Origin of the sequence: Pedobacter sp., from assembly GCF_965249885.1 — a bacterium.
Taxonomy (GTDB): Bacteria; Bacteroidota; Bacteroidia; order Sphingobacteriales; family Sphingobacteriaceae; genus Pedobacter.
This window is the reverse complement of sequence record NZ_OZ252254.1, coordinates 115,343-173,013: the sequence shown is the minus strand read 5'-3', so window position 1 is coordinate 173,013 and position 57,671 is coordinate 115,343. Positions and strand designations below refer to the sequence as shown.

The following is a 57,671-nucleotide window of genomic DNA, read 5'->3' as shown; positions in this document are numbered from 1 at the left end:
TTGGCCCTGCGGTAAAAAATATCCAAATTTCTTATACCAACAACGGCAAAGCACGTTATACTACGCCTGGTGTTGAATTACCTAATTTTAAAACCGACTTAGGCAAAAAGAAAGTGAAGCTATTTCCAGCTGATTCTATTCTTAAGGATTTAAAAGGTCGCAACCGTTTTAATCAATGGAAATTTGTTGATTTTGATGCTGACGGAGATGATGATATCATTGTGGGTATTGATGATTGGGGTGATTACGGTTGGGATAATGCCTACAATAAACAAGGTGTTTGGACAAACGGGCCACTTCGAGGCTTTCTATATCTAGTTGAAAATAAAAACGGCAACTATGAAAACAAAGGTAGGCTAAAGGCTGATGGAAAGGATATTGACGTGTACGGGGCACCTTCTCCAAACTTTGCTGATTTTGATGGAGACGGCGATTTAGATATCATTTGCGGTGAATTTTTAGATAAGATGACTTATTTCGAAAATATAGGAACCAAGCAAAAACCTAAATATGCTAAGGGGAGATATTTGAGCAACGAGTCGGGGGTTATCAAAATGGATTTAGAAATGATTTTGCCAACAGCAGTAGATTGGGATGGTGACGGAGATGTTGATTTGGTGGTGGGAGATGAAGATGGGAGAGTAGCGCTCATTGAAAATACAGGTAAAGTAAAAGATGGAATGCCAGTATTCAAATCGCCGTTTTACTTTAAGCAAAAGGCAGATAATGTCAAGTTTGGCGCCTTAGCAACTCCAGTAGGGGTAGATTGGGATAACGATGGTGATGAAGATATCATCGTGGGAAATTCTGCGGGCTATATCGGTTTTATTGAAAACTTGGGAATCAACAACGGTATACCAAAATGGGCGGCACCAAAATATTTAGAAAGCGACGGAAAAGTAATCCGAATTCAGGCCGGAAATAATGGCTCAATTCAAGGTCCCGCCGAAGCCAAATGGGGCTATACTACCGTTTCCGTTGCCGATTGGGATAATGATGGCTTAAAGGATGTCGTTGTCAACTCCATTTTTGGCGAAGTGCTTTGGTATAAAAATATCGGCACAGCCAAAAGTCCCAAATTAGGCAAAGCACAAAATGTGAAGGTGAAATGGCCTGCTAACGCTGTTCCGCATAAACCTTCTTGGAACTGGTGGGATCCAAAACCGCAAACATTAGTTACGCAATGGCGCACAACACCTTTTGTAATAGATTGGAATAAGGATAAACTTGCCGATATCGTAATGCTTGATACAGGCGGTTATTTAAGTTTTTTCGAAAGATATAAAGACGGAAATGAATTGTGGTTAAAGCCCGGTAAACGTATCTTTGAAGGTACAAAAGGGGCTGTATTTGATCAGAAACACACAGTTAAAGACAGCTTGCCAGGTACGCTTCAACTAAATGATGGAAAATTTGGCCAAAGCGGTCGCAGGAAGTTTACTATTGTGGATTGGGATGGCGACGGTGCCTTGGATGTGATAGTAAACAGTAAAAATGCCAGTTTCCTTAAAAATATTGGTGCCAAAAACGGAAAGTTTCAACTGAGTGATGAAAGTTATTTGGACGACTTGGTGCTCGCAGGTCATGATACCAGCCCAACCACGGTAGATTGGAATAAAGATGGAATCCCTGATTTATTAATAGGTGCCGAAGACGGACATTTTTATTATATGTTAAATCCAAAAAGCAAAAAAAAGTAAGTTTTATGTTCGATAAAGAACCTGTGCAGTTAACCTTCAGTAATTTCGGACATACCCTGAACACGGGACAAGTGTTCTCTTCGGATAACCAATGGATAGTTTTTGATACTAGAAATAATGATGGGGATATTAAAATCACGGGAAGCATTGGGCTGGTAAACACACAAACTGCAGAGGAGAAAATCATTTATACCGTTCCAAATCAAACGGTATTTGGCCCAGGTGTTGGCGCAGCAAGTTTTTCGCCGGTAGCAAACCGTGTAATTTTTATTCATGGCATTCGCAATGCAAATGAGCAAAAGCCCTATGATTTTACTCGTAGAACTGGTGTAGCAATTGATTTGGAAAATCCTCAGCAACCTATTTTTATGGATGCTAGACAGCTTGATGCGCCATTTACGCCGGGGGCTTTAAGAGGCGGTACACATGCGCATTCGTGGAGTGGAGATGGCCAAATGATCAGCTTTACGTATAACGATGAGGTGATGGCACAGTTGGCCAAAACTGACGATTCGGTAAAGGATTTACGCACTATTGGATTAATGTTTCCCAAAAAAGTAAGCGTAAATGATACTGCTAATGTAGAAAATAACCATGGTGAAATGTTTTCGATATTAGCCGCCGAGGTGGTCGAAAATCCGAAATTAGGTACTGATGAAATAGATAAGGCTTTCGATGAATGTTGGATTGGTAAAGATGGTTACGTAAAACTTGATGGAAGCAGGCAAAAAAAGGCTATTGCGTACCAAGGGAATGTGAGGGATGAAAAAGGAAATACCATTACCGAAATTTTTGTAGTTGATATTCCAGAAAATATTGCTTCGCTGGGTTTTGGAGCAGATATCGCGGGTACAACTCGCACTAGGCCTGCAGTTCCTAGTGAGTTGAAGCAGCGCCGTATTACCTTTTCCAAAAAGGGTGTTCAAGGTCCCAGACATTGGTTAAGGAGCAGTCCCGATGGTGCGTTGATTTTCTTTTTAGCGGAAGATGATAAGGGTTTAGCCCAAGTGTTTTCTGCATCGCCAAATGGAGGCGAAGTAAGTCAAGTTACAAACAATGCTTTTTCTGTCGCTAGTCCTATCAATATCAGCCCTAATGGTTTGTTCGTTTCTTACATTGCTGATCAAAGTGTGTTCATTACTGCGATAGCTACCGGAAAATCCATGAGATTAACACCGCAGTACGAAGCTCCGGAGCAACTCAATGGCGCTGTCGTCTGGTCAAATGACAGCAGTTCAGTCGCTTTTAATAGATACGTACAATCGGATAATGGAGTTTTTTTACAGATTTTCCTAATAGAGATTTAATCAGAGCAAATTATCAATCTAATTGGCTTTTTTGTAGATATTCTTTGTAAGTGGCGGAGTAGTTTACGAAACCTTTTTAGATTAGCCGCTGCTTCAATGGCTCCGTTACTTGCAAGGAAAAAACAGCTGATGATCAATTGAAAAATCCACAGAGCAGTTAGTTATTTAACTCAATGTGATTTTCTGACTTAAAAAAAAGAGTTGGGTTTTCAGGCTCAACTCTTTTCCGTTATTACAATGTTAATATCGCTACTCTGCTCTCTTCAAGCCAAATTTTTCAATTTTACTGTAAAGGTGACTTCTTTGTATGTCAATATCGTCTGCAGTTTTAGAAACGTTCCAATTGTTTTTCTCCAATTTAAACTTTATGAATTCCTTTTCAGCAAAGTCTTTATACTCTTGGAAGTTGTTGAAGCTATCGTAGTTAAAGCTTCCGCCTTGTCCAGTAGAGCCGCTTGAGGTACCGGCGCCAACATTGGTGCCGCCACCCGGATTAGCAAAGGCAACCACGTCTTGTTCGGTAATAGTTTTATCACTTAAGATGATTAGACGCTCAATCATATTGCGTAGCTCACGTACGTTACCAGTCCATGGTAAGCGTTTTAGCGCTTCCATTGCACCATCTGTAATTTTTTTGGTAGGCATGCCGTACTCGCCACAAATTTCTTCTAAAAAGCTTTGTGCAATCACCGGAATATCGTCTGTGCGCTCAGTTAAATGCGGCACATGAATGTTGATTACGTTCAAACGGTGGTACAAGTCCATCCTAAAATTGCCGTCTTCAATTTCTTTTAGCAGATCTTTATTGGTTGCCGCTACGATCCTTACGTTTACATCAATTTCTTTCTCGCCACCAACTCTGGTAATTTTGTGCTCTTGTAAGGCACGTAGTACTTTCGCCTGTGCCGACATGCTCATGTCGCCAATTTCATCCAAAAACAACGTACCACCGTTGGCCAACTCAAACTTCCCAATACGTTGCTTTACAGCCGATGTAAATGAGCCTTTTTCATGCCCAAACAATTCACTTTCTATCAATTCGGATGGAATTGCAGCGCAGTTTACTTCAATTAACTGACCGTCTGAACGATTTGATTTTTCGTGCAACCATCGAGCTACTAATTCTTTACCGCTACCATTAGCTCCGGTAATTAATACTCTGGCTTCGGTTGGAGCAACCCTGTCTATAGTTTCTTTGATTTTTCCAATTGTATCTGAATTACCAAGGATGTCACGGGTTTTACTAACTTTTCGCTTTAATACTTTGGTTTCCGTTACTAGGGAACCGCGGTCTAAACCGTTACGTACGGTAATTAAAAGTCGGTTTAAATCAGGTGGTTTAGAAATGAAATCGAACGCACCTTTTTTACTAGCTTCAACGGCTGTTTCCACAGTGCCGTGTCCAGAAATCATGATGAAAGGAAGGTCGGGTTTAATGCCCAATGCTGTTTCCAACACTTCCATACCATCCATTTTATTCATCTTAATGTCGCAAAGAACCAAATTATAATCGTTCTTTTTGATCATCTCTAATCCGTCGATGCCATTGTCTACATCATCAACTTCGTAGTTCTCGTATTCTAATATTTCTCTAAGCGTGCTGCGTATCGCTCGTTCGTCATCAATGATTAGTAGTTTTGCCATAGAGGTTTTTAGCTATTTTTCTTATGCGAAGATATTATTTTTTCTGAAATGTATAGTTTTTTGTACAATTTGCTTTTATAACCCTGAGATGCAAAAGTTGTTTGATTTTTTTATGCTCAAAACGGTTAGCACTTTTAATTCAGTAAGTATTTTCGTATTTTTGACTAATGGGCAGATTAAAAATATACGATATCAGTATTCCTCGTGAGAGCATACTCGCCGAGCGAGAGTCGTTGTATTTGAGGAAATCTGCAGAGCAAAAAATATTTACCTTGTTGCAACTGAACCGTACTGCTGTGCAGCTTAATGGAGGTAAGCCATTAAAACAACCACAGGGTAAAGGTCTTCTTATCCGTAAACCAAGCCATAGCTAATTTATGTCTTTCGACAAGGAAAGTGCTGAAATGCTGCAATTGTTAAGTGTCTTTCAAAAACACAGCAAGCAATATATTCGGATTTGTAATCCGTATTTAAAATTCAACTTCTAAATCTGGAATGCACAGTGGCGGATTTAAATCTGCGGATATAGGTTCCGGATTGCAAATCAGGAACAGCGAAGATAGATGCAGTTGTAAGGTGTTGCTAATTGATTTCTACAGGTTCTAATTTTTTATTACTTACAAATTTCCATTGCTGACCATAAAGCGATTTGTACCTCACCATAATGCTAACATCGGCTTCATCCAAAATTGGACCTAAAACATTATCATCTATTTTGACGATGGAAAGTTTTTCTCCCACTGGAATGATTTGGTTGATCCATAAATTGCTGAGTGTGATGACTTTTGTTGAATCTAATTTATTGTCTGTTTTGATCTTTTTTATAATTTGAGCAATGTTTTTGTAAGGTTTCGATTGATAGTAATAGTTGTAGTCTGTAATAATTGCCGGACCTAAACCTTGGTTACTGATCAGCAACTCATATTGGTAAGATAAACTAGTTGAACTATTATTATTGGAAAAGCTATTGGAGAAACTCATTAACATAGGTTTTACCGAAGCATATTGCTGAGTTCGTTGTAGCTTTGTTTGGTAAAGCGTAATTATTATGGCGCAAATACTGGTGATGATTGCACATAGTCCAACTAGCGTATCTAACGTTATTTTACTTTTTTTAGATCGCTTTTGGTCATGGTTTTCTGGCATCGGAATGATTTTAAAATAAACGTTACGCTAAAATAGGAAAATTATCGGGTTGTTTTTTGATGTTTAAACTTCAAACCAAACTTCTGAAGTTCTACTGCTTGTGTTGGGTGTCATCACCCAACTTATCATTTTCAAATACCGAAGGGTGAGTACACCCGCCGATAAACTAAAGATTGCGGATTGTAAATCCGGAACAGCAAAGCCAATCTTTTTGTACATTAAGCTTTGACAAACCTCTAGCAAATTCGATATAGGTTTGTCAAAGTTTGTGCATAGTACTAATTGATGTTAATTAAACCTGATAGTAGTGGAAATACTTTTTGTTGGTGTCATACTGAGCCTGTCGAAGGATTGCTGTTTAATAGATGCTTCGATAAATTCAGCATGACAATGATGAAAGGCAGTTCCAACAAAAAGATTGTAACGGATAGCAGGGCTGAAGCATCCAAGAACCAATGCCATTGATTTTCAAAAAAACAATTAAAAAATTCAGCAGTTCAAATAGTTAGCCGATCGAAACAATTTGACAATTAATCAATTCAACAATTTCAGTAATCAGAAAAATACCTTATCTTTGCAGGCAATTAATTAATTTAAATTCACTTTAATATTATTCAAGTAATGTATTTAAGTCCAGAAAAGAAAGCCGAAATCTTTAATCAACACGGCGGAGCAGCATCTAATACAGGTTCTGCAGAAGGTCAAGTAGCTTTATTTACTTATCGTATTGCCCACTTAACAGAGCATTTGAAAAAAAATCGTAAAGATTTTTCTACTCAATTAGCACTACAAAAATTAGTAGGTAAGCGTCGTGGTATTTTAGCTTATCTTTACAAAAAAGATATTGAGCGTTACCGTGCTATCATCAAAGCTTTATCGCTAAGAGATATCATTAAATAAGAGCTTTTATCAATAAAGCCATCCAATTGCGGGTGGCTTTTTTGCTTTGCAAACAAAAGAACGTATAAACGTATATATAAACACCGGTGTGCAAAAAGAGGAAACACACCATAATTTTTTTTAAATGAATGTAATAAAAAAATCGTTCGATTTGGGCGATGGAAGAATTGTTGAAATTGAAACAGGCAAATTAGCAAAACAGGCTGATGGTGCTGTGGTAGTAAAAATGGGCGATACCATGTTGTTAGCAACGGTTGTGTCAACTGTTGGTGCTAAACCAGGTACTGATTTCTTACCTTTATCGGTAGATTATCAAGAGAAATATGCGGCTACTGGTCGTATTCCAGGTGGTTTCTTACGTCGTGAGGCAAAATTGTCTGACTACGAAGTACTAATTTCTCGTTTAGTAGATAGAGCTTTACGTCCGTTATTTCCTGATGATTACCATGCTGACACGCAGGTAATGATCTCGTTAATTTCGGCAGATAAAAATATAATGCCAGATTGTTTGGCAGGTTTAGCAGCTTCTGCGGCTTTAGCAGTGTCTGATATTCCTTTCAATGGTCCTATTTCTGAAGTTCGTGTAGCAAAAATTGACGGTAAGTTGGTAATTAACCCTTACTTAAGCGATTTAGAAAGAGCTACTTTAGAATTCGTGGTGGCTGGTTCTGCTAACGATATCGTGATGGTAGAAGGTGAAGCAGATGAAATCCAAGAAGAAGAAATGGTAGAAGCTTTGAAATTTGCTCATGAGGCAATCAAAGTTCAATGTGCCGTTCAGTTGGAGTTAACTGAAGCTACTGGCAAAACAGTTAAGCGTGAATACAACCACGAAGATCATGATGAGGCTTTAAAAGAAAGAATCTATGCTGAAACTTACGACAGAGTTTACGCTATTGCAAAATCTGGTTTAGGTAAAGATGAGCGTTCTGAAGGATTTACTGCCATCATCAACGAAATTTTAGATGCTTTCCCTGAAGATACTGCAGATTTAACTAAAGCTTTGGCTAAACATTATTTCCATGATGTGCAGTACGATGCAGTACGTAACTTGTTGTTAAATGAAGGCATCCGTTTAGATGGTCGTACAACTACACAAATCCGTCCAATTTGGAGTGAAGTTGGTTATTTGCCAGCAGCTCACGGTTCGGCGGTATTTACCCGTGGCGAAACTCAATCATTAACATCGGTTACTTTAGGTAGCAAAGATGATGAACAGATGATTGATGGTGCTTTCATCAACGGTTATAACAAATTCTTGTTGCACTACAATTTCCCTGGTTTCTCCACTGGCGAGGTTCGTCCTAACAGAGGTGTTGGTCGTAGGGAAGTAGGTCACGGTAACTTGGCTATGCGTTCATTGAAGAAAGTATTGCCTACAGGAGCTGAAAATCCTTACACTATCCGTATTGTATCTGATATTTTAGAATCTAACGGTTCTTCATCAATGGCAACCGTTTGTGCGGGTACTTTAGCATTAATGGATGCTGGTATCAAAATCAAATCTCCAGTATCGGGTATTGCAATGGGTTTAATTACCGATGAGAAAACTGGAAAATATGCCGTTTTATCAGATATTTTAGGTGACGAAGATCACTTAGGTGACATGGACTTTAAAGTTACTGGTACTAAAAATGGTATCGTAGCTTGTCAAATGGACCTGAAAATCAATGGTCTTTCTTACGAAGTATTAACCAAAGCATTGTTACAAGCGAAAGATGGTCGTTTACACATTTTAGGTGAAATGAACAAAACTATCGCTGAGCCTGCTGCTGACATGAAACCACATGCGCCTCGTATCGTTTCATTAACTATCGATAAAGAATTTATCGGTGCAGTAATTGGCCCGGGTGGTAAAATTATTCAAGAAATGCAACGCGAAACTGGCGCAACTATCTCTATTGAAGAGGTGGATAACAAAGGTATCGTAGAAGTTTTTGCTGATAATAAAGCTTCAATTGATGCAGCTGTTGCTCGTATCCGTGCCATTGCCGCTAAACCAGAAATTGGTGAGGTTTATACTGGTAAAGTGAAATCTATCATGCCATTTGGTGCATTTGTAGAAATTATGCCAGGTAAAGATGGTTTGTTGCACATTTCTGAGATTGATTGGAAACGTTTAGAAACTATGGATGGCGTATTGAAAGAAGGCGAAATCATTGAAGTGAAATTGTTGGATATCGATAAGCAAGGTAAAATGAAACTTTCTCGTAAAGTATTGTTGCCTCGCCCTTCAAAACCTGAAAGTGCTGCTCCAGCTGCGCCACAAGGATAGTATTAGTCAGAAAGTCCGTAAGTCGGAAAAGAGAATAATAGCAAACCCTTTCAGTTTTACTGGAAGGGTTTTTTGTTGGTTAATTTTTCGGAGTTGTTTTGTATCTTGCATGGATTGCTTTGTTTTCGTAATAACGTAAATAGTCCGTCATTGCGAGGAGGTACGATGAAGCAATCTTAAAGCGATATAATTTTATAAAGATTGCCTCGTGCCTTGCAACGATGAGAAATAAATAAACCAATGAAACACTTAATAGCCCCATCCATATTATCAGCAGATTTTGCCAATTTACAACGTGATGTAGAAATGATTAACGAAAGTGAAGCTGATTGGTTTCATGTTGATGTAATGGATGGTGTTTTTGTACCCAATATTTCTTTCGGGTTCCCAGTAATTACAGCAGCTAAAAAACACGCTAAAAAGCCATTTGATGTGCATTTGATGATTGTTGATCCGGACAGATATATTGCCGATTTTGCAAAAGCTGGGGCGGATGTTATTACCGTTCACTACGAAGCTTGTACACATTTGCATCGTACTATCCAGTTGATCAAATCAGTAGGATGTAAGGCTGGTGTAGCTTTAAATCCACACACGCCTGTACAATTATTAAAAGATATTTTGCAGGATATTGATTTGGCGTTGGTGATGTCGGTAAATCCAGGTTTTGGCGGCCAGCAATTTATTCCGCAGACGTTAAATAAAGTGGCTGAATTGAAGAAAATGTCATTGCAGCTCAATCCTAATTTATACATAGAAGTTGACGGTGGAGTAGGCATTCAAAATATTGCATCTTTAATTGAAGCGGGTGCTAATGTTTTTGTAGCTGGTAATGCAGTTTTTGCGGCGCCAAATCCTACTCAAATGATTGCTGAATTAAAAGACGTTCAAATCAACACGCAAAGCATCTAAATAATGTCCAAAAAGCTATTTCTTTTGTTATTGCCAATTTTTGTTGGCTTAACTGCTTGGTCGCAACAACCTTTAGCCAAGGTTGCTGGTATTGTGTATAACGAAAAAAATGAACCGTTATCCAAAGTTACAGTCAGTTTGGTTGGTTTGGCGGCAACAACAACTACCGATAGCCAAGGGAAATACAGCATCGAGTCCAGATTATCAAACTTTAGCTTGCGTTTTAAACTTGTCGGTTACAAAACAGAAACGGTAGCATTAACAGTGGCTAAAGGTACGGAGCTGGTTAAAAATATCGTCTTAAGGCCAGATGTTAAAGAACTTAAAACCGTAAAGGTCACGGATAAAAAAAGCCAATTAAGTAATGCGCAAGATGTCAATATATTAGATATTGCGAGTTTGCCAACTGTTTCTATGAACTTTGAGGCAATACTTAAAACTTTGCCTGGAGTTTCTACCAATAACGAGTTAAGTTCACAGTACAGCGTACGCGGCGGTAACTTCGACGAAAATCTTATCTATGTTAATGATGTAGAAATTAATCGGCCAATTTTAATCAGAAATGGACAACAGGAAGGCTTAAGTTTTATTAACCCAGATTTTGTGACGAGAGCTCGTTTCTCCGCCGGAGGTTTTAATGCCCGTTATAATGATAAGTTATCTTCGGTGTTAGATGTGAGATATGATAAACCTGATAGTAATCAGTATATACTAACTGCTGGATTAATGGGGTTGTCTGCAACCGCTAAAACTACTTTTAAAAACAGCCATTTGTTATTCGGTTTCAGGAGAAAAGATAATAGCAATATACTCTCAACCCAAGATGTAAAAGGAAGTTACAGGCCGAGCTTCAATGATTTGCAAGCGCTTTATCAATATAATTTCAATAAAAAATTTAGTATAAATACTTTGTTGAATTTTAATTCTGGCAGTTTTAGGCTCGTACCAGAAAGTAGAGAAACACAATTTGGTACTATAAATGCGCCAATACGTTTAAAGGTTGATTATGAAGGACAAGAAGTAGATGACTACCATACTTACGGTGGTGCAGTAACGGGAGTGTTCAATCCAAAGAGCAATATCTCCATCAAGTGGATTAATAGCTATTTTGAAATTATTGAAAGAGAGCGGTTTGATATTGATGGAAACTATGTTTTTGAAGAAATCGACAATGGTTATTCAAACGGACAGTTCGGACCAGTGCGGAAAAACAGAGGATTGGGAAGTTATTACAGTTATGGACGCAACAGTCTAAACTCCAGCTTTGCAAGTAGTGAATTTAAAATAGAACAAAGCGCCGGAAAACATGATTTGACTTATGGGTTGAGATTTGAACAAGCCAAGTATGTTGATAAACTTAACGAATACAACTACATTGATTCTGCAGGCTATGTTTTGCCTTCTAATACTAATTCTTTCACTTTTGAAGATGCCATTTTCGCTAATAATTTATTAAAAATAAATACCATTTCTGCTTACTTACAAGATAGTTATGCTGTTTCTAGCAAAGCTGACTTACTAGTTGGAGCCAGAGTTAATTATAACGATTTAAGTAAGGAATTGTTAATAAGTCCACGGGTATTATTACTTTATAGACCAAAAGAATTCCAACTTTTGCGTTTTACCGCAGGCGTTTACCAACAACCGCCTAGTTATCGAAGTATCAGAGATTTGGATGGTACTTTGTTTTTAGATCAGAAGGCTCAGCGCTCTTATAATATTTCGGCTGGTTATGATTTTGCTTTTACAGGATTGGGAACTCGCTTAAAATTTACCTCAGAAATTTATTACAAATATGCTGATAGGATGGTGCCATATACGATCGATAATGTTCGTGTTAAATATCTGGCGGGCCAAACCGCTAAAGGTAGAACTTATGGAGCGGATTTTTCTATAGGGGGAGAGTTGGTGAAAGATTTAATGTCATTCTTTAGGATTTCTGTGTTGAGTGCCGATCAGGATATTATCGGCGACAGCTATATAAAAAAGGGTGCCAATGGGCAAAATCAAACTATTTACCCGGGTTATTTACGTCGCCCTACCGACCAGAGGGTCAATTTTTCGATGTTTTTTCAAGATAGATTATTCAAAAGCCCTACCTACAAAGTACATTTAAATTTACTTTACGGTGCCAAAATGCCTGTGGGTTCTCCATTTGTTAGTACTTATACAGATGATTTTAGCATACCTGCCTACAGAAGGGTAGATATAGGATTTTCTAACGATCTGCTCGATGCCCAAGCAAAATGGAAACCACGGTTTTTAAGTAGATATTTTAGTTCGCTAATTACTTATGCTGAAGTATTTAATTTGTTGAATATCAATAATACAGTTTCGTATTTATGGTTGAAAGATGTAAGTAACGTGAGTTATGGAATACCCAACTATTTAACGGGCCGTCAGGTTAATTTTAAGTTGATATTTAAGTTCAAAACTAAATAGTACTAGGTTAAATTTACATCGTAAACGGTTAAAATACCAAATCTCTATTTTTAATTTTTCTCAAGTGATTGTCATGTTGGTTATTTGGTTGATAAAAAAACTAAATAATTAATATCAAAGTGTTAATTTTACGGCAATCAAAAAAAATAAAAATGAGACATAATTTTGGAGCTGGTCCTTGTATTTTACCGCAAGAAGTTTTTAAACAAGCTTCTGCTGCAGTACTTGATTTTAAAGACGGTTTATCAATTCTAGAAATCTCGCATCGTTCACCTGAATTTGATGGCGTAGTGGAAGAAACAGTGAGATTGGTAAAAGAACTTTTAAATGTACCTTCCGGATATTCCGTGCTGTTATTGCAAGGAGGAGCAAGCCTACAATTTTCAATGGTTCCTATGAATTTATTGCCTGATGGGGGAACTGCTGCTTACCTAGATTCGGGCGTATGGGCAAGCAAAGCGATTAAAGAAGTTAAATTCTTTGGTAAAGCTAATGTTGTAGCATCCTCAAAAGACTCCAATTATTCCTTCATTCCAAAAGATTTTGAAGTTCCTGCGGATAGTGCTTATTTCCACTATACGTCAAACAACACGATTTACGGTACCGAGCTTTTTGAACTTCCAGAAGTTAGCGTGCCGGTAGTTTGCGATATGTCATCTGATATTATGAGTAGGGTAATTGATGTATCTAAATATGATTTGATTTACGCCGGAGCGCAAAAAAATATTGGTCCTGCAGGTTTAACCGTAGTAATCATCAAGGATGAAATTTTAGGTAAAACCGGTCGTGCAATCCCATCAATGTTAGACTACAAATCGCACATCGACGGTGGTTCAATGTACAATACGCCGCCAGTATTTTCTATCTATACGGCAATGCTAAACCTTCGTTGGCTAAAGTCAAAAGGTGGCGTGGCCGAGATGGAAAAAGAAAACATTGCCAAAGCAAAGGCACTTTATGCTGAAATCGACAGAAATACCTTATTTAAAGGAACCTGTGCGGTGGAAGACCGTTCACGCATGAACGTTTGTTTCGTAATGGAAGATCCAGAATTGGAAAAACCATTTGCAAAATTTGCTGACGAGAATGGCTTTGAGGGCTTAAAAGGCCATAGAAGTGTAGGTGGTTTTAGGGCATCAATGTACAACGCCTTGCCTATTACTAGCGTACATGCGCTAATTGAATTAATGCAAAGTTTCGAAGAAAAATATAAAAAATAATGGCTAGAATACTTGCCAATGATGGCATAGATCCAATAGGAAAAAAATTATTAGAAGATGCTGGACACACTGTTGAGACGCAGACTGTGCCTCAGGATCAGTTAGTGGAAGCGCTTCAGAATTACGATGGCTTAACCGTAAGAAGTGCTACTAAGGTTAGAAAGGATTTAATCGACGCTTGTCCAAATTTGAGTTTGATTGGTAGGGGTGGTGTTGGTATGGACAATATTGATGTGGACTACGCTAGATCGAAAGGCATTGCGGTGGTAAATACGCCTGCTGCTTCTTCATTGTCGGTTGCTGAGTTGGTGTTTGCTCATTTGTTTACGGGTGTACGTTTCTTACAAGATGCTAATCGCAAAATGCCAGTTGAAGGTAATACCAAGTTCAACGATTTGAAAAAGGCTTATGCTAAAGGTATTGAACTACGTGGTAAAACTATCGGTATTATCGGTTTCGGACGTATCGGTAGAGAAACTGCTGCAGTAGCTTTAGGTTTGGGAATGAATGTTTTAGCTTACGATTTATATCCTTTTAGCGGAAACATTACCTTGAACTTAACATTAGGTATTAAGGTAGATATTCCGGTAAACACCGTGTCGTTGGAAGAAGTGATTGCTAATAGTGATTTTATCTCTTTACATACGCCATTTGCTGACAAACCGATTTTAGGAGCGGAGGAATTTGCGGCAATGAAAAAAGGAGTAGGCATTGTGAACTGTTCACGTGGTGGCACTATTGATGAAGCTGCTTTGATTCAAGCGTTAGATGCAGGCAAAGTTGCTTTTGCAGGTTTAGATGTTTTTGACAACGAACCTACACCATCAGCTGACATTTTAGCGCATCCTAAAATTTCATTAACACCGCATATCGGAGCTTCAACTAATGAGGCTCAGGAACGCATCGGTACGGAACTGGCTAATTTGATTATCGATCATTTTAAAGGTTAGACACTTAAATGTGCTATTATAGAGAAGCTCGTGGATAAGACCACGAGCTTTTGTTTTTTAAGTACTTTTATTACTCGCTCTCCCGTCATTGCGAGGCCCCTGCATTCGGACTAGATTTTTTTTCGTCATTGCGAAGCACGACGTTCAACTAGGATGTTAACGGTTAGTTTATAAAGCGCTCTTTCGTCATTGCGAGGCACGAAGCAATCTCATGCATTAGGAATTGAATCATTAATAAGATTGCTTCGTTCCTCGCAATGACGTGTTGAATTAAGACGGTTCAATTGCGGCTTTAAAGCGTCGCCATAAATTTATTTCAGGTTCAGCTAGCGGAAAAAACTAAAACTCACTTCATCGAGTTCGTAAGCGCCCAATATCTAAAACCTAAAATCGCTTTCTGTAAAGTGCTCAACTTCATGGGGTCTTTTTTATAAAGAGATGGCAATAACAAATTGTTTAGCTTAACTAAGCCCTTAAAAAATGTCTTTTTCATGTTATAAAACTTTTATTCCAGCTTGCGGCTTTTGTGAATTGATGGATTTGTTCTTTCGGTAAATTATGAAAATACAAACTGCTAAAGCAATAACAAATACCAGTAACAATAGTTGAAGTCTATCAGTGCTTTTATCGATTTTTTGATTATAAGCCAGCAGCTCTTCGTTTTTTACCTGTAAATCTCTGATCGTTTTTTTATAGCTATCTATCCTCAACTGATTATGATCCACGTTGGATTTTACTTCCTGAAATTGAAGGTCTTTATAGTCTAACAATACTTTTAGTTCAGTGAAGATATTATTGTCGTTAATGGCAATTTGTCGTAAAATTTCGTTGGAATTTTTAATGTCTCTTTTAGTTTGAAAGCCGAATATCCCAGTTCTTGCATTTAAACTTTCTTCATATTGTCCAAACTTGGCGCTGCGTTCAGCTAAAAGAGTGTTGATTTTATTTCTTTGAAGTTCATAGGCAGAGCTGCTATCTTGTGCAAAAGTGGCATTGGTTAGGCTTGCTATGGAGAGTAAAAATATAATGGCTTTTTTCATCATCGTAATTGTGTTTGATGAAAGTGTAGCAAAGTTTATGCCTGTAAAGTTGCGACAGATGCGCAGATTGATTTGTTGATAAGAAAGATTAGCGATACTTTCTTGCCAAGGTAATTGATGTATCTGAAGCTAGATATTAAGGATGGAATTCAACCCTAACAATATCATTCAAGTGTAGTCCTAATAGGCCGCTTGCCTTTCCTTTGTTGATAGCGATTTCAAGGTGATTGCTTATGCCGAACAAACACAGTTTTTCTCCTTCAGGAACTTCATTATAATGCCAACTAAGCTGTGTAATGGTTTCACTTTTTCTGAAGTACAACGTGAAATCTCTATTTCGTTGAATTTTAGTGAACAAATCTTTGGTGATATTGGTAATTACGTTACTGAAGGTATCGATGAAAATAACACTTCCTCGGATGATGTCGCGTTCAATCACCGGATGCAGCAGCATTCTTTGCTCAATATCATCAGCGGCAATACCTACATCTTTCAACTTGCCACCTTTAGCTAAATTTACAGCAGCTTTAACTAAAATATCAACCAATGGGAAATGTAGAAATTTCAAATCTTGCATGATATTCAATTCTACAAGCTCATCGGGTATATCATCAAAAAGTAATGAGAAAATGCCGTTGTCTGCTCCAACAAAATAATGATCTCTATAGCGCAAAGCCATATACTTAGTGTTCTCGTTGAAAACAGAATCTATTCCAATAAGGTGTACCGTATTTTTAGGAAAATAAGTGTAAGCGTTTTTAAGTACAAAAGCTGCATATGAAATATTGAAGGCTGGAACTTCATGGGTTACATCAACAATATTAACGTTGGGCATCAGGCTCAGGATACTGCCTTTTAAAGCAGCCTGATAGAAATCCTTCGAGCCCAAATCTGTCGTTAATGTGATGATTGCCATTAAAAATTCAATATTTATGCTTATTCTTGCGTATAGGCAAATTGCCTACAAATATTCAAATTTAAATCGAATTACACAGGGCATAGGTTAAAAAAACAATATTTTGAACGAAATAAAACTAATATTAGAAACAAGCGATCAAATTCAATTTTGGGGCGCTAACAACGAGCATTACGAGTTGATTAAAGCTGCTTTTCCTAAGCTTAAAATTGTGGCAAGGGGCAATGAAGTGAAGGCTTTAGGTGATGAGGCTGAACTTAAAAATTTTGAAAATAAGATTAACAGCCTAGTAGCTCATTTGGATAAGTTTGGTACACTCACAAGTAATGATGTAGATGCAATTTTAGGTGCTAGAAAAAATGTTTCGAGTACACCTGCGGAGGAAAGCTCATCGGCTACACCTATAAGTAGTGGAGAAGTGATTGTATATGGCAACCATGGTTTGATGGTAAAGGCACGTACCGCTAACCAACGTAAAATGGTAGATAGCATCAATAAAAACGATGTGCTTTTTGCTATCGGTCCGGCAGGTACCGGAAAGACTTATACTGCCGTAGCGCTAGCGGTTAGAGCATTGAAAAATAAGGAAATCAAACGCATTATCTTGACTAGACCGGCGGTAGAAGCGGGAGAGAGTTTAGGTTTCTTGCCAGGTGATCTAAAGGAAAAGGTAGATCCTTATTTACGTCCTTTATATGATGCTTTGGATGATATGATCCCTGCTGAGAAACTGAAAGTTTATTTAGAAAATAGGACAATTGAAGTGGCTCCTTTGGCGTTTATGCGTGGCCGTACTTTGGATAATTGCTTTGTAATTTTGGATGAGGCACAAAACTCTACCGATTTGCAGTTGAAGATGTTTTTGACGCGTATGGGGCCTACCGCTAAATTTATAGTTACGGGTGATGTTACGCAGATAGATTTACCTAAAAAGGCACAATCTGGCTTACAGAATGCCCTACGCATTTTAGGAGATATTAAAGGTATTGATATTATTTACTTGAGTGGCGAAGATGTGGTGCGCCACAAATTGGTTAAACAGATCTTAAAAGCTTACGGCGATATTCAGTAAGAGGTTAGGAGTTAGTGGTCAGGTATCAGTTATCTACTCCCTAAAATTTAAAGTCCGAAGATGAAATGACATAATTCAGTCTTCGGACTTTTTGTTTTTAACCCAAAAACTTCCAACATCTGACATCGGACATCCGACTTTTTTCCTATTTTTATACCCTCATGAAAGCAGTAAAAGAAACCAAATTCACTTTTCCAAAACAGAGCAGTTTTTATAAAGGCAAAGTACGTGATGTGTATACCATTGATAACCAGTTAATGGCAATGGTAGTAACCGATAGAATTTCTGCGTTTGATGTTGTTTTGCCAGAAGCTATTCCATACAAAGGGCAGGTGCTGAATCAAATTGCGGCTAAGTTTTTATCGGCCACTAAAGATATTGTTCCTAACTGGGTTTTATCAACACCTGATGAAATGGTGACTATTGGACGTATTTGCGAGCCTTTTAAAGTGGAGATGGTGATAAGAGGTTATTTGGCTGGTCATGCGGCTCGCGAATATGCTGCGGGTAAACGTCAGGTTTGTGGGGTAAGCTTGCCAGAAGGTCTAAAGGAAAACGATAAGCTGCCTCAGCCTATCATTACGCCAACTACTAAAGCAGCCGTTGGTCATGACGAAGATATTTCTAAAGAAGATATTTTGGCTAAAGGAATTGTATCTTTAAGTGATTACGAAAAATTGGAATCGTACACACAGGCTTTATATCAAAGAGGGGTAGAGATGGCAGCCGAAAGAGGCTTGATTTTGGTAGATACAAAGTATGAGTTCGGTAAAGTGGGGGATGAAATTTATTTAATTGATGAAATTCATACGCCGGATTCTTCCCGCTATTTTTATGCAGAAGGTTATGAAGAGAGGCAAGCCGCTGACGAACCTCAAAAGCAACTTTCAAAAGAGTTTGTGCGTAAATGGTTGATCGAAAATGGCTTCCAAGGTAAGGATGGACAGGTAGTTCCATCAATGACTGAGGAAATTGTCGCCTCCATTTCTGATCGTTACATAGAGCTTTATGAGCAAATTACAGGAGAGCAATTTGTAAAAAATCCTTCCGAAAATATTTTAAATAGAATAGAAAATAATACCAAGGCAGCTATTGAACAATTGCTTCAGTAGGCAGTTTTCAGTAGGCAGTTAACAGTTTTTAGGTAACCAATTTGAACAAGTTAGCAGTTGATCGATTACCAATTGAGAATTAACCAAAATCAAAAAATATGAAATTTAGTGTAGATAAGCATGAGAAATATGTAGTGTTGAAATTAGAGGAGCCGAAATTCACTAATGATAATACACCAGCATTGAAATCTGAATTTGTATTGCTAAATACAGAGGGATACCGAAATATCGTTTTGGATTTATCAGCAGTTAAAGAGTGCAATGATGCACAGGATTTAAGCGCATTATTAGCTGGAGACAGACTTTGTAAGTCTGCAGATGGTATTTTTGTAGTTTGTTGCGTAAACAAAAATATTGCATCAATTATTCAAATGTCAAACCTTCATCAATCTGTTACGTTTGTTAATAAGTTGGACGAAGCTACAGATTTGATTTTCATGGAGGAAATTGAAAAGGAGCTTCGTGGCGGCGTAGACAAAGGGTAATTTATTGATGAAATTTGAAGTCACGATCTTAGGTAGCGCATCTGCTACACCGGTTTATAATAGAAACCCTACAGCGCAATTGCTAAACTGTAATGAGCGGTTTTATTTAATTGACTGCGGTGAGGGTACGCAACAGCAGCTGATAAAATTCGGTTTTAAGGCAGCTAAAATTGATTATATCTTCATCAGTCACTTGCATGGAGATCATTTTTTTGGCTTAATTGGATTATTATCTAGTTTGCATTTAAATGGACGCATAAAGCCATTATACTTATTTGGGCCTCCGGAATTAAAAGAAATCTTAGATCTACAATTTAAATACACGGATACACAACTAAGATATCCCATAAATTTTACTCCACTACACACGAAACACCCAGAAGTTATTTTCAAAAATAATGATGTAGTAGTGGAAACCATTATTTTGAACCATCGCATTCCGTGTACGGGTTTTAAGTTCACAGAGAAAAAACGATTGAGGAAGTTGATAGTTGAAAAGTTGGAGAAGGATCAAGTGCCTATCAATTACTATCCAATGCTTAAACGAAGTTTAGATATCGATTTGCCAGATGGGAGGCGAATTAATTATTTAGATTACACGACAGACTCGGCTATTCCCAAAGCTTATTGCTACTGCTCTGACACGAAGTATGATGAGCGCTATTTTAGCCAGATTGAAGGTGCAGACACTTTATATCATGAGGCTACATTTTTACATGAGATGTTGGAACGTGCTTTAGAAACTCATCATACCACTGCACAACAGGCTGCGGAAGTAGCTAATAAAGTTGGTGCCAAACGTCTGCTAATAGGCCACTTTTCTTCACGCTATAAAACTTTAGATGCCCTATTAGAAGAAGCTAAATTAGGCTTCGATAATACTCAACTAGCTACTGAAGGAAAAACGTTTGAGATATAATAGCGGCTTATCGATTGCCTTATTGTTCATTAATATCACTTTCAGAGACATGCTATAATTGTTGGATTTCAACGTTTCTTGCTTTTTATTTATAGTATATATTTATTTATTATTTGAAATAAATTGATTTTCAATAAATTATATCTATATTTGATTTTATTTAAAAAAGATATAATGCAAAAAGGAACAGTAAAATTTTTCAATGAGACCAAAGGTTTCGGATTTATTACACCAGCTAATGGCGACAATGAAATTTTTGTGCATATATCAGGCTTAATCGATGAAATTCGCGAGAATGATTACGTAAGTTATGATGTAGAGCAAGGTAAAAAAGGCTTAAATGCCGTAAATGTTAAGATAAGTTAAGATATTATCCGTCATACATTGTAAAGCATCTACCCCTGGTAGATGCTTTTTTTTGCGTATTAAAAAAGGGCAGAATGTATGCTACATTCTGCCCTTTGAAAAATTATTGTTTTAAATAAGCTTTACTTATCTTTCTTATTTCCGCCGCCGAACACAGAGAAATGAACATAGCGTTTTGGATTGGCCTTTAAGTCGATCATTAGCGCATCTAAGTTTTTCGAAGCACTATTCAGGTTGTCATACATCTGCCTGTCATTCAGCAAGGCACCCAATGTACCTTTTCCATTTTTTAAATCGTTAACCATGCCTTGTAAGTCGGCTACAGCTTTATTGGCATTATTTACAGTTTGTTCGAAATTTATGGCAGCAACTTTGTCTGTTACCGTATTTAGGTTGCGCATTACTGCATCAATTTTAGCACCATTGTTTTTGAAGTTAGCTGTAATAGCTTCCACGTTTGATAAAATAGCAGATAATTTTGAGCTTTCTGAACCTACCAATGCGTCAACTTTCTTAGAAGTCGCTTCTAATGAGGTTAAAGTTCCAGCTATACTGGTAAAACTACGATCGATATTTTTTTGTAAATTCGGATTCAATATGGTATTCACACTGGTTAAAATGGAATCCATTTTTGTAATGATCAACTCCGCTTTCTTTTGCACCGGCTGAAACGTTTCCATCAAACCTTTTTCTACGTTAGTTTGTAAAAAATCACCGTCCTCTGCAATATTCTTATCATTTCCCAAGGTCAATACGATAGCCTTGCTTCCCAAAAGATCGGTTCCTTCTAGGCGAGCGATGGTATTTTTTGGAATTTCATACTTTCCATTAATTTTCAAAGTCGCTTGAATGGTGGCGTCAGGCTGAAGGTCTAATGCCGCAACTCTACCAATTTGATATCCGTTGATCAGAACTGGTTTAGAAACTGTTAAGCCATCAACTTGTGTATACTTTGCATAAAGTATGGTTTCGTTTGAGAAAATGCTATTACCTTTTAAGAAGTTATATCCAATGATAAGCAATGCAATAGCAAAGGCTGCTAGTATACCTACTTTAGTTTCGTTTTTTATTTTCATTTGTGTAGTAGCGATTGTTTTAGTGGTGTTGAAGTCTTCAAGCTAATTTCGGCAAAAAACTTCAATTTATGGTTTATTTTAATTTTCAACTTCCTTTTTATATTGTTTCACAGCGTTCACTATGGCTGTAACTATTTCTTCCTGTCCTTCATCAGAATTGATATATTTTTCTTCCTGCGCATTAGAGATAAATCCAATTTCGGTTAACACCGAAGGCATAGCGGCACGCTGCAATATCAATAATCCTTGCTCTTTAACACCTCTGTTTACTCTTTTGTTTACTTCAGTGTAATTTTTTTGTATGTAGCTGGCAAGCGCCAAGCTTTTTGATCGATATAAAGATTTGTAAAGGGAAAGCAAAATCATTTCTTCCGGATCCGTTGGGTCGTAGCTGCCTTTCTTTTTATAATTTTTATCCTTGATGATTTCTTCGTTTTCTTTTAGTCCTGCATCCATCTCATTGATACGTCTGTAAGCACCAACAAAGGTTTCGGTACCCCGTACATGGCTATTGCCTGGGGGCATCGAGTTACAGTGTATTGAAATGAATAAATCCGCCTTGGCATCATTAGCAATTTCAGCTCTTTTGTACCAATCTACATCTACGTCAGTTTTACGCGTTTGGATTATCTTAATATCGGGAAGTTCCTGCTGTAGTTTTGCGCCTAATTTTAGAGCTACTTTTAAAGCTACATCTTTTTCCCACGAAAAATTGCCTTTAGCACCAGGTTTAACGCCTCCATGCCCTGCATCAATTACAATGGTTTTTATTTTATAACCTTGAGCACTTAGGCTGTTATAACTTACAATGAATGATAAAAATAGAAAGTAACTGAATATATTTTTTAGTTGCATTTAACTGATTTTTGTACAAAAGTACAAATATTAAATTTCAACGCTCAATTTATATGCTTGTATGGCTTTTAATAAACAGTTGGCAATTTCAGTTTGTCCAGCTTCCGAGTTCATGTAGTCTTCTTCTGCAGGATTAGAAATGAAGCCAATTTCGGTAAGCACCGCAGGCATCCCGGCTCTAGCTAGTACGGCTAAGCTTTTCTCTTGAACACCTCTGTTGATTCGTCCCACGCCTACATATTGGTCTTGAATTAACTTAGCAAACTTCAAACTTTGGCTTCTGAAGGTGTTTTTCATCAACGATAGTATAATGGCACTTTCGGGGTCGCTTGCGTCGAAACCTTCGTAGTTTTCTTTATAATTGTCCTCTAAAAATATAGCTGCGTTTTCTCGTTTAATTGCATCATCTTGCTCATCAATACGGCCACTACCAGATACAAACGTTTCGGTACCGCGAGTAGAAGTGCTCTTCACATGTCGGATACTGTAAATTGGTGTTTTTTTTCCTTTTTTTCCTTTTTTGTAACCGCTAATATAACGCTGACTATATACTGGCATATCGTTACAATGTATAGAAATAAAAAGGTCTGCCTTTTCTTTGTTAGCCAGTCCAATCCTTTCGTATAGGGGAATAAAAACATCTTCGGTTCTGGTATAAACAACTTTTACATCTGGCATAGCCTCGGTTATAGCCTTGCCCAAGCGCAATGCCGTACGTAAAGCCACATCTTTTTCGGTAGAATAGGCGCCTCTGGTACTTCCATCTTTACCTCCATGACCTGCATCAATTACAATTGTTTTTATTTTATATTGTTGTGCAAGTGATTGATTTACAGATATTAATATCGAAAATACAAAAATTACTAAAGTCAATATGTGTTTTGCTCTGCTCAATGGTATATTTTTCATTAATTTTGAACGTTTTGTGGTAAACATTATTGCAAAATAAACATTCACGCACAAATTTGAAACTTTTAAACAAACTCATTTTTTCCGTTTTTTTGCTTTGTTTAGCCTTGTCGGCTGAGAATAAAGTGTTTGCGTCTGCAAATGAAAGTTTTTTTCAAACCACACCTCAGCAGCAGGATACTGTAAAACGAGATACGACGAAGAAGGCGATGACAAAAAGCAGTCTTAATTCTAAGCTAGAGTATTATGCCAAGGATTCTGTTGTGGTAGACAGAAAGAATGAAGTACAGTATTTATATGGTGGGGCTAGAGTTAAGTATGAAGGTTTAGAACTTGATGCCGAATACATTGAATTTGATAACAAAAATAAAGTCATTTTTGCTAGGGGCGCTACCAACGAAAAAGGCAAATATTTCGGCAGGCCAATTTTCAAAACAGCGGATCAAGGGAGTTCAATGGCCGACTCGTTGAGCTATAATATCGAGAAAGGCAGCGGAATTGTAAACGGCGTCTATACAGAGCAGGAGGGAGGTTTCTTTTCTGGAGGTAAAACCAAGATGCAGCCTGATAATGAATTTCACGTAAAAGGCACTACGTATAGTACTTGTAATTTGCCTCATCCGCATTTTGGCATACACATTACTAAGGGTATTGCTACTGAAAATTACATTATTGCTGGTCCTGTATATATGAAGTTTGAGGATATACCAATGCCATTAGGCTTGCCATTCTTGTTTTTTCCTAAGCCTAACAAAAAAGCATCGGGCTTTATTTTGCCAACCCCAGGAGAAGATGCAACGAAAGGTTTTTCACTTTTAGGCGGTGGTTATTACATGGCTTTTAATGACTACATGGACGCCAGATTGTTAACGAATATTTACACCAACGGATCTTACGATTTTAACTTGGTATCCAATTATACCAAGCGCTACAAGTATAACGGTAACATTAATTTAACTTATTCCAGCACACGTAATGGTTTGGAGGGCACGCCTGAATACGAGCCAAGAAAAACGTTTATGATTGCTTGGAGTCATAGTCAGGGAGCAAATGCTCGTCCGGGAACAACTTTTGGTGCTTCCGTAAATGCTGGTTCAAGTGCGCACAATCAAATTACTGCAGCTAATGGAAGTTACGATCCTACCCGTTTCCTACAGAACTCATTGAATTCGAGTATTTCTTATGGTAAAGTTTTTGGTGACGGTTTGTTTAATTTTGCTTCAGCTTTAAGGCACTCTCAGGAAACGCAAAATAGAACCATTAGTTTAACCTTGCCTGATGTAAGTTTAAACATGTCAACCATAAGTCCATTTGATTCGAAAAAAAGGGTTGGCGAGCCTAAGTGGTATCAAAAATTGACCTTGGGTTACAGCATGAACGCCACTAATACCGTTAATACTACCGAAGATCTTTTATTTACTAAAGGAGGTTTTAACAGATTTACCAATAGCGTTAATCATAACATACCTATCAGCTTACCTTTCACCGTGGCTAAGTATTTTAATTTCTCTTCGAGTTTAAGCTATAGCGAGAAATGGGATTTTAAAACTCTCAGAAATAGATATATACTTACAGAGACAGGAACTCAAGTTTTAACAGATACCGTAAATGGCTTTAAACGCGGTGGTCAATACAGCTTAGGTACTAGCGTGTCTACTAAAATTTACGGCATCAAACAATTTAAAGGTGATGGAGCTATTAGAGCCATGCGCCACGTAATGACACCAAACGTGGGCTTTACTTACAGGCCTGATTTCTCAGCAGAAAAGTATGGATATTATAAACTTCAGCAATATTATACTAATGATTTAAGGCCTGGAAAAAGCCAGCCAATTCCTGGTGAGTATGTTTTGGATAATTTAGGCAATCCATTAAAGTATTCTATCTTCCCTAACGGCGGGCCTCCAGCTGGTAAGCAGGCAAGTATAAATTTCTCTGTGGATAATAACGTTGAGTTAAAAGTAAGGAATAAAAAAGATACCACGGGAACTGGAGAGAGAAAGCTTGCCATTTTACAGGGCTTGACTTTTTCAAGCTCGTACAATTTTATGGCTCAACAAAGAAAATTAGAACCAATTAACTTCAGTGGTCGCTCGCAGTTTACCGAGAAGCTAGGGGTTAACTTTAGTGGTACTTTTAGTCCTTATTTAGTAGAGGCTTACGATGAAGTAGTAGGAATAACCGGTGCAACGCAGTCCGTTAGAACTTCTTATCGTGAAGCAAATAAATATGTTTGGAGTGATGGTAAATTACCACGTTTAACTACGTTTACTTTCTCTTTTGACTATAGCTTGAATCCAGAAGCATTTAAGAAACGTAATGAGAATTTAGATAACATCAACAAGCAAAATAACTCATCGTCACGTACACAAGAGCAAATAGATGCTTTAAATGCAATAAGTCGTGATCCTAATGCATTTGTAGACTTTAACATTCCTTGGAATTTTTCATTCTCCTACACATTTTATTACGGCAATCCTTTGAGTAGGCCCGAAACTAGAACGTTGACCAATACGCTTAACTTTAGTGGTGATTTCAATTTAACACCTAAATGGAAGATTCAATATACTTCAGGATACGATTTTACTGCTAAAAATCTTTCACAAACTAATTTCTCTATCTACAGAGATTTACACTGTTGGGATTTGAGTGCTACTTGGGTTCCGTTTGGCCAATACCAAAGTTATTCTATTGATATCAAGGTAAAAGCTTCTGTGTTACAGGATTTGAAATTGAGCAAGCGTAAGGGTTTTTATACTAGATATTAGGAACTAGGAACTAGTGGTTAGGGATTAGGGACGAGATGCTAAGGATTAGGTGTTACGATCTAGTATTTATTATTAGCAAGTGAGAAAGTTAAATTTTAATTTTTAAAGATTTAGGAAGGGCGCTGTTGCAAACTGAACCCTAGCCCCTAACTACTGACAACCTAAATTCAAATATGTTCGCGGAAATTATAACCATTGGTGATGAAATTTTAATCGGTCAAATTGTAGATACTAATTCTGCTTGGATGGCCGTAGAGCTTAATAAGATTGGTGTAAAGGTTAAACAAATTACCTCAATTTCGGATGATGCCGAGCATATTGTAAACGCTTTGGATCAGGCGCAACAAAGAGCAGATTTGATTTTAATTACCGGCGGTTTAGGTCCCACAAAGGACGATATCACCAAGCATACCTTGGCCAAATACTTTAACATGCCGATGCGACTGGACGAAGTTACGTTAGCACATGTGAAGCAGTTCTTCGAAAAACTCAATCGCCCAATGATTGAGTCAAACGTAAAGCAAGCTGAAGTTCCTGATGGTTGCACCGTAATTATGAACAAAAATGGAACTGCTCCTTGTATGTGGTTTGAGCATCATGGTAAAATTATTGTATCAATGCCGGGTGTTCCGTTTGAAATGAAATATTTGATGGAAGACCAAATCATTCCTCGGATAAAAAAAGCGTTTCAACTACCTTTTATCATTCATCAAACTATTTTAACTGCTGGTTTAGGGGAATCATTTTTAGCGCAACAAATAGAAGATATTGAGGAAAGCTTGCCTGATCACATTAAGTTAGCTTACCTGCCTAAATTAGGATTAGTAAGGCTGCGTTTAAGTGCATCAGGATTCGATGAATTAGCGCTTCAAAAGGAGATTTTAATTTATACTCAGAAAATAGTTGAGCGGGTAGGGCAATATGTGGTATTGACTGAGGATGTGCCGTTTGAAAAAGCTATAATGAATTTAATGGAGGAAAATAGCCTCAGCTTATCTGTTGCGGAAAGTTGTACAGGAGGCTACCTGTCACATTTATTTACACAGCACCCTGGCTCTTCAACTGTGTTTCAAGGCGGTGCGGTCACTTACTCAAACGAATTAAAGCAGGCCGTTTTGGGAGTGAAAGAAGAAACACTGTTGGCTTTTGGAGCGGTAAGTGAGCAAACGGCTAACGAGATGGCTAAGGGGGCGGTTAACAATTTCAACACAGATTATGCCATTGCCATTACTGGTATTGCCGGTCCCGGTGGTGGAACTGCAGAAAAACCTGTAGGAACTGTTTGGATAGCGGTAGCTAATAGAAATGAAGTAAAAGCAAAAGTATTCCAATTTGCAAACCAGCGATTGCAAAATATTGAACGATCAGCCATGGCGGCATTAATGATGCTTTTTTTAAAGCTTAAAAATGATCTGAAAAATTAAAATGTTTTTCACGATGTTGTATATTGCCAACCGAGAACTTAGAACTCTTTCTTGTTCTTAACGGATTTTAGTATTTTTGCTGGCGAATCCAAATTACATAACCAAAAAATAGATATGGCTCAATACGAATTGTTATTGCCTAAAATGGGGGAAAGTGTTGCCGAAGCGACCATTATTAAATGGACAAAACAGCCAGGTGACCAAATCAAATTGGATGATACCATTTTAGAGATTGCTACGGATAAAGTAGATTCAGAAGTGCCTTCGCCAGTTGAAGGTAAATTGGTTAAGCAACTTTTTGCTGCGGATGAGGTAGTGCAAGTGGGTACAGTAATTGCTATCATTGAAACTGATGCTGCAGCTAGTGAAGTTCCCGCTGTTACTGAAAGTAGTATTGAGCAAGTGAAAGAAGCTCCTGCTGTGGAAGAAATTCCTGGCATTAGCCAAATTACCCATCAACCGCAAGAAACAATACAAGCTCAACCTGATTTTAAAACTTCGGAACGGTTCTATTCGCCTTTGGTTAAAAATATTGCAAAAGAGGAAGGCATTTCTGTGCAGGAGTTAGATGCAATTACAGGTTCCGGCGCTGAAGGTAGGTTGACTAAAGAAGATTTGTTGGCTTATGTACAGCAGAAAAAAGGATCTTCTTCACGCATTAGCGAAACTGTGGTGCAAGCTAGGGCGGAGGTGAATAAACCTGTGGAGCAAAAAGCAGCTCAACCTGCCAGTGCACCAGTTGCTACTAGCGTTACTGGCGGCGATGAAATTATCGAAATGGACAGGATGCGTAAGCTGATTTCTGATCACATGGTGATGAGCAAGCATACTTCGCCTCACGTAACTTCATTTGTGGAAGCCGATGTCACCAACTTAGTGCTTTGGCGTAACAAAGTGAAGAAAACTTTTGAGCAGCGTGAGAATGAAAAAATTACTTTTACGCCAATTTTTGTAGAGGCAGTAGCTAAGGCAATTAAAGATTTTCCAATGATCAATGTTTCGGTTAACGGAACACAAATCATTAAAAAGAAAGATATCAATATCGGTATGGCAGCAGCTTTGCCCTCTGGTAATTTAATTGTTCCTGTAATTAAAAATGCAGATCAGTTGAATTTATTGGGCCTTACCAAATCAGTTAATGATTTAGCTAATAGGGCCAGAGCATCTAAATTAAAACCTGATGAAACCCAAAATGGAACGTTTACTTTAACTAACGTGGGTTCTTTTGGTAATGTAATGGGTACGCCAATTATCAATCAGCCGCAGGTAGCAATTTTAGCAGTTGGTGCCATTAAAAAGAAACCTGCAGTGTTGGAAACCGAACATGGTGATGTAATTGCCATTAGGCACATGATGTTCCTTTCGTTATCTTATGACCATAGAGTTGTGGACGGCGCTTTGGGAGGTTCTTTTGTACGTAGAGTAGCAGATTACCTAGAGAATTGGGACATTAACAGGGAAATATCTTAATGTAGACTTCTATTTGAATGATATATCATGAGGCTTCACAATTTGTGAAGCTTTTTTGTTTAAAAGTTTAGTATTTAAGTGAGTTGGGGACAAGAGAATTATGCTATGTGCTGGCGATACCTTCAAATCTTCATTCAGCTAATTTTCAACCTCTTATTTTTTAACAAGTTTTAGGTTGTTTTAACGGTGTTAGAGAGCGCTTGCGGTATTCAGGCTGCAAAAGTAAATCGAATTAAACTAATAAATTGTTTGATTTACAATAATATACGATATTTACTGCCGAACTGACCCTGAAATAAATTCAGGGTGACGGCAAATTGGCGTTTCGTCATACTGTCCCGAATGTTCGGGATCAGTATCAGTTTTGAAAGCTAATTAGCAATGAATTTAATAATCGAACTCCGGTTAATAAGCCAAAGCAATTTCTTTGAAAGAAACCTGAGAAGCCAAGCATGAAAACAATTGAAAACAAAGTAACGCTTAATAATTAAGCAAACGAGAGTTTTTCAGCGAAGCTGACGAGCTCCGTAAACTCAGGTTTTGTTAATTTTGCTGTCAAACCTGGGGGAAGCGAAAGCATGAATACCAAAAAAAATAAACAATTATGAAAAAGTAATAGCCCAGCGGCGGCGAGCTAATAAATAGATGTAATGCAAATTTTTAAGAATTGTAAAAGTACTTAACCCTGCTCAAGTTATTTAAGATAATTAAATGTAAAAGCCCAGGCATCCACCGGGGCATTTTACTATCAAAACAAAACAATATAAAATATTTAATTCACAAGTATTTCTTCTTGGGCAACTGTCTTAACTAAATCTTCAGTATAAATAATGCGACCAGTATGGGCTACAAATACATCTTTGTTAGTCAGTATTTCTTTGTTTTCAAGTAGATTTTTAAGTGTAACCACTCCAATCACATATTTGTAATCGTTGCGGGTAAAACGCTCCGAAATACTTTCTAATCCTATTTTCTCCACGGTATATTCGTGTGCGTAACGTAGATATATTTCAAGTTTAACTTTGTCGGTATGCACAAGGCCATTTTGTTGATGGTATTTTTTATACTCGTACCTGTAATCATACCTCAATGCCGCAATGTCAGATAAAACTGCCGCCCCCGTTGGGTGGCCTCCAGCGCCTTTGCCAAAAAAGAATTGCTGATCAGCAAAAGCGGCTTGTACGGTTACACCATTGTACTCGTTTTCAACGTTGTAAAGGAAATCATCGTTTTTAACAAACTTAGGAAGTACAAAAGTGATGATTTGCTGCGTACTAATTTTACGTGCCGTTGGTACCAATTTAATCTTGTAGTTTTTCTCCTTCGCATATTGGATATCAGCATCATTTAAGTTTTGAATACCAATGTTCAATATCTTATCAGGATTTAAAAACAGCCCGTAAGCATGTGCCGTAGCAATGGTAAGCTTAAATTTAGGGTCATAACCACCAACATCCAAAATTGGGTTAGTTTCAGCAAAGCCTAAATCTTGTGCTTCTTTCAGAGCTGATTGATAGCTGGTGCCCTCGTTAAATATTTTAGAAAGGATGTAGTTAGATGAGCCATTGAAAATACCACTGATGCCATGTAGCAATTCATTGTCGTAGTATTCTTCCAGGTTTCTGATGATTGGAATACTGCCGCAAACTGCACCTTCGTAAAGTAAAGAAGTGCCAAATTTTTCCTGCAGCTGCACCAATTCTTCCAAATGATTAGCAATCATTTTTTTGTTGGCCGATACTACATTTTTTCCACTACTTAATGCTTTTTTTGCGATGTGGTAAGCTACCTCTGCATCATCAATTAGCTCAACAATGGTATTAATTTCCGGGTTGTCCAAAATCTCATCATGAGATGTGGTAAATAAATGTGCATCTAAAGTCCTGCGTTTTTCAGGGTTTTTAATTGCTATTTTAACGATTTCCAGATTTAGGTTTTGTGCCTTGATGATGTCATGTAAACCTTGGCCAACAACGCCAAATCCAAATAGTCCTATTTTAAGTTTCTTACTCATGTTGTTATGGTATTGTGATAAGCGTATTAGATGCGTTGCTTCATCCACTACGCCCATTACTTTTCGCTCTTTTTACTTTTAATTTTCTACGCTATTAACTTTCTACTTTTAACTTTTAAGCGGTATGCTGTAGTTTAATTACCTTTTTATTGTTCGCTGCGTGTTCTTTCAAGAAGTTCCCGATGATGTTGGTAAGCTTATCCGTTTCTATTAAAAACCCGTCATGGCCGTAGGCGCATTTAATGCTTGCAAACTGAGCGTCGTTAATGTGATTTGCCAAGAATTGCTGTTCAGTAATAGGAAACAACACATCGTTTTCGATTCCAATTACCAAGGTGTTAGCTTTCACTAACTTAAGTGCATCAGCTATGCTTTTCCTGCCTCTACCTACATTATGGCTATCCATCGCTTTGCTTAAATACCAGTAGCTATAAGCGTTAAAGCGCTTGCACAACTTTTCTCCCTGGTAGTTTTGGTATGATGAAGCTCTGAAATCCGTCGTTTTATCGTTTGAGCTTTCTAGTTGAGTTTCATTGTAAGCCTCGTAAGTTCTGTAAGAAAGCAAGGCAATACTTCTTGCGGTTTTTAGTCCTTTCAATCCACCGTCTGGTTTGTTCGCAAAAAATGTTCTATCGGTAGCAATGGCTAAACGCTGACTCTCATTAAAGGCAATTCCCCAAGGTGAATGTACTGCATTTGTTGCCACCAAAATCAAATTTTCAATTTCAGTTTTGCCGCTGATAGACCACTCCAAAGCCTGCTGACCACCTAACGATCCGCCAATTAATGCCTTAACTTGCTGAATACCCAAATGTTCTGCTAGTAACTGATGAATGGCTGCCAAATCTCTGATGCTGAATTCCGGAAAAGCCAAATAGTAAGGTTGTCCGGTGGTAGGGTTGGTGCTCAATGGGTTAGTAGTGCCATAATTAGAGCCTAAAACATTAGCACAAACAATGAAATGCTGTTCAGGATTAAACAAATCATTAGTGCCAAATAAGCCTTTCCACCAATCTAACACATCAGCATTCGCGGTGAGTGCGTGGCAAGCCCAAACTACATTATCTTTTTTGGCATTTAATGTGCCATAGGTTTGATAAGCAATTTCAAGATTACGAAGCTTTTTGCCGCTTTCTAGCTTGAATATTTTTGGATATTTATAGATGTTAGACATGTTTAAAGTTGGAATGTTGTGAGGTTGCTGCTTGAAAACGGTTAATTGAGTGCTGAGAAAGCTTGTTCGAAATCAGCTTTGATATCATCGATATGTTCAATACCAACGGATACTCTTAGCAAGTTAGGTGTTACGCCTGCGGCCAACTGCTCCTCGCTAGATAACTGTTGATGTGTAGTAGCTGAAGGTTGAATAATTAACGTCTTTGCATCACCAACGTTAGCCAAATGACTTACCAATTTCAGGTTGTCCACTAACTTGATTGCATTTTCTTTACTGCCTTTCAATTCGAAGCTTAGTACTGCTCCGAAACCATTTGATAAATATTTTTTCGCATTGGCGTGATATGGACTGCTTTCTAATCCTGGGTAGTTTACTTTTGTAACTGCCGGATGCTGTTCTAGCCATTTTGCTAAAGCTAGTGCATTCTCAACGTGGCGTTGTACCCTTAATGATAAGGTTTCCAAGCCTTGAAGTAATAGAAACGAGTTGAATGGCGATTGTGATGCACCAAAATCTCTCAATCCTTCCACCCTGGCTCTGATAATGAATTGAATATTTCCGAAAGGACCATTTTGTCCAAAAACATCGTTGAAAACTAATCCGTGGTAGCCTTCAGAAGGTTCGGTAAACTGTACAAATTTGCCATTGCCCCAGTTGTAGTTTCCGCCATCTACAATTACACCACCTATGCTAGTGCCATGTCCGCCAATCCATTTAGTAGCTGATTGCACCACTACGTTTGCGCCATGTTCTAAAGGTTTAAATAGATATCCAGCTGCGCCGAAGGTATTGTCAACGATAAGAGGAAGATCATGCTTTTTAGCAATAGCAGCAATTTTTTCAAAATCAAGTACCGAAAAAGAGGGATTGCCAATGGTTTCCACGTAAATTGCTTTGGTATTCTCATCTATTTTAGCTTCGAAATCAGCGGGTTGGTCAGCATCGGCAAACTTAACAGTGATGCCCAAACGCTTAAAAGCTACCTTAAATTGGTTGTAAGAACCGCCGTACAAATGACTTGAGGATACAAAATTATCTCCAGCCTGTAAGATGTTATTTAAGGCGATGAATTGTGCCGCTTGGCCTGATGATACCGCTAAAGCCGCCACGCCACCTTCCAACGCTGCAATGCGTTTTTCAAACACATCGGTGGTAGGGTTCATGATACGGGTATAGATGTTCCCAAATTCTTTTAGTGCAAATAAATTAGCACCATGCTCAGAATTTTTAAATCCGTAAGAAGTGGTTTGGTAAATTGGTACTGCCCTTGAACCGGTTGCTGGATCTATTTCTTGTCCTGCGTGTACTTGTAATGTTTCGAATTTATGTTGAGTTGACATTTGATCTATGGTTTTTTGATTTACGAATTTCGATTTGCTGTTGGCCTAGTTTTTAGGCATAATTGATGTTGCGTACCCTACTTTGGTAGGGCCTTCCTAATTGCGAGAAGTTTACAAGTGGAAGATTTTTGATTTTAGTACATGCAAATGCACATACAAATCATCAATTGCATACCAATGCAATTGCCAATTACAAAATTGAAAAGAGGATTTTGGTCTACCTGCTTAGGAAATGTACTGTCTAAAGAAATTGAATTAATTAGTTTCATCTTATTAATTTATATCTCCAAAATGCACCATGCTTTTTGGTCAGGAATTGGCACCTTCTCTTTTTGAGGGTTGCCAGTGGGTCTGTGAGCCTGTCTCTCGCCACTTCTTTATAAATCAATAACCTAAATTGGGTATTGACTTTTATCTGGTTCTCCAAATAATGTTTCAAATGTAAGATGTTTTTTGTTTTGTTGCAAAATAAAATTCTGATAATTTTTTAATTATTTGTTTTTCAGTTGTTTGTGTTTCATGTTTTGCGGTTGGATTCATAAGTGTTTGGATTTGAAGTGCTGATATGTAGGTTATAGTGTAAGATTTGTTAACCAACTAATGGTCAAAAAAGACACTGGAATGTATTTATTCCTTATTGTCGGGAAAATAAAATACTAACTTTGTAGACTAACTATATATTGAACGTTTTGAATACCGATTTTTTAAATAGCATTATACAGCGGCAATATCAACAACAGGTGGTACCATCTAATGAAATGATTGCTAACTGGGCGCAATCCTTGCTTAATTTGATCTTTCCAGAGCGTAGCGCCTCTACAAACCATACGCAGGAGGTGCTTCAAGGTGTATTTTTCGAATTAAAGGAAGAGCTGCAGCATATTTTACGTTCTACTAAAGATTGCCATAACAATAGGGAGAAACTTATTGCCGATTCGTTTTTTGAGGTGTTGCCGGAAGTTTATAGAAAGCTCAATACCGACTTGCTGGCGATTGTGCAAGGTGACCCTGCGGCCAAAAGTGAGTTCGAAATCATCAGATGCTATCCCGGTTTTTTTGCTATTGCGATGTATCGCTTTGCGCATGAACTTTACTTGCTAGATGTGCCTCACATTCCTCGTATCATTACCGAGGCGGCACACTCTTTAACGGGGATTGATATCCATCCGGCAGCAAAAATTGGTGAATATTTGTATATAGACCACGGTACAGGCTTGGTGATTGGAGAAACGACCATCATCGGTAACCATGTGAAACTTTATCAAGGTGTTACTTTGGGTGCTTTAAGTGTTGATAAAAATCAATCCAATACCAAACGACATCCAACTATTGGCAACCACGTTATTATTTATTCGGGGGCTACAATTTTAGGTGGAGATACTTTGATCGGAGATCATAGCATTATTGGTGGAAATGTTTGGTTAACTAAAAGTATACCTGCGGGTTCTACGGTTTACCATCAGGCAGAGGTTACCATCAAAGAAAATAAAAAGGACTGAACAAGCTACGTAGATGCGGATGAAAGAATATGATTGCTTCACAGAATTGGAGCAGGCTGTATCTTGAATAAGAGATAAAAATAGGCAGAAATGAAAACAATTATTGATTGCATAGGAAATACGCCACTAGCGGAAATTAGATATCTGAACACCAACCCGAACGTTAAAATTTACGCTAAGCTGGAGGGCAATAATCCAGGTGGTAGCGTAAAAGATAGGGCAGCTTTGAACATGATCAGAAGTGCTATGGAACGCGGCGAAGTGGATAAAAACACTAAGTTGATTGAAGCCACCAGTGGAAACACCGGAATAGCCCTAGCAATGATTGCTTCTATTTATGGTATTGATATTGAGTTGGTGATGCCAGCCAGTTCAACAAGGGAACGCACCTTGACTATGGAAGCATTTGGTGCAAAGGTTACGTTATTGGAATCTATTGAGGTTTGTAGAGATTATGCGGAGGAAAAGGGAACGCAACCCGGTTATTTCCTATTAAACCAGTTTGCCAATCCAGATAACTATTTGGCACACTACAAAACCACTGGCCCCGAAATTTGGAACGATACTAACGGAGCAATTACACATTTTGTAAGTAGTATGGGTACTACAGGGAGCATTATGGGTAATTCTAGGTATTTAAAGGAGAAAAATCCAGCCATTCAAATTGTTGGATGCCAACCTACGGAAGAGTCGTCCATCCCAGGAATTAGAAGGTGGCCGGCTGCTTATCTTCCCAAGATTTACGAACCGGAACGTGTAGATCGAATTATGGATGTATCTCAGCAAGATGCCACCTTAGCCGCTAGAGCGTTGGCTCGTAAAGAAGGTATTTTTGCAGGAATGAGTAGCGGTGGTGCTTTGCATTGCGCACTGCAATTGGCTAACGAATTAGAAAGTGGATTGATTGTATTTATCACCTGCGATAGGGGCGATAGGTATTTGAGTAGCGACTTGTTCGGTTAAGTACATTACTATTAATTTAAAAGCAAATGCCGATTCATCCAATCGGCATTTGCTTTTTTATAAAGATTAAATCGCTTTGGTCATCTCTTTTAGGAAAGCTTTTTCATCATCGTTCAGTAAAGGACTAACCTTATCATAAACCTGCTGATGGTAGTTGTTTAACCAATTGATATGTGAAGTTTCTAGTAATTCTTTCTTCACTAACGTAGTGTCAATAGGAGCTAGCGTTAGGCTTTCAAATGCATAAAACTCATTGAATTCGTTGCTTTCATCCTTCACTGTTAAAACTAAATTTTCAATACGTATGCCGTGTTTGCCAATGCGGTAAATGCCAGGTTCAATGGAGGTAATGGTGCCTAACTCAACTGGTATTGGCGTAGCCGAAGCATTGAAAATATGCGGTCCTTCGTGTACGTTAAGGTAATAGCCTACGCCGTGGCCTGTACCGTGACCGTAGTTTAAAGCGTAATCCCACATCGGACTTCTTGTAATTGCATCAATTTGATAGCCACAAGTTCCTTTCGGGAAACGAGCTTTACAGCCTTCGATCATCGCTTTAAGCACTAAAGTATAATCTGTACTTTCTTCCTCCGTATTATTTCCCATTGGCATCACTCTAGTAATATCAGTGGTTCCATATTGATATTGACCGCCCGAATCCACTAAAAATAAGCCGTCAGCTTCAATAGCGACATCGCTTTCTGGTGTGGCAGCGTAATGAGGCAAAGCGCCATGAGCTTTATATCCAGCAATGGTGTTAAAGCTTTCGCCAACAAATCCGTCCTGCTCCGCTCTGAAGTTTTTCAACACCTCAGCTGCCGAAAGTTCGGTGATTTCTGTTTTGCCAATATTTTCTTTTACCCATTTAAAAAACTTAGTCATTGCCGCACCGTCTTTAGCCATAGTTTTGCGAGTGTTTGCAATTTCTACTTCGTTTTTAATCGCTTTTAAATAAGTAGATGGGTTGGTTTCGAGGATTTTTTTAACGCCATTTGCCACATGTCTATACATGAAATAGCAATTGCGTTTAGGATCAAGTAAAATGTTGCTTGATGACGGCAAAGCCTGCAAAGCTGAAGCTAAACTATCGTAAGGTAATAGTTCAACACCTTGGTTTTGCAATTTTTGCTGATCTTCCGATGACAGCTTATTTTTATCGATATAAATTTTGACTGCGTCTTCGCTAATTAAAGCAAAGCTCAACACTACCGGGTTGTAGCCAACATCTTGTCCTCTCAAATTAAAAATCCAAGCCATATCATCCAGAGATGACACCAAATGGAAAGCAGCACGTTGTTTAGCTAAAGATTTCCTGATCGCCGCAAGCTTACTCTCTACTGATTGCCCAACTACTTCTTCTGAAAGCAAAAATGCTGGGGCGGCAGGTAAAGCCGGTCTATCTTTCCAAATTTGACCAACGTAATCGCAATGCGAAAAATGGATGTCTTTAAATGCTAGCTGTTGTTCTAATTGTAAGCCCAACAAAACGGATACCGTTTTTTCATCAAAAGCAATTTTACTGCCTTGTGGAAGTTGCTCACCAAGCCATTCAATGTACTCGGGCATGCCCTGAGCTTTTAGTTTTACTAACTCAAAACCACTTCCTTTCAATTGCTCTTCGGCCTGTACGAAATATCTCGAATCAGCCCATAAGCCAGCAAAATTTTGTGTAATTACCACGGTACTTACCGAACCAGTAAACCCGGTAACAAAAGGAATGCTTTTATAAAAATCTGGTAGGTACTCGCTAATATGTGGGTCTGCAGATGGAATGATATAGGCATCTACACCATCATTTTTCATTAATTCACGAATGGCAGCTAACTTCTCTAGATGTGTCATTTTACTTTTAATATGTTAGTGCTTCAAAGTAATGGATTATTTTTCAGTTTTTAATTGCCAATTGTCAGTTTACAGTTAAACAAAAGCGACGAATGAGCAATTAACTGGTTCGAGCATTAACCAACTCGCCAACAATTCCTACCTTTAAATGTTAAGGAATAATTATGCACCAAGATCACACTGTTCAACAAATAGATGAATTGCTTACGCAATCTCAAGCCGCTTTTTATCAATATAAAAACTTATCCTTAAAACAACGAGCTCATTTTCTGCGCACAATAGCCCAAGAAATAGAAGCTTTGGGAGATGAACTGATTCAAACGGCTGCCGAGGAAACTCATTTATCTGAGCAGCGATTGATTGCCGAACGCAGGCGCACTATTTTTCAATTGACAAGCTACGCCGATGCCGCAGAAAGAGGCAATTGGCTCGAAGCCAGGATAGATACTGGCAATCAGTTGAGTTCTCCGCCAAAACCCGATTTGAGAAAGCTATTGGTGCCCTTAGGACCTGTGGTTGTTTTTGGAGCCAGTAATTTTCCTTTCGCCTATTCTACCGCTGGCGGTGATACCGCTTGTGCGTTTGCTGCGGGTTGCCCCGTAATTGTAAAAGCGCATCCAGCGCATGTGAAAACCTCCACTTTAGTAGCTGATGCGATATATGCTGCGGTGAAAAAGTGTGAAATGCCAACGGGAATTTTTGCGCATATTTACGGTAAAGAGTTTGCCGTTGGCGAATATTTGGTGAAACATGATGTGGTAAAAGCAGTTGGTTTCACTGGTTCTTATAGTGGTGGGCGGGCACTTTTTGATCTTGCGGCGCAACGGAAAAATCCAATTCCAGTATTTGCAGAGATGGGAAGTGTAAACCCAGTTTTTTTGTTACCCGATAAAGTAGCAGCAGAAAAGCAATGGATTGCTGAGCAACTTACCAAATCTATTACGCAGGACATGGGGCAGTTTTGTACCAACCCTGGTTTGTTAGTGGGAATCAATAATGATGATTTAGAGGGATGCTTACAAGAACTGGTGGCTGGTGTTGCTAAAATCGATGCTCACCAAATGCTCCATGAAGGCATCGCTAAAAATTTCAAAGAAAATAGATTAAAGGCTTTAGGAGCGGATGATGTAAAATTGCTGTATGAAAGTAAAAGTGGGGCAGATGGTGCTAAAATCACAATAGCTAGCGTGCCAGCTAGATCTTTTTTAGAAAATCAGCAGTTGCACGAGGAGGTTTTTGGGCCTTTTACTTTGGCTATCATCTGTGATAATGAAGAACAATTGCATCAGGTAGCGCATGCTTTGGAAGGGCAGTTGACGACTACATTGATGGCTTCGGACAATGATCTCACTAAGCTGGTTGCATTGCTGAATATTTTGCGAGAGAAGTGCGGTAGGCTAATTTTGAATGGCGTGCCAACTGGCGTTGAGGTAGCACTGGCCATGCAACATGGTGGTCCATTTCCTTCTTGTACAGATAGCCGGTTTACCGCAGTGGGTGCCGATGGAATCAAACGATTTGCCCGTCCAGTAAGTTTTCAAAATTGGAACAATCAATATTTGCCAGATGAACTGAAGGATGAAAATCCATTAAATATCTGGCGTACCGTAAATAATGAACTCACCAAGGAAAAGATTAATAATCCAAACAACGGTAAATAATATGCGTTGGCACTAACCACTAACCACTAACCACTAACCACTAACCAAATCTATATATCAGCCTTATTCGGAACAATTAATACCGGACAGGCAGATTTTCTAGCAACATGTTCAGCCACGCTGCCCATCAAAAAATGGTTCAAACCAGTACGTCCATGCGTACCAAGTACAATCAGGTCGGCATTCCATTCTTCCGATTGCTGCAAAATTCCGTTTGTAGCGGTGTCCATTACTGATAAATAAGTGGTTTTAGTGCCATTACCGTATTTATTTTCTATCTCTTTCAGTAACACGTGGCTATTTTCAACGCTGTTATCGTAAAGTTCAATAATGGCAGGCGTAAAACCAAAATCAGGGTTTGCAATTGGAGGTGCAGGCTCAACAATGTTAAGTAATGCTACTTCCGCTTGGCATAATGAAGCCATGTCGTAGCCAGCTTTGGCGGCTTTTTCTGCACTAGTGCTATTGTCTACGGCGATTAAAATTCTTTGATAATTCATGGCATTTCGTTTTTGTTGTACTAATTTAACAAATCTTGTGTCATAAAGTTTATTGTGTTTTACATGAAATAGATTGATATTTATCACATATTCACTTATTTTTAGCCAATAATTTTAAATTGATATGGAACCATACCACGTTTGTCGTGTAGCCGTTGCACCGTTAAGAAGTGAACCTTCAGACAGGAGCGAAATTGTATCGACCTTGTTATTTGGTGATAGAGTTTTAGTGCTCGAAAAAACGGAGAAATGGTGTTTTATAAAGACTCATCACGACCAATACGAAGGTTGGATGGACCATAAACAACTACAGGAAATTACTTCACTGCAGTATCACGATGAACATAGCTATCAATACGTTACTGCTGTTAATTTCGATAACCGATTAGTGGATGATGCTGGAACAGTTTATTATTTAAGTCCGGGGAGTACTTTGCCGTTTTATCAAGATGGGTATTGCTATTTAGCTGACCATAGTTTTGAGGTAAAAACTACTCCTTTTATTCCAGATGCAGCTGAATTTTACGATCGTGTAGAAGCTACTGCAAAGTTCTTTTTGAATTCGCCTTACCTATGGGGAGGCCGTAGTTTCTTCGGTATAGATTGTTCAGGGTTTACGCAAACCGTTTACAAGCTATGCGGAATTAGCTTAAGGAGAGATGCCTCTCAGCAGGTGGAGCACGGTGAGTTGGTAGATTTCTTGGCTTCGGCAAAGTTGGGCGACCTTGCATTTTTTGATAATGACGAAGGTAAAATTACCCACGTAGGCTTAATGCTAGGAAACGATAAAATTATTCACTCTGCTGGTAAAGTGCGCATCGATCCAATTGATAATCAAGGGATTTTTAATGCAGAGTTAGATAGATATACGCACAAGTTAAGGGTAATTAAACGAGTTGTTTAGCGGCTTTATAACACTTGCGAATTTTTAAACTTCGCAAGTGTTTAAGGAGTATATTTAGGCACGAACAGTCTAAATGCTAAATCTAACGACTAAATATTAATAAAGCTCCTTCATTAGCTTTTCGAAATTCTCTTTCAATTCTGCTAATTCAGTTTCAAGTTTTGCTACCCGTTCTTCCAATTGATGGTTAGATTTACCAACGGTTTCGTATGTGGCATCATCTTCGTCCATTAATTCTACATCACCACTAAACAAGTGCGTGTAGCGCTGTTCTTTCTGTCCTGGGCGCTTTGGCAATTGCTTAACGTAACCTTCGTTGGCAAGTTTCTCCAAAGTCTGGTTTACCTCTTCCAGCGTTTCAAATTCATATAATCGGCCGGAGTTGGTGTTGATTTCTCCAGGTGTTTGTGGGCCACGTAAAAACAGCAGGCACATCACCGCAACTTCTGATGGCAGAAGTGGATAAGCAATTGCAAAATTATGTTTGTATTTGGTAGCTCTGCTAGAGCCGCCTGTTGCTGTAGAAATTAACCCGCTTATTTTTAACGAGTTCAATGCTGCGCCAATGGTTTCCTCATCATAATTTACCACAGGTTTTCTTGATGTTTTTTGATTGCATGCGGCAACTAAGCCGTTCATCGTCATCGGGTAATAATCAGGCGTTGTTTTTGCCTTTTCCATTAAAGAACCCAAAACCCTGATTTGCTCAGCGCTAAGGTGAGGTATTTTTATTTCGTCGTTCATATCAGTATAAGTTGTATTTCAGAATTTATTACACCCCAAAGTGATAATTGAATTTTCTGGATCTTCAACTATCAAATGGCTGTTTTTGTTTATATATAGCCGTTTTTCCAAAGATATAAATTTTATTAACAGTTGTTTTTATGGAAAACAGCTAGCAATTGTATCTTTATCGTAAACCTCATTTTTTATGAAGATAAATCTTATATTTTTCGCTTTTCTCCTCTCATTCATATCACTAAGTTCCACCGCCCAACGTTCACTGAGTACAAGTAACACAAGTGGTAAATACACCTATATCTATCAATTAACAGATAGAGAAATGATAGAAATTGCCAAGCAAGGTAAATCTGCAATTAACGACAGCTATTTGCATCATTTGGTTGATAGCTTTCAAATCTCGAAGAAATATCATGATAATTTACCTTTTGGTAATTACTTATACGCTACTCCGATTAAAAATAGATGGGAGTTCAGTTTGCAGGATAATAAGAATGTAGAGATTGCCTTTGTTAATGATAAAAAGCACTTTCAGTTATATGTTAAAGACCTGAAAGGTAATTTGATTAGCGATGCGTCAGTTTTTTCGGCGAAGGGAAGTAAGTTGAAATACAATCGTAATACACACTTGTACGAAGGAAATTTTGATAGAAAAAATGATTTTTTATATGTTAAGTACGACGGAGTAAGTAATTTCTTTTCTACAGAAGTTCATGAATCTTACAATTACAAAAGAAATTGGAGCTTTGGTAGGAAATTGTTATATGGTTGGCCGATATTTTACACTTGGATGCCGTTTAAGAATTTGTACCGAAAAATTACGCAGCCATCGCAAAATACCTCCAAAGGTTACATAGTGTTTAGCAAACCCAAATATAAGCCGCTAGATACGCTGAAATTCAAAGCTTTCATGGTTGATAAAAATGGCAGAGAAATCAAATTGCCAGACTTGGAAGCGGCACTATTTCATCGTGGTAAAAAGGTAAAATCGCTAGGGATGGTAAAGCCTTATCGTAATGGCGCATATGCGCATAGCTTTGTATTGGCTGACTCGCTTGATTTAGACCTTGATGATAAATATCAAGTTAGGCTTTTACAGCCGGGAAAAAATCCGAATGATCAAAAATATCTGATCCAAGGGCAATTTGAATATGAAGAATACGAACTTAAAAGCATAAATTTTAATATCAGGGCTAATCAAACTGAATATTACAGGCAGGACTCGGTGATTGTTTTCATGAAAGCTACCGATGAAAATGAGCTTACAGTGCCCGATGGAAGGGTGCAATTATCGGTAGTTACTTCTAATGTTAAACTTTACAATGAGCATAAATTATTTGTGCCAGATACCTTGTGGAAAAAGGAATTGGTTTTAGAGCCCACAGGAGAAACCAAGTTGACGCTCCCAAAACAGATCTTCCCTAAAGCGAATTTGGATGTGACAGTACACGCTGATTTTTTAAATAGCAATAATGAGAGTCATAGTAATAGCGTAAGCCTAAAGTATTTAGATGAAGAAGAAGATCGAATTAAAGTACTCTGGAAAGCAGATAGCTTGCATTTCACCTTAGCTAAAGATGGCAGCTTGGCAAATTTCCCGATTGCGTTGAAATGGTATACTGTTGATGATGAGCTGATTGACTCTGTTATAATTAATACTGGCAAAGTTAAAGCCGACTATCGTGCTGACTCTTATGAAATCGAAAGAAGTGGAAAAACGCAAGTATATTATTTAAGTGATAGTAATCCCCAATTGTCTATCACTGCTTTACACACTAAAAACTTGGCAAATGTTAAAGTTGTTAATGAGCACTACATTCCGTTTTGGTACACGCTCTTTTCTGGAAATAAGGTAATTGCAAAAGGATACACTACCCGTTTAGACACCTCCTTTAAACACCATCCATCTAAAGCGATACAGGCAAGTATCAGCTATTTCTGGGATGGAAAAGAGAGAACTTCGCAAGGAAGTTTTTTCTATAATCCAAACGAGCTGAATGTGAAATTGGTTGCGCCAGATGCGGTATATCCCGGACAAAAAGTAAACATGGTAATTAACGTAACAGATAACGATAATTTGCCTGTGCCTGACGTGGATTTAACGGCTTATGCGCAAACTGCAAAATTTGGTGCTATCAAACAACCGTTTTTGCCGAAGTTCACTAAAACCTATTATAGTCGAAAACTAAAGGAAATGATAGAGGCTGATGAATTGTCGGCAACTGGTAGTTTTAAATTGTCGTGGCTTAAATGGTCTAAATCTTTGGGACTTGATACGATTGAATATTATAAGTTTACCAACCACGATAGTTTGTACATCATCACAGAAAACGCAGCTAAAGGTGTTACTCAATTTGTCCCATTTGTGGTTGATAATGGTGAAATTGATCCAGTGAATGTAATCTATGTGGATAATGTTCCTGTATTTTTCAGCAAGGTAAATCAATTGAGTAGCTATGCTTTTGAAATTACGCCAGGTACACATAAAATAACGTTGCGTACTGCGTCTAGGAAGGCAATAGTGAGGGAATTAACTTTTGTAAATGGCAAGCGTACCATTTTTAGTATAGCTTCAAATTTGGCTAATAAAAAAGCTGAGGTGACTTTAGAAAGAACCGAATTAAGTGATGCCGAAGCATCTAACTTGGATAGGTATATGATTAAAGTGGCTAACAGTAGCAATCCGTATGACAAAACGCTCATTAAAACTGATGACAATATGGTTTTGGTAAATCCACCTAATACATTTACAGGTGAATTGCTACTTGGGCCATTCAAAGAAAACCTGTTAACTTACCAAACTGAAGATTTTTCACATCATTTTATTAGAGAAAGCGGTTATACCTATACCTTTTTACCTGGTTTAGTAAAGCAAAAATCTTTTAAAAGTAACTACGCTTTCAATAAATTGCTTTCCTCGGCTCCAGCTTTGGGCAACACTAATTATTTACAGCAACTATTGCGCAAATCAGAGATTGATAGCATTTGGAATGATTATTTGGACCTTAGGAGCTATACTACGACTTTGTTCCAAAATGAGCCGGCAACTGGCGAGGACATTGGTAAACTTGTGATAAAGCTTTCCGATAGCCTAATCAAGCTTCCGTATCTCAAAAATTTAGTGATTTATCAACCAGAGCGTCCAAGCTTTATGCATATTTACCCAGGTCGGGATATCAGATATTTTACCTTGGAGGAAGGGAACTATAAATTGATGTTTTTGCTAAAAGACAATTCGTATTATTTGGTAAATGATTTGAAGGTGAAGAAAAACGGTATCAATTACTACGAGTGGAACGACTTGAAGCGCCTACCTGCTGATAGTAAAAGTTTAGAATTGGACCAATACATCAAATCTCTAAAACGAGAAAATAATAAGCTGTCGAGTAAAATTTTAGAGACCTTCAATAACGAATATCAGGACTATGCTAGTTTTAAAAACCCAATTAGAGGTAGGGTTTTAGCTAAAAGCGATAAGACCGCAATTCCGGGCGCCACTGTTAAAATTGTAGGTTCTACTGTAGCAGCTTTTACAGATGCAGAAGGATACTTTCATCTTGATGCACCAAATAAAGGTAAATTGCTAGTACAATTTATAGGTTTTGAATCAACAAAATTGTCCATTAAAAGTGGAGATTTAGGGGATATTTATCTGAAAGAAAGTGCTAACGCTCTTAATGAAATCGTTGTAGTGGGATACGGTACGGTATCAAGACAGTCGCTTACGGGTAGCGTTAGTAGGATCGAGATGGAGCAAGTGTTAGCTGGAAAAGTGGCGGGTGTAAGCGTATCGGGTTTGCAGAATCAACTTATTAGGATAAGAGGCAACAGCAGCATCAGCGCTAATGAGTTGCCTTTGATAATTGTTGATGGCGTCCCTTATAGTGGAGATCTTGCTAGTTTAAATAAGGATGACTTAACAGATGTCGTTGTATTAAAGGATGCTAGTGCAACAGCTATTTACGGCGCTAGAGCTGCTAATGGAGTAATTATCATTAAAAGTAAAAAAGGAAACAGCGCTTTGAACGAAAAAGGCGAATTGGTAGCGCAGCAACAAACCATGCGAACTAATTTTTCTGATGAAGGTTTTTGGAAACCTCAACTTACAACTAATACTGAAGGTAACGCAGCTTTTTCGGTTAAATTTCCAGATGACATTACCAGTTGGAACGCCAGCGTATTGGCCATGAACGGTAAGAAGCAAAGCGGAAGTACTACGTTAAAGATAAAATCATTCAAAACATTAAGTGCTAATTTGACGACGCCTCAGTTTGCAGTATGGGGAGATAGCCTCAATATTATAGGTAAGCTTTTGAATTACGCCCCAATAGAAGAAAAAATACAGCGTAGTATGATGGTAAATGGTGTACAGCGCTTAAATAGCGAGGTGGTTGTTAAAAATTCTCTGATTGATACCGTTCCGGTTAAAGTGAATAGCAAAGACAGTTTGAGCTTTCAATATACCTTAAATCAGAGCAACGGCTATTTTGATGGTGAAATCAGGAAAATTCCAGTAATTGAAAAAGGAGTAAAAGAAACCAAAGGCTATTTTAATGCATTACTGGCCGATACTTCTTTAACTTATAATTTTGACCGTGGATTAGGTAAGGTGAATTTACGTGCTGAAACTTCACTTTTTCCAGTATTGATGGATGAAATTGAGCAACTACGCAATTACGAGTATCTATGCAACGAGCAAATGGCTTCCAAACTGAAGGCATTGTTGCTAGAAAAGCAGTTGAAAGGTTATTTGAAGCAAACGTTCAGTAGAGAGAAAGAAATCCGAAGCTTAATTAAGAAGTTAGAAGATACGAAGAAAAATCAGCAAACCTGGGGATGGTGGAAAGACAGTCCGGAAGAAATTTGGATAAGTTTGCATGTGGTTGAAGCGTTGCTGATGGCAGAGCAGGACGGTTTTAAAGTAGCACTAAATAAGAACTGGCTTCAAGATTATCTGCGCAAGCAAATGGTAGAAAAACAAGACTACAGCAAATTAAAGGTGGTTGAATTGATTTACTTACTAAACAGTAAAACTGAAATCAAAGACTGGCTTAAATTGATAGAGAACAATAAAAATGCAAAGCCAGCACTTTACGATAGGCTGAAATTGATGCAGCTAAAGCAGCTAGCTGGACTGAAAATTAATATAGACAGTTTGTTGGAAATCAAAAAGCAAACCATGTTTGGAAATATTTATTGGGGGCAAAACAACGGTTTTTGGGATAACCACATTCAAAACACTTTGCTGGCCTATCAAATTTTAAAAACATCTGGCAAGCATGAATTGGAACTTCGAAAAATCATCAACTATTTTTTAGAACAACGTAAAGATGGAAAATGGCGAAATACCTATGAATCATCGCTGATTTTACAAACGGTGCTACCATATTTGTTGAAAAACTCAACTGCGGCCAAGCCAACACAACTTACGGTAAATGGCAACGAGGTAAAATCATTTCCTTATCAGTTAGAAACAAATGATACCAAGTTTAGCATAAATAAAACAGGAGAAATGCCGGTATATTTAACGGCTTATCAGCAATTTCAAAATAGCAATCCGCAAAAAGTAGATAAGGATTTTAAAGTAAGTACTAGTTTGTTGCAAAACGGTATTTCGACTAACGTTCTGAAAGCCGGAACAGCAACTAAATTAAAAGTTAGTGTAGAGGTAAAAGCTGATGCAGATTATGTGATGATTGAAGTACCAATTCCAGCTGGCTGTTCTTATCAATCAAAAGAAACGGCTTATTGGGGAATTGAAACACACCGCGAATATTTCAAGGAGAAAACCGCTATTTTCTGCACAAAATTGAAACAGGGCAAGTATGAATTCGAGATCAATTTAATGCCTCGCTATAGCGGTAGTTACAATTTAAATCCGGCAAAAGCAGAGCTGATGTACTTTCCAGTCTTTTTTGGTAGAGAAGCAATTAAAACAGTTAACATTAAATAATCAGCTTACCACTTCGATACCAATGATTCAAATTCATAAAATTCGCATAAAATACTTAGCCGAGATGATTGTATTTTAAAACTGAATTATTGCCCTACGTTATCGGGAACGATTGCGCAAATATTTGCACCAAAATCAGGGTTTTACTAGCATAAATTATGTAGAATTGTTTCGACCAAATGCTAGTAAAGGTGCTTTTTCTCTTTATTAGCTTAACATTAACTTGAATAGCAGCATAAAGAGATGATTTTATCAAAGGATAATTTGAAGTTCATTGCCACCGAAAATGTGGTAGTTCCCAATTCGGATATCTTCCTATTGCCAGAGAAGGTTTTGCAGTTTGGAACTGGCGTTTTATTACGTGGATTACCAGATTATTTCATCGATAAAGCTAATCGTCAAGGTGTTTTTAATGGTCGTGTGGTAGTGGTTAAATCAACAGGCGGTAATACTGCAGAGTTTGATCAACAAGATTCGCTGTATACCCTTTGCGTACGTGGGATAGAAAACGGCGTTCCCGTAACTGAAAATATAATTTCCTCTGCAATCAGTAGGGTAGTTGCCGCTGAGAAAGACTGGCAGTCTATATTAGATATTGCTACTTCTAACGATTTGCAAGTGGTGGTTTCAAATACTACCGAAGTTGGAATCCAATATGTAGAAGAATCTATTCAAGCTAATCCACCGGCATCTTTCCCTGCCAAATTGTTAGCAGTTTTATACCAACGTTATCAAGCTTTTAATGGCGATGTTAGCAAGGGATTAGTGATCGTTGCTACCGAATTAATTCCAGATAATGGGACTAAGTTAGCACAGATTGTTTCAAAACTAGCGCAACATAATCAACTTGATGCAGCATTTATATCATGGTTAGCAGAAGCAAATACTTTTTGCAACTCTTTAGTAGATAGAATTGTGCCGGGAAAACCTGATGACGCTACAACGAATGCATTGCAAGCTGAATTGGGTTATCAAGATACATTACTGTCGATGACCGAGCCTTACCGTCTTTGGGCGATTGAAGGTGGTAAAAAAGTGGCTGATGTGCTTTCCTTCGCAAAGGTAGATGAAGGTGTAGTTATTGCCGAAGACATTGAAATTTATAGGGAGTTAAAAGTGCGTTTATTAAATGGTACGCATACCTTAAGTTCTGGAATTGCATTTTTATTAGGTATTGAAACGGTTAAGGATGCCATGAACAATGAGCTAATGAGCAGCTACATTGAAACATTAATGGCTACAGAAATTGGCCCTGCTATTCCGTATGAGGTGAGCAAGGAACAAACCGACGCTTTTGCTAATACCGTGAAAGATCGATTTGCCAATCCAACTATTGAGCATTTCTGGACCAGCATTGCTTTTCAGTACACCATGAAAATGAAAATCAGGATTGTTCCTTTATTAACGAATTATTATAAAATATTTAACCAAGTTCCAGCGCATATCGCTTTAGGCTTCGCTGCTTACTTGGCCTTTTCTCGTCCACAGAGAAAAGAAAACGATCTATATTTTGGTTTGGATAACGGTGCGAGTTATCGGTTAAACGATGACTCTGCACCTTATTTATTTGAAAAATATAGTGCATTTAAAGACGATTTTGTTGAAGAAGTATTAGCCGATAAAAACATTTGGGGCGTAGATTTGACGCAATTGACTGGCTTTATTGCCGAAGTGAAAGGCCTATATTTGGACTTAGTTTCCCAAGGCATCACGCTAGTTTTGTCAAACACAATGTCGGCGCAGCTTAAAACCATATAAATGAACCAACAAGTTTTAAAAGTACATCCAAAAGATAATGTTTTAGTTGCCTTAACTAATCTAAAAGCAGGTCAAATTGTAGGTTTTCAGGGGGTAAACTATCACTTAGTTGATGATGTAGACGCAAAGCACAAGTTTTATACACAAGACATGCAAGCTGGCGACGAGGTATACATGTACGGTACCTTGGTGGGTAAAATTCAGTTTCCAGTAAAGCTAGGCACCAGAATGACCACCGACAATTTGAAGCATGCAGCTGCACCTTACGAATATCGTCCGTATCATTATGAGTGGCATGCGCCAGATGTTTCTAAGTTTGAGGGTAGAACCTTTAATGGTTATCACCGTAATGACGGGAAAGTAGGAACGGCCAATTATTGGTTGTTTATTCCCACGGTTTTTTGTGAAAATAGAAATCTTGATGTAATTAAGGAAGCCTTGCACAATGAGCTAGGTTATGCAGTTACAGCTAAATATAAAGATTATACCAGGCATTTAGTAGAAGCCTATAAAAATGGCACCGATGTTACAGCTTTAGAAGCTCCTTTGTCTTTTGGACAGGGAACTGGTGAACGTTTGTTCAAAAATATCGATGGTATCAAGTTTTTAAACCATCAAGGTGGCTGTGGTGGTATCAGGCAAGATGCGGCAGTACTAAGTAAGTTGTTAGCAGCCTATGCAGATCATCCAAACGTAGCGGGAGTTACAGTATTAAGTTTGGGCTGTCAAAATTTGCAAGTGCATGATTTCACTGCCGATTTAAAAGAACGCAACTCTAATTTTGATAAACCGCTATTTATTTTCGAACAGCAGCAATCGCAAAGCGAAGAAAATATGATTGCCCTAGCCATCAAAAAAACTTTTGAAGGGTTGGTTGAGGCTAATAAAATTGAAAGAGCTCCAGCACCTTTAAGCAAGTTGAATTTAGGTGTAAAGTGTGGTGGCAGCGACGGATTTAGTGGTATCTCGGCTAATCCAGCGGTTGGCTACTGCTCTGATTTATTGGTAGCTTTAGGTGGCACAGTATTGCTCGCTGAATTCCCTGAGCTTTGTGGTGCCGAGCAAAACATGATCGACAGGACAATTGAAGAGCAATCAGCCCGTAAGTTCATGCGTTTAATGGGCGCTTACAGTCAGGCGGCCGAAAATGCTGGTTCTGGATTTCACATGAATCCATCTCCGGGAAACATCAAAGATGGATTGATTACAGATGCCATCAAAAGTAATGGCGCTGCCAAAAAAGGCGGTACATCGCCAATTGTAGATGTGTTAGATTATACTGAACCTTCGGTAAAACCTGGGTTAAATTTAGTTTGTACACCGGGTAACGATGTAGAAGCAACTACGGGTAAAGCTGCAAGTGGCGCTACTTTGATTTTATTCACTACCGGATTGGGCACACCAACCGGAAATCCCGTTTGTCCGGTAATTAAAGTGGCCACAAATAATGCTTTAACCAAACGCATGGGCGATATCATTGATATCAATACCGGTCCTGTGATTGAGGGAGAGAAAACCATTGAGGAAATGGGAGAGGATATTTTGGAATACTGTATCAAAGCGGCTAGCGGCGAAGTAATTCCAAAAGCAGTGCTGTTAAATCAGGATGATTTTATTCCTTGGAAACGAGGTGTATCTTTATAGCCAAACCTTGGCTTTTGAGGAATAAACCACCTCAAGTAGCTAACAAAATATAGAAAATGAAACAAATACAAGCAGTACACTCAGAAGATTTCAAGAGTTACGACACCGAAAAAATCCGTGAAAGGTTTTTGTTGGACGACTTGAAAGCGAAAGACAAAGCAAATTTTGTCTACTCACACTACGATAGGATGATCACTGGATTAATCACTCCGGTAAACAGCGTAGTGGATTTAGGTAATTACGATATTTTACGTGCCGAGTATTTTTTGGAAAGAAGAGAACTTGGCGTAATCAATGTAGGTGGCGCAGGAACCATTGTTGCCGACGGCACTAGCTACGATTTAAATAAGAAAGACTGCCTATATTTAGGTAAAGGTGTTAAGGAGGTGGAATTTAGCAGTAAAGATAGCGGTAATCCTGCTGTTTTTTATGCGTTATCTGCTCCTGCACACCAAAGCTATCCAACTACATTTGCTAGTCACAAAGATGTTTTCTCGGCTGATTTAGGTGCTTTGGAAACTGCAAACCAGCGCACCATTTCTCGTTATATCCACAAAGATGGGATTCAAAGCTGTCAGTTGGTAATGGGACTAACTTCGCTAGCCACAGGTTCTATTTGGAATACGATCCCTCCTCATACACACGACAGAAGGATGGAAGTTTATTTCTATTTCGACGTAGAGGAAGATCAAAGAGTAATTCATTTTATGGGACAGCCACAACAAACGCGTCACATTGTAATGGGCAACCACGAAGCGGTTTTATCGCCGTCATGGAGCATTCACTCTGGAGCTGGAACCAAAAATTACAGCTTCATTTGGGGTATGGCTGGCGAAAATTTGGATTATGCTGATATGGACACATTTTCAGTAGCAGAATTGAGATAATATTTACTTTCCTGGTGCGTCATTGCGAGGAACAGGCTGTCCCTATTTTTCGCGAAAGCAATAGTAATGCGATTAGGATAATAGTTAATTAACCACCAAGACACAAAGAAAGACTTACGAAGTTTCAAAAACTTCGTAAGTCTAAGTGGTTTAAAGCCATAACGTAACCTTTGTGCTAAAATGAAACAATATAATAGTTAATCACCATAAGGATATAAAGAACAAAGTAATTATGAGACTTACGAAGTTTCAAAAACTTCGTAAGTCTAACTGGTTTAAAGCCATAATATAATCTTTGTGTACTTCGTGCCTTTGTGGTAAAAATGAATAATAAATTGGAACAATCATTTTCATTAAAAGATAAAGTAATCGTTGTAACAGGCGGTACAGGAATTTTAGGCAAAGCATTTATTGATGCTATCGTAGAAGCAGGCGGTGCAGTAGGAATTTTAGGTAGAAATGAGAAAGTAGCTAACGAACGTGCTGACGAAATCAATAAAAATGGTGGTAAAGCAATTGCATTAATTGCAGACGCCATGAACGAAGAGCAATTAGTTGCTGCTCGCGAAAAAATTATAGCCGAATTTGGTAAAGTAGATGGTTTAGTGAATGCCGCAGGTGGTAACATGCCTGATGGGGTTTTGCAACCAGAGGATAACATTTTTGAGATGAAAATGGACGGCATGAAGACAGTGTTAGACCTGAATTTGTGGGGTACATTAATTCCTACTCAAGTGTTTGGTAAAGCCATTGCCGATACTGGAAAGGGAAGTATTGTCAACATATCTTCAATGAATTCAAAAAGGGCAATTACTAAAGTGCTTGGTTATAACATGGGTAAAGCTGCGGTTGATTGCTATACACAATGGTTTGCAGTAGAATTGGCTAATCGTTATGGTGATAAAATCAGAATGAATGCACTTGCCCCAGGATTCTTTTTAACCGAACAAAATAGAAATTTATTAACCACACCCGATGGTGGCTACACACCTAGAGGTGGGGCGGTGATCAATCAAACTCCTTTTAAACGTTTTGGTAATCCAGATGAATTGAAAGGCGCTTTAGTTTGGTTATTAAGTGATGCATCAAAGTTTGTAACTGGTGCAATGATTTGCGTAGATGGAGGCTTCTCTGTTTTTGGAGGAGTGTAAAATGCATCCACAGCCTTTCCAAAGGAACGGCGTAAACATGGTGTATAAAGCAAACTAACAAAAAAGCAATACCATGCCAAAACGCTTTTCTCTCCCTTTGGGGAGAGATGCGTAAAAGGCAGAGAGGGGCTTAAAAATAACGTCATGCTGAATTTTTTTCAGCATCAGTTGTGGGAGGAATTATAAGCGCTAGAGTGAGTTAAAGTAATACGTTGTAGGTTGCATATACACTAAAAAAAATCAACCAAACAACCAAACAACCAAAAGTATAAATGAAAAAGTTTTTAGACGAGGATTTTTTATTGCAAACGGAAACGGCAAAGGTGTTATATCATGAATATGCCAAGCACATGCCTATTATTGATTATCATAATCACTTGATTCCGGAGCAAATTGCAACTGATAAACAGTTCGACAATATTACGCAGGTTTGGCTTTATGGTGATCATTACAAATGGCGTGCTATGCGTACTTTTGGTATTGATGAATATTATATAACCGGAGCTGCCTCTGACTGGGAAAAATTCGAAAAATGGGCTGAAACTGTTCCTTATACGCTAAGAAATCCTTTATACCATTGGACTCACTTGGAGCTTCAACGCTACTTTGATATCCATGATTTACTTTCGCCAGCAACCGCGAAAAAGATTTGGGATGAGTGTAACGCTAAGCTACAAACTAAAGAATATAGCGTTTTAGGTTTATTGAAAAAGATGAACGTAAAAACCTTATGTACTACCGATGACCCGCTTGATAACTTGGAATTTCACCAGCAAATTAAAGCTAAAGGCATTGATTTAACGGTTTTACCAGCTTTCAGACCAGATAAGGCGATGAACGCCGACGATGTTGCTGGATTGAATCAGTATGTAGATAAATTGGCCGATATCGTTCAAAAGCCAATTACCAATTACCAAGACTACTTAGCGGCTTTAAAATCTCGTCATGATTTCTTCGTGGAAAATGGTGCATCAGTTTCGGATCATGGTTTAGAGCAAATTTATGCGGAAGACTACACCGAGGAAGAAGTAGCTGAAATTTTCCTAAAAATTAGAAGTGGAGCACAAATCACGCCTCAAGAAAACCTGAAGTTTAAATCGGCAATGCTATTTACTTTTGCCCTTTGGGATCACGAAAGAGGATGGGTGCAGCAATATCATTTAGGTGCTATTCGCAATAACAATGATCGTTTGTTGTCGTCTTTAGGTCCTGATACAGGTTTTGATTCCATCGGTGATTTTTCTCAAGGCAGAGCTTTGGCTAAGTTCTTAAATAAATTAGACGCTGGTAACAAACTAACAAAGACCATTTTGTACAACTTAAATCCGGCAGATAATGAACTGATGGCTACCATGATTGGTAATTACCAAGATGGAACAGTGGCTGGAAAAGTGCAGTGGGGCTCTGGTTGGTGGTTCTTGGATCAAAAAGATGGCATGACAAAGCAGATCAATGCCTTGTCTAACATGGGCTTGTTAAGTCAGTTTGTGGGCATGCTAACAGATTCCAGAAGTTTCCTTTCTTTCCCACGTCACGAGTACTTCCGCCGTATTTTGTGCGATTTATTTGGTACTGATATAGAAAATGGAGAAATCCCTAACGATATAAAATTGGTTAGCCAATTAGTGGAAAATATTTGTTATCACAACGCAAAAGCCTATTTTAGCTTTTAAGTAACAGATTTTTAATCACCTAGTAGGGGAAAGCGGTAAGATTTAGTGGAGTTATCTAAGCCTTATACCTTTCGCCTTTTACCTTAAATAAATGAAAGTTTTAAGTTTTGGGGAATTATTATTACGCATCTGTCCTGATATGGATGGAAATTGGCTTGCGGAAAATCAATTGCCCTTTTATGTTGGTGGTGCGGAGTTAAATGTCGCCACAGCATTGGCCCTTTGGGATGTACCATCGGCCTATTTTTCGGCTTTGCCTGATAATTTTATGTCGCAGCAAATCATCAATTACGTTAATAAATGTAATATCGATTCGTCGCGGATGCAATTGAGCGGCGACCGCTTGGGATTATATTATCTTCCGAAAGGTAAAGATTTGAAAAATGCCGGCGTAATTTACGACAGAGCTAATTCATCTTTCGCAGCTATAAAGCCTCAAACTTTAAACTGGGATGAGATTTTTAAAGATATTTCGTGGTTTCATTTCAGTGCCATTTGTCCGGCTTTAAATCAAGATGCAGCTGATGTTTGCCTAGAAGCGGTTAAAGCGGCAAGTGAACGTGGCATTAAGGTGTCAATAGATTTAAATTATAGAGCTAAACTTTGGAAATTTGGCAAAGAACCTATTGATATTATTCCAGGTTTAGTGGAGTATTGCGATTTAGTGATGGGCAATATTTGGGCTGCGGAGAAGATGCTTGGCATTACTTTGCCAGCTGATATCGTTAGCATCGATACTAAAGAGAATTACCTTAAACAGGCAGAAATTACTTCGAAGGAAATCATCAATAAATTTCCAAAATGCAAGCATGTAGCCAATACGTTTAGGTTCGACTATAAAGCAGGCATTAGATATTACACTACGCTGTACACCGCAAATCAATTGCATGTGTCTAAAGAGTATTTGTCTGAGCAAATTTTAGATCGCGTTGGAAGTGGCGATTGCTACATGGGAGGTTTAATTTACGGCTTCTACAACCAGCACGAACCTCAGCAGATTTTAGAATTTGCTACTGCCGCTGCTTACAACAAATTGTACATCCCAAGCGATTGCACCACCGCTACCGTTCAAGATATTCACCAAACTATAGCTGACAATGACTAAAAATAAAGAAACTGCAATTCAAGCGATACAACAACAAGGTTTGCTACCGCTATTTTATTACGAAGATCCTCAAATCAGCTTAGAAATTATCAGAGCATTATATAAAGGTGGTGTCCGTGTTTTTGAATATACCAACAGAGGCGCTGCTGCTTTAACTAATTTTAAGTTCATTAAAGAAGCGCTAAAAACTGAAATGCAAGATTTGTTTTTCGGTATAGGAACCATCAAAAGTGCAGCGCAAGCTAAGGAATTTATTGCTGCGGGTGCAGATTTTATTGTTTGTCCAATAATTAACCCTGAAGTAGCCAAGCTTACGCATGAAGCAGGTTTGTTATGGATTCCCGGATGTATGACACCAACAGAGATTGATTTGGCTCAGCAACATCAAGCAGGCATCATTAAACTGTTTCCAGCCAATGTTTTAGGCGCCGATTTTCTTTCCTCAATTAGAGAGCTTTTTCAAGGTCAGCTATTTGTGCCAACAGGTGGTGTTGAAATCGAAGAGAATAACATCGCTAGTTGGTTTAAAGCAGGTGTTTGCGCCGTAGGTATGGGTAGTAAGTTGGTAAGCAAGCAAATTATTGAACAACGCGACTACGATAAAATTGAGTCGCTAACGAAAAAGACTTTTGAAATCATCAATAAAGTGAGAGCGTAAGTTTTCAGTTGACAGTTTTCACTTTACAGTTAACCAAGTTATACAATTAACCACATAACCAAATAACCAAAATGAACCAAGTTAAACCTAGTAAATACAGATGGACCATTTGCGCTCTGTTGTTTTTCGCAACTACCATCAATTATTTGGATCGCCAGGTGCTTTCCCTCACATGGAAAGATTTTATCAGCCCTGAGTTTCATTGGACTAATAACGATTACGGAAATATCACCGCCTTATTTTCTATTTTCTATGCCATAAGTATGCTTTTGGCTGGTCGTTTTATTGATTGGATGGATACCAAAAAAGGCTTCTTATGGGCTATTGGTATTTGGTCAATAGGTGCAGTTTTACATGCTTTTTGTGGTATTGCTACAGCTGGCTACCTTACTGGCGATTGGTTTGTTGGTTTCGAAGGAGCTAAAGATGCGATTGAAAAAGTGAATGATGTGTCACTCATTATCAGTGTAAGTGTAACGCTGTTCATTTTTGCTCGTTTTGTTTTAGCAGTAGGAGAGGCAGGTAACTTCCCGGCTGCAATTAAAGCTACTGCCGAATACTTTCCTAAAAAAGATAGAGCGCTTGCAACAAGTATCTTCAATGCAGGAGCAACCATTGGTGCATTGGCAGCGCCATTATGTATTCCAGTAATTGCAAAATATTATGGTTGGGAAATGTCGTTCATTATCATTGGTGCTTTAGGTTTCATTTGGATGGGATTTTGGGTTTTTCTTTACAAAAAGCCTGAAACCAATAGAAAAGTAAACGCAGAAGAGCTTGCCTACATCAACCAAGATGAACAGTTACAAGTACAAGTTGAAGCGCTTCCAGGAAACGATCAAAAATTATCTTTTGGTAAGTGTTTCAGCTATAAACAAACTTGGGCTTTTGCGTTTGGTAAATTTATGACAGATGGTGTGTGGTGGTTCTACTTATTTTGGATGCCGGCTTACCTATCAGAAGTTTATAACATCAAATCGTCTGATACGCAAGGACAGTTGGCTATTTTTGTACTTTATGCCATTACCTTACTCTCTATTTTTGGCGGTTGGTTGCCATCTTTCTTTGTAGATAAAAAGAAAATGAATCCTTACGAGGGTCGCATGAAAGCGATGTTAATCTTTGCTTTTTTCCCACTATTGGCATTATTAACGCAGCCTTTAGGTCACATTTCCTACTGGATTCCCGTAATTTTAATTGGTATTGCTGGCGCAGCGCATCAATCATGGTCTGCAAATATTTTCTCTACCATAGGCGATAGTTTCCCTAAAAGCGCCATTGCAACGGTTACAG

43 protein-coding genes and 1 riboswitch (2 of these 44 running past the window's edge) are annotated in these 57,671 nt (G+C 38.2%); of the genes, 30 read left to right on the top strand and 13 right to left on the bottom strand.

The window, feature by feature from the left end:
- Both ACY2A0_RS00605 and ACY2A0_RS00600 read left to right on the top strand, forming a co-directional pair.
- On the top strand, window positions 1-1,700 hold the 3' portion of the coding sequence (locus ACY2A0_RS00605; RefSeq protein ID WP_461787702.1) for an FG-GAP repeat domain-containing protein. It extends 304 nt beyond the left edge of the window; 1,700 of the gene's 2,004 nt are visible here — the last part of the coding sequence; its start codon lies off the left edge, out of view; it ends in the stop codon at window positions 1,698-1,700.
- 5 nt (window positions 1,701-1,705) lie between these two features.
- Window positions 1,706-3,007, top strand: coding sequence for a DUF3748 domain-containing protein (locus tag ACY2A0_RS00600; protein WP_461787701.1), 1,302 nt, complete (start codon window positions 1,706-1,708; stop codon window positions 3,005-3,007).
- 249 nt (window positions 3,008-3,256) lie between these two features.
- On the opposite strand, the gene ACY2A0_RS00595 is transcribed toward ACY2A0_RS00600, so the two are convergent.
- Complete coding sequence (locus ACY2A0_RS00595; protein ID WP_461787700.1) at window positions 3,257-4,651, bottom strand: sigma-54-dependent transcriptional regulator; 1,395 nt, start codon at window positions 4,649-4,651, stop codon at window positions 3,257-3,259.
- A gap of 167 nt (window positions 4,652-4,818) precedes the next feature.
- On the opposite strand from ACY2A0_RS00595, the gene ACY2A0_RS00590 reads away from it, so the two are divergent.
- Window positions 4,819-5,025 carry a hypothetical protein gene (locus ACY2A0_RS00590; protein WP_461787699.1) on the top strand — a complete coding sequence of 69 codons (207 nt, stop codon included), beginning with the start codon at window positions 4,819-4,821 and terminating at the stop codon, window positions 5,023-5,025.
- A 208-nt stretch (window positions 5,026-5,233) separates the two neighbouring features.
- Here the strand turns inward: ACY2A0_RS00590 and ACY2A0_RS00585 are convergent, their stop codons facing one another.
- On the bottom strand, window positions 5,234-5,797 hold the full coding sequence (locus ACY2A0_RS00585) for a hypothetical protein (RefSeq protein WP_461787698.1): 564 nt from the start codon (window positions 5,795-5,797) through the stop codon (window positions 5,234-5,236).
- A gap of 621 nt (window positions 5,798-6,418) precedes the next feature.
- Here ACY2A0_RS00585 and rpsO point away from each other — a divergent pair.
- The 6 genes from rpsO (at window position 6,419) to ACY2A0_RS00555 (ending at window position 14,496) form a co-directional block, all read left to right on the top strand.
- A complete protein-coding gene (gene rpsO, locus ACY2A0_RS00580; RefSeq protein WP_113638853.1) occupies window positions 6,419-6,697 on the top strand; it encodes a 30S ribosomal protein S15 in 279 nt (92 codons plus the stop codon).
- A 124-nt stretch (window positions 6,698-6,821) separates the two neighbouring features.
- Window positions 6,822-8,972 carry a polyribonucleotide nucleotidyltransferase gene (gene pnp, locus ACY2A0_RS00575; RefSeq protein ID WP_461787697.1) on the top strand — a complete coding sequence of 717 codons (2,151 nt, stop codon included), beginning with the start codon at window positions 6,822-6,824 and terminating at the stop codon, window positions 8,970-8,972.
- Between the two features lie 240 nt (window positions 8,973-9,212).
- On the top strand, window positions 9,213-9,884 hold the full coding sequence (gene rpe / locus ACY2A0_RS00570; RefSeq protein WP_461787696.1) for a ribulose-phosphate 3-epimerase: 672 nt from the start codon (window positions 9,213-9,215) through the stop codon (window positions 9,882-9,884).
- A 3-nt stretch (window positions 9,885-9,887) separates the two neighbouring features.
- Window positions 9,888-12,326 (top strand): TonB-dependent receptor, encoded by a 2,439-nt coding sequence (locus tag ACY2A0_RS00565; protein ID WP_461787695.1) that lies wholly within the window; start codon window positions 9,888-9,890, stop codon window positions 12,324-12,326.
- Between the two features lie 152 nt (window positions 12,327-12,478).
- A complete protein-coding gene (serC, locus tag ACY2A0_RS00560; protein ID WP_461787694.1) occupies window positions 12,479-13,546 on the top strand; it encodes a 3-phosphoserine/phosphohydroxythreonine transaminase in 1,068 nt (355 codons plus the stop codon).
- Complete coding sequence (locus tag ACY2A0_RS00555; RefSeq protein ID WP_461787693.1) at window positions 13,546-14,496, top strand: D-2-hydroxyacid dehydrogenase; 951 nt, start codon at window positions 13,546-13,548, stop codon at window positions 14,494-14,496. The genes serC and ACY2A0_RS00555 overlap by 1 nt, the downstream gene beginning before the upstream one ends.
- A gap of 494 nt (window positions 14,497-14,990) precedes the next feature.
- On the opposite strand, the gene ACY2A0_RS00550 is transcribed toward ACY2A0_RS00555, so the two are convergent.
- Together ACY2A0_RS00550 and ACY2A0_RS00545 are read right to left on the bottom strand one after the other, a co-directional pair.
- Complete coding sequence (locus tag ACY2A0_RS00550) at window positions 14,991-15,539, bottom strand: hypothetical protein (protein ID WP_461787692.1); 549 nt, start codon at window positions 15,537-15,539, stop codon at window positions 14,991-14,993.
- 133 nt (window positions 15,540-15,672) lie between these two features.
- A complete protein-coding gene (locus ACY2A0_RS00545; RefSeq protein WP_461787691.1) occupies window positions 15,673-16,452 on the bottom strand; it encodes an SAM hydrolase/SAM-dependent halogenase family protein in 780 nt (259 codons plus the stop codon).
- Window positions 16,453-16,555: 103 nt separating this feature from the next.
- Between ACY2A0_RS00545 and ACY2A0_RS00540 the strand changes: the two genes are divergently transcribed.
- From ACY2A0_RS00540 to ACY2A0_RS00520, 5 genes are all read left to right on the top strand, one after another.
- Window positions 16,556-17,524: a PhoH family protein gene (locus ACY2A0_RS00540; protein ID WP_461787690.1), complete on the top strand. Its 969-nt coding sequence runs from the start codon at window positions 16,556-16,558 to the stop codon at window positions 17,522-17,524.
- Between the two features lie 161 nt (window positions 17,525-17,685).
- The gene (locus ACY2A0_RS00535) at window positions 17,686-18,636 is read left to right on the top strand and encodes a phosphoribosylaminoimidazolesuccinocarboxamide synthase (protein WP_461787689.1); all 951 of its coding nucleotides are present in this window, start codon (window positions 17,686-17,688) and stop codon (window positions 18,634-18,636) included.
- A gap of 98 nt (window positions 18,637-18,734) precedes the next feature.
- Window positions 18,735-19,121, top strand: coding sequence for an STAS domain-containing protein (locus tag ACY2A0_RS00530; RefSeq protein WP_461787688.1), 387 nt, complete (start codon window positions 18,735-18,737; stop codon window positions 19,119-19,121).
- Between the two features lie 7 nt (window positions 19,122-19,128).
- A complete protein-coding gene (locus ACY2A0_RS00525) occupies window positions 19,129-20,040 on the top strand; it encodes a ribonuclease Z (protein ID WP_461787687.1) in 912 nt (303 codons plus the stop codon).
- A 174-nt stretch (window positions 20,041-20,214) separates the two neighbouring features.
- A complete protein-coding gene (locus ACY2A0_RS00520) occupies window positions 20,215-20,406 on the top strand; it encodes a cold-shock protein (protein WP_461787686.1) in 192 nt (63 codons plus the stop codon).
- 122 nt (window positions 20,407-20,528) lie between these two features.
- Here ACY2A0_RS00520 and ACY2A0_RS00515 read toward each other — a convergent pair whose 3' ends face one another.
- From ACY2A0_RS00515 to ACY2A0_RS00505, 3 genes are all read right to left on the bottom strand, one after another.
- A complete protein-coding gene (locus ACY2A0_RS00515) occupies window positions 20,529-21,482 on the bottom strand; it encodes an MlaD family protein (RefSeq protein WP_461787685.1) in 954 nt (317 codons plus the stop codon).
- A gap of 78 nt (window positions 21,483-21,560) precedes the next feature.
- Complete coding sequence (locus ACY2A0_RS00510; protein ID WP_461787684.1) at window positions 21,561-22,337, bottom strand: N-acetylmuramoyl-L-alanine amidase family protein; 777 nt, start codon at window positions 22,335-22,337, stop codon at window positions 21,561-21,563.
- 30 nt (window positions 22,338-22,367) lie between these two features.
- Window positions 22,368-23,246 carry an N-acetylmuramoyl-L-alanine amidase family protein gene (locus ACY2A0_RS00505; RefSeq protein WP_461787683.1) on the bottom strand — a complete coding sequence of 293 codons (879 nt, stop codon included), beginning with the start codon at window positions 23,244-23,246 and terminating at the stop codon, window positions 22,368-22,370.
- A gap of 107 nt (window positions 23,247-23,353) precedes the next feature.
- Between ACY2A0_RS00505 and ACY2A0_RS00500 the strand changes: the two genes are divergently transcribed.
- The 3 genes from ACY2A0_RS00500 (at window position 23,354) to ACY2A0_RS00490 (ending at window position 28,908) form a co-directional block, all read left to right on the top strand.
- Window positions 23,354-26,014: a putative LPS assembly protein LptD gene (locus ACY2A0_RS00500; protein WP_461787682.1), complete on the top strand. Its 2,661-nt coding sequence runs from the start codon at window positions 23,354-23,356 to the stop codon at window positions 26,012-26,014.
- Window positions 26,015-26,187: 173 nt separating this feature from the next.
- Entirely contained in the window at window positions 26,188-27,438 is a 1,251-nt protein-coding gene (locus ACY2A0_RS00495; protein ID WP_461787681.1) for a competence/damage-inducible protein A, read from the top strand.
- A 114-nt stretch (window positions 27,439-27,552) separates the two neighbouring features.
- A complete protein-coding gene (locus ACY2A0_RS00490; protein ID WP_461787680.1) occupies window positions 27,553-28,908 on the top strand; it encodes a dihydrolipoamide acetyltransferase family protein in 1,356 nt (451 codons plus the stop codon).
- 772 nt (window positions 28,909-29,680) lie between these two features.
- On the opposite strand, the gene ACY2A0_RS00485 is transcribed toward ACY2A0_RS00490, so the two are convergent.
- The 3 genes from ACY2A0_RS00485 to ACY2A0_RS00475 all read right to left on the bottom strand — a co-directional run bounded on the left by ACY2A0_RS00485 (window position 29,681) and on the right by ACY2A0_RS00475 (window position 33,439).
- Window positions 29,681-30,922, bottom strand: coding sequence for a homoserine dehydrogenase (locus ACY2A0_RS00485; RefSeq protein WP_461787679.1), 1,242 nt, complete (start codon window positions 30,920-30,922; stop codon window positions 29,681-29,683).
- A 115-nt stretch (window positions 30,923-31,037) separates the two neighbouring features.
- Window positions 31,038-32,096: a homoserine O-acetyltransferase family protein gene (locus ACY2A0_RS00480; RefSeq protein ID WP_461787678.1), complete on the bottom strand. Its 1,059-nt coding sequence runs from the start codon at window positions 32,094-32,096 to the stop codon at window positions 31,038-31,040.
- 41 nt (window positions 32,097-32,137) lie between these two features.
- Window positions 32,138-33,439, bottom strand: a complete 1,302-nt coding sequence (locus ACY2A0_RS00475; RefSeq protein ID WP_461787677.1) for an O-acetylhomoserine aminocarboxypropyltransferase/cysteine synthase family protein — start codon at window positions 33,437-33,439, stop codon at window positions 32,138-32,140.
- A gap of 275 nt (window positions 33,440-33,714) precedes the next feature.
- Window positions 33,715-33,825, bottom strand: a riboswitch (SAM riboswitch).
- A gap of 303 nt (window positions 33,826-34,128) precedes the next feature.
- On the opposite strand from ACY2A0_RS00475, the gene epsC reads away from it, so the two are divergent.
- Together epsC and cysM are read left to right on the top strand one after the other, a co-directional pair.
- The gene (gene epsC, locus ACY2A0_RS00470) at window positions 34,129-34,938 is read left to right on the top strand and encodes a serine O-acetyltransferase EpsC (protein ID WP_461787675.1); all 810 of its coding nucleotides are present in this window, start codon (window positions 34,129-34,131) and stop codon (window positions 34,936-34,938) included.
- A 90-nt stretch (window positions 34,939-35,028) separates the two neighbouring features.
- Window positions 35,029-35,901, top strand: a complete 873-nt coding sequence (gene cysM / locus ACY2A0_RS00465; RefSeq protein ID WP_461787674.1) for a cysteine synthase CysM — start codon at window positions 35,029-35,031, stop codon at window positions 35,899-35,901.
- Window positions 35,902-35,967: 66 nt separating this feature from the next.
- Here cysM and ACY2A0_RS00460 read toward each other — a convergent pair whose 3' ends face one another.
- The gene (locus ACY2A0_RS00460; protein ID WP_461787673.1) at window positions 35,968-37,743 is read right to left on the bottom strand and encodes an aminopeptidase P family protein; all 1,776 of its coding nucleotides are present in this window, start codon (window positions 37,741-37,743) and stop codon (window positions 35,968-35,970) included.
- A gap of 164 nt (window positions 37,744-37,907) precedes the next feature.
- Between ACY2A0_RS00460 and ACY2A0_RS00455 the strand changes: the two genes are divergently transcribed.
- Window positions 37,908-39,404: an aldehyde dehydrogenase (NADP(+)) gene (locus ACY2A0_RS00455; RefSeq protein ID WP_461787672.1), complete on the top strand. Its 1,497-nt coding sequence runs from the start codon at window positions 37,908-37,910 to the stop codon at window positions 39,402-39,404.
- Between the two features lie 50 nt (window positions 39,405-39,454).
- On the opposite strand, the gene ACY2A0_RS00450 is transcribed toward ACY2A0_RS00455, so the two are convergent.
- Window positions 39,455-39,904 (bottom strand): universal stress protein, encoded by a 450-nt coding sequence (locus tag ACY2A0_RS00450; protein WP_461787671.1) that lies wholly within the window; start codon window positions 39,902-39,904, stop codon window positions 39,455-39,457.
- Between the two features lie 124 nt (window positions 39,905-40,028).
- Between ACY2A0_RS00450 and ACY2A0_RS00445 the strand changes: the two genes are divergently transcribed.
- Window positions 40,029-40,808: a C40 family peptidase gene (locus ACY2A0_RS00445; RefSeq protein ID WP_461787670.1), complete on the top strand. Its 780-nt coding sequence runs from the start codon at window positions 40,029-40,031 to the stop codon at window positions 40,806-40,808.
- Between the two features lie 96 nt (window positions 40,809-40,904).
- On the opposite strand, the gene ACY2A0_RS00440 is transcribed toward ACY2A0_RS00445, so the two are convergent.
- Window positions 40,905-41,552: a YceH family protein gene (locus tag ACY2A0_RS00440; RefSeq protein WP_461787669.1), complete on the bottom strand. Its 648-nt coding sequence runs from the start codon at window positions 41,550-41,552 to the stop codon at window positions 40,905-40,907.
- 187 nt (window positions 41,553-41,739) lie between these two features.
- Between ACY2A0_RS00440 and ACY2A0_RS00435 the strand changes: the two genes are divergently transcribed.
- From ACY2A0_RS00435 to ACY2A0_RS00395, 9 genes are all read left to right on the top strand, one after another.
- Window positions 41,740-47,502 (top strand): carboxypeptidase-like regulatory domain-containing protein, encoded by a 5,763-nt coding sequence (locus ACY2A0_RS00435; protein ID WP_461791200.1) that lies wholly within the window; start codon window positions 41,740-41,742, stop codon window positions 47,500-47,502.
- Window positions 47,503-47,745: 243 nt separating this feature from the next.
- Window positions 47,746-49,260: a tagaturonate reductase gene (locus ACY2A0_RS00430; RefSeq protein ID WP_461787667.1), complete on the top strand. Its 1,515-nt coding sequence runs from the start codon at window positions 47,746-47,748 to the stop codon at window positions 49,258-49,260.
- Window positions 49,261-50,904, top strand: a complete 1,644-nt coding sequence (locus tag ACY2A0_RS00425; RefSeq protein WP_461787666.1) for a UxaA family hydrolase — start codon at window positions 49,261-49,263, stop codon at window positions 50,902-50,904.
- A 56-nt stretch (window positions 50,905-50,960) separates the two neighbouring features.
- Window positions 50,961-51,791, top strand: a complete 831-nt coding sequence (gene kduI, locus ACY2A0_RS00420; RefSeq protein WP_461787665.1) for a 5-dehydro-4-deoxy-D-glucuronate isomerase — start codon at window positions 50,961-50,963, stop codon at window positions 51,789-51,791.
- Window positions 51,792-52,114: 323 nt separating this feature from the next.
- The gene (locus ACY2A0_RS00415; protein ID WP_461787664.1) at window positions 52,115-52,942 is read left to right on the top strand and encodes an SDR family oxidoreductase; all 828 of its coding nucleotides are present in this window, start codon (window positions 52,115-52,117) and stop codon (window positions 52,940-52,942) included.
- Between the two features lie 272 nt (window positions 52,943-53,214).
- The gene (gene uxaC, locus ACY2A0_RS00410; protein ID WP_461787663.1) at window positions 53,215-54,615 is read left to right on the top strand and encodes a glucuronate isomerase; all 1,401 of its coding nucleotides are present in this window, start codon (window positions 53,215-53,217) and stop codon (window positions 54,613-54,615) included.
- A 91-nt stretch (window positions 54,616-54,706) separates the two neighbouring features.
- Window positions 54,707-55,720, top strand: coding sequence for a PfkB family carbohydrate kinase (locus tag ACY2A0_RS00405; protein WP_461787662.1), 1,014 nt, complete (start codon window positions 54,707-54,709; stop codon window positions 55,718-55,720).
- The gene (locus tag ACY2A0_RS00400) at window positions 55,713-56,378 is read left to right on the top strand and encodes a bifunctional 4-hydroxy-2-oxoglutarate aldolase/2-dehydro-3-deoxy-phosphogluconate aldolase (RefSeq protein ID WP_461787661.1); all 666 of its coding nucleotides are present in this window, start codon (window positions 55,713-55,715) and stop codon (window positions 56,376-56,378) included. Before ACY2A0_RS00405 ends, ACY2A0_RS00400 begins: the two co-directional genes overlap by 8 nt.
- Window positions 56,379-56,449: 71 nt before the next feature.
- Window positions 56,450-57,671, top strand: the 5' portion of a protein-coding gene (locus ACY2A0_RS00395; protein WP_113638886.1) for an MFS transporter. 218 nt of this gene lie beyond the right edge of the window; 1,222 of the gene's 1,440 nt are visible here — the first part of the coding sequence; the start codon lies at window positions 56,450-56,452; its stop codon lies beyond the right edge, outside the window.

Bases quoted from the DNA above. Each gene is read 5' to 3' on its own strand.
- ACY2A0_RS00520 (WP_461787686.1), top strand. From the start codon at position 20,215: ATGCAAAAAGGAACAGTAAAATTTTTCAATGAGACCAAAGGTTTCGGA.
- ACY2A0_RS00430 (WP_461787667.1), top strand. From the start codon at position 47,746: ATGATTTTATCAAAGGATAATTTGAAGTTCATTGCCACCGAAAATGTG.
- uxaC (WP_461787663.1), top strand. From the start codon at position 53,215: ATGAAAAAGTTTTTAGACGAGGATTTTTTATTGCAAACGGAAACGGCA.
- ACY2A0_RS00495 (WP_461787681.1), top strand. From the start codon at position 26,188: ATGTTCGCGGAAATTATAACCATTGGTGATGAAATTTTAATCGGTCAA.
- ACY2A0_RS00555 (WP_461787693.1), top strand. From the start codon at position 13,546: ATGGCTAGAATACTTGCCAATGATGGCATAGATCCAATAGGAAAAAAA.
- ACY2A0_RS00490 (WP_461787680.1), top strand. From the start codon at position 27,553: ATGGCTCAATACGAATTGTTATTGCCTAAAATGGGGGAAAGTGTTGCC.
- rpe (WP_461787696.1), top strand. From the start codon at position 9,213: ATGAAACACTTAATAGCCCCATCCATATTATCAGCAGATTTTGCCAAT.
- ACY2A0_RS00450 (WP_461787671.1), bottom strand. From the start codon at position 39,904: ATGAATTATCAAAGAATTTTAATCGCCGTAGACAATAGCACTAGTGCA.
- ACY2A0_RS00585 (WP_461787698.1), bottom strand. From the start codon at position 5,797: ATGCCAGAAAACCATGACCAAAAGCGATCTAAAAAAAGTAAAATAACG.
- cysM (WP_461787674.1), top strand. From the start codon at position 35,029: ATGAAAACAATTATTGATTGCATAGGAAATACGCCACTAGCGGAAATT.
- ACY2A0_RS00595 (WP_461787700.1), bottom strand. From the start codon at position 4,651: ATGGCAAAACTACTAATCATTGATGACGAACGAGCGATACGCAGCACG.
- ACY2A0_RS00535 (WP_461787689.1), top strand. From the start codon at position 17,686: ATGAAAGCAGTAAAAGAAACCAAATTCACTTTTCCAAAACAGAGCAGT.
- serC (WP_461787694.1), top strand. From the start codon at position 12,479: ATGAGACATAATTTTGGAGCTGGTCCTTGTATTTTACCGCAAGAAGTT.
- ACY2A0_RS00460 (WP_461787673.1), bottom strand. From the start codon at position 37,743: ATGACACATCTAGAGAAGTTAGCTGCCATTCGTGAATTAATGAAAAAT.
- ACY2A0_RS00590 (WP_461787699.1), top strand. From the start codon at position 4,819: ATGGGCAGATTAAAAATATACGATATCAGTATTCCTCGTGAGAGCATA.
- ACY2A0_RS00455 (WP_461787672.1), top strand. From the start codon at position 37,908: ATGCACCAAGATCACACTGTTCAACAAATAGATGAATTGCTTACGCAA.
- ACY2A0_RS00400 (WP_461787661.1), top strand. From the start codon at position 55,713: ATGACTAAAAATAAAGAAACTGCAATTCAAGCGATACAACAACAAGGT.
- ACY2A0_RS00530 (WP_461787688.1), top strand. From the start codon at position 18,735: ATGAAATTTAGTGTAGATAAGCATGAGAAATATGTAGTGTTGAAATTA.
- ACY2A0_RS00480 (WP_461787678.1), bottom strand. From the start codon at position 32,096: ATGTCTAACATCTATAAATATCCAAAAATATTCAAGCTAGAAAGCGGC.
- ACY2A0_RS00515 (WP_461787685.1), bottom strand. From the start codon at position 21,482: ATGAAAATAAAAAACGAAACTAAAGTAGGTATACTAGCAGCCTTTGCT.
- ACY2A0_RS00485 (WP_461787679.1), bottom strand. From the start codon at position 30,922: ATGAGTAAGAAACTTAAAATAGGACTATTTGGATTTGGCGTTGTTGGC.
- ACY2A0_RS00545 (WP_461787691.1), bottom strand. From the start codon at position 16,452: ATGGCAATCATCACATTAACGACAGATTTGGGCTCGAAGGATTTCTAT.
- pnp (WP_461787697.1), top strand. From the start codon at position 6,822: ATGAATGTAATAAAAAAATCGTTCGATTTGGGCGATGGAAGAATTGTT.
- ACY2A0_RS00510 (WP_461787684.1), bottom strand. From the start codon at position 22,337: ATGCAACTAAAAAATATATTCAGTTACTTTCTATTTTTATCATTCATT.
- ACY2A0_RS00435 (WP_461791200.1), top strand. From the start codon at position 41,740: ATGAAGATAAATCTTATATTTTTCGCTTTTCTCCTCTCATTCATATCA.
- kduI (WP_461787665.1), top strand. From the start codon at position 50,961: ATGAAACAAATACAAGCAGTACACTCAGAAGATTTCAAGAGTTACGAC.
- ACY2A0_RS00505 (WP_461787683.1), bottom strand. From the start codon at position 23,246: ATGAAAAATATACCATTGAGCAGAGCAAAACACATATTGACTTTAGTA.
- ACY2A0_RS00565 (WP_461787695.1), top strand. From the start codon at position 9,888: ATGTCCAAAAAGCTATTTCTTTTGTTATTGCCAATTTTTGTTGGCTTA.
- ACY2A0_RS00440 (WP_461787669.1), bottom strand. From the start codon at position 41,552: ATGAACGACGAAATAAAAATACCTCACCTTAGCGCTGAGCAAATCAGG.
- ACY2A0_RS00445 (WP_461787670.1), top strand. From the start codon at position 40,029: ATGGAACCATACCACGTTTGTCGTGTAGCCGTTGCACCGTTAAGAAGT.
- ACY2A0_RS00550 (WP_461787692.1), bottom strand. From the start codon at position 15,539: ATGATGAAAAAAGCCATTATATTTTTACTCTCCATAGCAAGCCTAACC.
- ACY2A0_RS00600 (WP_461787701.1), top strand. From the start codon at position 1,706: ATGTTCGATAAAGAACCTGTGCAGTTAACCTTCAGTAATTTCGGACAT.
- ACY2A0_RS00525 (WP_461787687.1), top strand. From the start codon at position 19,129: ATGAAATTTGAAGTCACGATCTTAGGTAGCGCATCTGCTACACCGGTT.
- ACY2A0_RS00415 (WP_461787664.1), top strand. From the start codon at position 52,115: ATGAATAATAAATTGGAACAATCATTTTCATTAAAAGATAAAGTAATC.
- rpsO (WP_113638853.1), top strand. From the start codon at position 6,419: ATGTATTTAAGTCCAGAAAAGAAAGCCGAAATCTTTAATCAACACGGC.
- ACY2A0_RS00425 (WP_461787666.1), top strand. From the start codon at position 49,261: ATGAACCAACAAGTTTTAAAAGTACATCCAAAAGATAATGTTTTAGTT.
- ACY2A0_RS00475 (WP_461787677.1), bottom strand. From the start codon at position 33,439: ATGTCAACTCAACATAAATTCGAAACATTACAAGTACACGCAGGACAA.
- ACY2A0_RS00405 (WP_461787662.1), top strand. From the start codon at position 54,707: ATGAAAGTTTTAAGTTTTGGGGAATTATTATTACGCATCTGTCCTGAT.